The organism is Pseudoalteromonas piscicida (assembly GCF_000238315.3).
In the GTDB taxonomy this organism is placed as follows: Bacteria; Pseudomonadota; Gammaproteobacteria; order Enterobacterales; family Alteromonadaceae; genus Pseudoalteromonas; species Pseudoalteromonas piscicida.
This window is the reverse complement of sequence record NZ_CP011924.1, coordinates 3,223,358-3,281,028: the sequence shown is the minus strand read 5'-3', so window position 1 is coordinate 3,281,028 and position 57,671 is coordinate 3,223,358. Positions and strand designations below refer to the sequence as shown.

Genomic DNA, 57,671 nt, shown 5'->3' with positions numbered 1-57,671 from the left:
CTACCAACGCCACTAGCACCAAGGAAATTGCTACAGCCCGATATTAATATTGATGAGGCAAGCTTAGCGCAATTTAAAAAGGCCTATCCAAGCTATGCTGAGTTAGCCATTGATAAGCAAAACCAGTTGCTGCAACGCTTTGCAATAAGGCAAACGCCTGTTCGTGTTATCGTTAAAGACGACAAAGTTATCAAACAAGAGTTGTTGACGACTAACAATGCACCAAGCACAGAGAAAGAAACACGGATCCCATTGCAAACACTCACAGGTACGCCATTTTCGATAGCGACTATAAACAGCCAATACAGAGTGTTATTTTTCAGCGATAGTTTGTGTCCGTTTCAACATATTCCTGCCTGTGAAATGAGAATAAAACAAAACAATCAACTCGCTGACTCGAGTGCGTATCCGGTCGTTACTGTGATTAAGCCCTTTTATGTGGAAGAACAAAGTGCTCTAGACTACCAACAACGCTTTGAGATCAAACACGATATTGTGTTCGATCACCACAACGAAGTATTTAGCCAGTTTGAGATTAGAGAGCTACCTTACTGGGTGGTACAAGATAAACACGGTGAAGTCGTTTATCGCGGTAATCAACCACCCAACGTAGACTAGAGCCTAATTTATCGTCCATTTACTCTGACAATAGACGCTGTAAGGGGCATCGATAAGCTCAGCAATAAAGCGCTTATCGATGTTGCTTTGCTGGCGTATTTGCAGCAACTGTTGCTGTAATAATTGGCTATTTTCAAGCCCGGCCAATTTATCTGAAAAGCGTTTTTGCAACGCTTCTTCTTTTAACATATCAGCCGCAACAACACCGTAAAGCAACAAAAGATATGAATTGGTATGTTGATGTGCAGTAATGATCTCAAGCGCTTGTTGAGGCTCGTTTCTCAAAAGGTGGATATACATTTGCGTATAGAGCGCATAGGTCTCAACTTCTTGTAGCTGTAACATTTGATAATCGTGCATTGCATCAATCGTCAACTGCTCTGCAAATTCGAGCTTGCCCGCTTTGATCCAGGTCCAACCCAGTAACAATTTAACGTTGGCACGCGTCACCGAAGAAATATAATCGCTTTCTAACAGCATTCGATATTGCGTAATTGCACTTTGCATTGCATCCGCATCACCCGTTTGCAATGCGATATCCATATGCGCCATGCCAATCAGTAATTGCTGTTGCTCATAACTTGGAATAAAACGCGGCTCGCCGTTAATCTCATTTAAATACCGTAGCGCCTTTTCTCCCTGATGTAGCTGAATATAGTAGAATCCTAGGTAAGTGAGTATTTGCTTTTCTAAATAGTGATAACCATTTTTCTGAGCTAAAGCGAGGGCTTTTAATAAACTAGGCTCACTTTCAACCACTGGCACTAAGTAATTTTGACCATAAGCAAACAAAGCTTTTATTAGATTCATGGTCTGCTCTGTTTGCTCATAATAGGCAATGGCTTGCGCGAGCACAGGTTTACTCTTCTCTAAGTTTAGTAACGTTTTCTCAGCGGGACCAGCCGCTGGTGGATTGGCAAGATAGAAACTCCGCTGTGCTTCGCTATAGGCAAACGAGCGACTGCCTATCAAAACATGCGCTGAGCTCATCGCTTGCTGGTATTCATCCCAACGTTGTAACACCCAAAAAGCATCCGCTTTGAGTTGATATGCCATCGCAATCAATTCAACTTGCTGGCTTTGCTCAGCAGCATCGAGGGCAAGCTGAGCTTGCTGCAACGCTTGCTGATGTAAGCCTTGTGCCTTGAAAAACTCTCCGTAATAGAGGTGGTAGCGAGCACGAGTTGCGGTTGAAGCTGAACTTAGTGAAATCTGTTCGAATCGACGTGTGGCAGAATCAATATCACCGAGCTGCCAACAAATTTGCGCAAGCTCCAACTGACTTTCTAGATGTTCTGGCATTTGTGCCACAGCCGCCTCAAAATATGCCTTTGCCAGTTGAGGTCCCTGTTCATTTAATGCTTGTACACCGCGGTAATAGTCATTCATTGCTAGATTTAAGGATGATTTTTTGGCGGTTTTAGTGTCAACACCTAGCGCTAACTGCGCAATAACCTCTGTTGCAATCGCTTCAAAGCTCTCATCTAACTGTTCAACAATTATCTCGCTTTGCGTATCTCCATAAGTAACACTGAGTAAAAAACGCTGTTGTATCGGCTTTAGTGAAAGCGTGAGCTGTTTAATCGCACTATTCTCTGCAAGCTCAGGATATTGGCTTCGCGGTACTAATTGATAATGAGACTGTAAATGTTGTCTCAATGCCGCTTCAAGCGCATAACCCCACCACGCATTGGCTTGCACACCCGTCTCATTCACCATAGGCACAATGATTAACGAGTCTTGTTCAGCTTTAACACGAGTGACAACGGGTGCTGAGCTAGAAACGAGGTAAACACTCGCGGCTACTCCACTTAACGCGACAGCGCCAACGACAAACATCGCTTTCATTGTTGTAGTGAGTTTGAATGTGCTAAATGTGCGGCTCTCAACAGGACAAATCCACTGATAACCTTGCTGCGGTATGGTTTTAATAAATGTGGGTTGCTGGGCGTTATCTTTGAGGGCTTGTCTTAGCTCAGTGATACTTTGTGTTAGTGCAGCTTCTCTAAACTCACCGTGTTGCCACAATGTGCTGAGCAATGTTTCACGTGTAACAATTTGATTTGGATGGGCTAAAAAATAAGCCAACAGCTGCGCGACTCTCGGCCTAAGTGGCACTTGCTCAGCATCACGATATAAACACGAGACATTTGGATCGAAGCGGTATTGAAGAAAGTGCAGCACAGCGTTAGTTTCCCTTATACAACCTTTGCTAGTAAGAACAGTAAAAACTGTGACCATAATTATACCTGACAAAAGCGCATAACCGTATCATTAAGGTCATCAACCACCCAAAACGCAATGAGCAGACTTAGATATTACCCACCAGCTATACCTGAGATATATCAATTGCTGTACAATTATGGCTATTAACCAGACAGTCTAAAGAGTCATCATGATCGCACAAGACACCATAGCAGCACAGGCTACCGCACCGGGTCGCGGTGGCGTTGGTATCATTCGAGTTTCAGGCAGTAAAGCCCGAGAGGTCGCAGAGCTAATCTTAGGTAAATGCCCAAAAACTCGCTATGCCGAATACCTGCCATTTAATACCCTAGCAGGTGAACAGCTAGATCAAGGTATCGCATTGTTCTTCCAAGGGCCAAACTCATTCACTGGTGAAGATGTCCTTGAGTTACAAGGCCACGGTGGCCCCGTGGTACTTGATATGCTGTTAAAGGAAATCAGCCAAATTGAACAAGTGCGCTTGGCAAAGCCTGGGGAGTTCTCAGAACGTGCTTTTATGAACGACAAGCTAGACTTAACGCAAGCAGAAGCTATCGCAGACTTGATCAACGCCACCAGCGAGCAAGCTGCAAAAAGTGCGCTACATTCACTACAAGGTGACTTTTCTAAACATATCAATACTTTGGTTGAGAAAGTAATTCATCTGCGCATGTACGTAGAAGCCGCAATAGATTTCCCCGATGAAGAAATCGACTTTCTTTCCGATGGTAAAGTCTCGGGTGACCTAGAAGCCATTATTCAGCAACTCGCAGAAGTGCGTAAACAAGCCAAACAAGGCAGCATCATGCGTGAAGGCATGCGCGTGGTGATTGCTGGCCGCCCTAACGCAGGTAAATCGTCGCTACTTAACGCCTTAGCGGGCCGTGAAGCCGCGATTGTTACAGACATCGCAGGTACCACACGAGACGTACTACGTGAGCATATTCATATTGATGGCATGCCGCTTCATATTATCGACACGGCAGGACTTCGTGATAGTCCAGACAAAGTAGAACAAATAGGTATTGAGCGTGCTTGGGAAGAGATCCTCGGTGCCGATCACGTACTATTTATGGTGGATGGCACCGAAACCCAAGAAACCGATCCTGCGAAGATCTGGCCTGATTTTATCGAGCAGTTACCACAAGGCATGGAAATTACCGTGATCCGCAATAAAGTCGATTTAAGCGGTGAAGCCGTTGGCGCAACAACGAGTGATGGCCATACCCTTATCCGTCTAAGTGCTAAAGACATTCAAGGCATTGATTTATTGAGGGAACACCTAAAAGCCTGTATTGGATTTACTGGTGCAACTGAAGGTGGCTTTATGGCTCGCCGTCGTCACTTAGACGCCCTAGAGCACGCTGCTGAGCACCTAGAAATAGGTCAAACTCAGCTAGAAATGCATATTGCCGGTGAAATTTTGGCAGAAGAGCTACGCCTTACCCAGCAATACCTCAATGAGATCACCGGTGAATTCACCTCCGACGACTTGCTTGGCAAAATCTTTAGCTCATTTTGTATCGGTAAATAACCCAAATATCTGAGTAGTCATACGCCCTTTTTTGGGCGTATGACTACACACTAACCAGCGTATTGGTTTACCGCTTCTTTTACCTTGCGAGATTTGTCTTTTCTTAATGGGGCTAGCAATGCTTCAGCGTCTGCTGCTTGGCTGAATATTTCGGGAAGTTCAGCGCGGCGATCAGCATATAAATAGCTCAAACTCTGTTTAAAACAGCCATATTGGCCACGGGCATGTGCCACGATAAATTCACGACATACGTCAAAGTGACTGCGCTTAATACAAAACAGCACCAAATGTTCGGGTTTAACGCCGATATCAAATAACCAGGTGAGCAAAAATGCCATCCCGGTTTCGGACGCTTCGCCTTCATATTCCCCACTTTTTGATAGGTAAGTTTCAAAATCTATCTCATTGTGTGCCAGTTGATGTAACAGCCAAGGTTGTTCCATTTGCGCTTCAATTAATTTAAAGCCCCGATAGTCATGATTAAGAAGCAGACGTACCAATTTGTTGCGACGCTTAGCATCTAACATCCACACAAACTGACGGAGACTATACATTTGATATTCATCGGTATCGATACGCATAAACTCGGTGGAGATTTGCCCTTTAAACAGCGCAGCCATGACATCAAACTCGACTTCGTTATGTAGATAAGCCATCGTTTGCTCAACAATCGCTTTAATGCGATTGGATTGCACTTGCAGTTCAGCCACGCGTTTTATAATAGCCGCACGCTCAAGCTGTTCTGAAAATATCAGTAATGGCCCCGATGGCAGCCTTTCTTCATACCAAGCAAACGACACCTCATGATCGGCCATCACAATAACGTAATTGTCTCCTTGCTGTTGTAATACAGTGCACGCTTCCCAACTTCGACCATCAACATGGCAAGGCTTATCGTGTATTGAGAGGCTATCCGCTACAATGGCTTTATGCAGCTTCTTTGGTAACTTTTCACCTTCACCGAAATATAGACAATCCCTACCTAATTCCTGTGCTAACGCATGCTCCCAAGAGTGCAGGTTTAATTGCACAAAAATATCAATCGCGCGCTGCAAATCATGGCTGAAATCAAGCTCAACTTCCGGGTGTTTAAGCGATACATGATGTAAAAAGTCAACTTTCGTGCGCTCATTGATATACGCGAGTCCCTGCTCCATGGCCTTGGCTTTGTTACGTCCCGTGCTGCCAAACATGCTGTTATCATCACTGGCTATTTCGCTGTAAATCTCTATCCAATTCAAGTAGCGTTCGGAGTTATAACGTTGGTTGCTCATTTCATAGGCATTCAGTATACCGCCATCTATTCCAGCTTTACTTAACTGTTCGTAGACCTCAATTTCATCGAGTATAGTGTCAAACTCTATGCTCCAATGATCATCAGAATAAGCACGAAGCACGTTGCGTGCAGCCCTAACTGGCGCAAGTGCAATAATAAATTGCCACAAACGATCTGCTTTATTTTGCTGGGGGAAAGGTAGCTGTCGCAACCAAAATGCCGTTAGGGTAAAGCGTTGGAAATCATCATCATGATCTTTAAAAAGCTGATAGCTCGGTTGCTTTTCACTAAACTTGTTTAGGTAAAGATCGCCGCGACAACATTCATCTCGATATAACTGCGGCTGCACTAATGCCAATAAACTGCTTAAATCTTCTTGCGGCGTGTCTGCAGTAAAGTAATCACAGATCCGAGTTATTTGTGCCTCGGACAATCCTAAATTATCAGGGTTATAATGGTCGGACTTTTTATGACATTTCTGAATTATGTGTTGGGCAGCGAGTTGCCAAATATGATTGTCGTTAAGATAATTTGCTAGTGCCTCAGTAATATCGTCGCCAATATGCTGATTATAATCACTGTGCAGGTGATAGCTGGCCAGTGTAATTAATCCCATATCCAATTGCGGCCATTGCTCTGGGTGGCATAGCGCACGCGATGAGCGAAAGTGCTCATCTACCAACTTAAGATGCTTGCGACAAAGTAATTCATCTGGGTTAGTAAAGTGACGAAATATCGACTGGATATTTTTGGCGTTGGCACTTTCAGCCGCGCTCTTGATATCAGACACGGAGAGTTGAGTGTAGCGCTGATAGTAGGCTTCTCTGGAGAGTAGTGCTTCATCCCCTTCGGTAAGTGATGCCATCATATATTTGCTAAACTCACGCTTGCCTAGGGCATGGTAAAATACATCAATCACGCGAAGGTACTGCTCAGCACGAGCTTGTAGTAAGTTGTTTTCTGCATCTTTGCGTACCGCAAGCGTCAACACCATGCCATTGGGTTGTGTATATTCAGCTTCTTCACTGAAATGATCAGTAAGTAGGTCGCCTCGCACAAGGCTGAGCACCGACTCCAGCTCCCCAGATATGCCTTGATTATTACGCTCAAAACTATTCAATTGATCAATAAGGTGCTCTGCCATGTCACTGGCATGCAGTTTCGCTAATTCAAGCACATCTACTTCACAGACTGTTTCTAATACGGTTTGTGGTTCCCCAGTTTCAATATAGCGCCATAATAATTGGCCCTGGGGCATAGCCAGCACTAAAGGTTTCAACAAATTAGTACCATAGTTAAGCTCATATTTACGCTCATCTCTAGCAAGATAAGCGCGATAGCTTGCACGAGCAGCAGTGGCACTCTGTGCAATTTTAACTAATGGGCCTGCAACCTCTGATTGGACTTTTTGCTGTAAATCATATGCTTCATTTTCGAGAGTACTGCCAAAAAATGACATTGCCATAAAGCTGTCTTTGGCCTCTTCATCGTCATAAAAACAGCTATGGGGGAATAGCGATTGATACAAAGAGATCACAGGCTGATGACCACTAAGGTCTTCTTCTTCATCCTCATCACACATGGTATCGACATGGGCAAGTAATACCGGTTCAGCTTGAAAACGTGCAATGACTAATGCTTTAAACTGCTCATAACTCTCAGGATTTTCGCGTAAATATTCCCCAAGCGGCTGGTAGTCACATTCTTCACTGTATTGATCATTTTTGAACATGCCAGATCTAAAGTTATCGTTGTCACACCAGATAAACGCTTTGATCATTTCACGATGCCAACCATGCTCGTGTAGCAACGAACTTAAATAGCTTTCATAGCCGCAGGCATGTTCATCATCCCAATAAGGCACAAAGTATTGTGCTAGCAAATAGGCGCACTGTATATCCGTCTTTGCAAGCATATACAAAGCTTCAACGCCAAATACCCGTATATCATCAAGCCACATTTCATCGGTGTCATTTTGGCGTCGACTATAGGCCACTATTGCCTTGGCTGTTTCTACAACGGCTTGTTTGATCTCAGGGTATTGCAGCGCTGCTGCAAATAAAATGACCTCAGAAATATAGCTTTCGGTGTCATCAAGTATGATGTGGTCATAGTGGTGAGCACCGCCTTCTTGGCCTAAATCTAATGCAGATTGAAGCAACTTTAGGTTGTTGCCACTATCTTGCGGTTGCAAACGGCGTATCCCCTCTTCGTCAAGTTGCTTAAACTCAACATCAAACTGGCTATTAAAACAGGCCTTATCGCTGTCCAACAAAGCCTTATACTGAGCTAATGCTAATTCTATTTGTTGCGGGTTTTGGATATCCAGCGTGATTATCTGGTTTTTATCGAATTGGTTCATGTCGTTATTTCTAATTGAATTTGACGTATAGCCGCACCAATCGGGCTATAGAGTAGAAAAAGATAATGAAGCGCAGCTTTGAGAACTGCGGCAATTTCAAGTAAATGCTAAACACAGCGAGTGGCAGCTACGCGTTAGCATCCTCAGCTTGCAGCTCCTTTAACCTGTCGATATCTATTTGAGAGTCCTGCTTTGCTTTTTTCTGTTGATCGGGTGTCATATCATCCCAATGAATATAACCACCGTGTGCGTATGGCGCATTGTATAAATAGTTGGCGAATTTTTTGTTGGCAGTACCAGAGACTAGCCCTCTTACTGAACCCTGTTTATCAGCAGCCCACAGTGCAACGCGTTTAAATTCCAACTCTCCAGATGCATTAATACGAAATGAGTACCAATTTTCAGCAGCACTAATGTGCAGATCCTTATCCATGTTTTACCTTTTGTAGTTCCTTAATATCGACACTATTATTTCGAATCCATGTAACTAGGTCAATATCAAACTCATCGTTAAGCTTTTGATAAATATTAATAAAAAGTAAATATTAGCAAGCCTACAAGCAGGATCTGAGCGATAACCACAAATCTACCCATTCACGTTAAGTGCTAAATCTGGCCAGTCCAACATCCCTACACTGCGTATCCTAAGCACTTCAACTTAGGAGAAATAAAATGGCTCTATCTACAACTTTCAATGCACTACACCAACAATCAGCCCCGCTTTTTCTAGCTAACTGCTGGGATCCATCATCAGCGCTTATCATCGAACAGGCTGGTGGTCAGGCCGTTGCGACAACAAGCTGGGGTATGTCTAATCATCAGGGCTACAAAGATGGAGAACAACTCACATTTGACCGTGTACTACAAACAGTAAGTGCCATCCTTAAGGTGATCACTATTCCATTAAGTGTTGATATTGAGGCAGGCTACAGCGCGGATCAAAATCAGATCATCAAACATATTATCCAATTGGCCGACCTTGGCGTTGCAGGTATCAATATTGAAGACAAACCCAGTCACCAGAGCAGCTTACGCGATATAAAGGCACACCAAGCATTATTGCAGGCAATCAAACAAGCTTTACGTCATAATGGTTTCGATCATTTCTTTATTAATGCCCGTTGTGATCTTTGCTTACAACCACAATGGACGGAAGCGGCGCTGCATGAGCGTGCACTCGCCTATCAAGCAGCTGGTTGCGATGGCTTTTTTATTCCTGCTTTAACCGACACCACCATGATAAAACGCCTAACAGCCCTGCTTTCAATTCCAGTCAATATAATGCTGTTGCCCGGATTTAGTGATAAACAGGCGTTAGCAGAGTTAGGAGTCAAACGTATCTCATCGGGTAACGCTCTCAGCGATCATGTGATAGCACTACAAGAATCAGCCACCAGAAGGCTGCTCGAAGAACATACTGTAGACTTCTTATTTGAGCAATCAGTCCGCGCAACTTGGCTGTCAAACTAAATAATTCACAAGATCTGACCGTTTTTTTAGATTCTTTTATTATATGGAACTAACTATATAGATCTAAAAGTCTGGATCGACTTCCAGCTTTTAGATCGTTATCCACAACATCTCATCCACAACCTCAAAATTTGTTCAAAAACAGCGGAGTTCTTACCGTTTCAAGCATGAGCGTTGGCTTATAAAAGTATTTTTAGGCTCAGCTATCCCATAGATTATCCACAAATAAATCACCGAGTTAAGCTTAGGAATATTTTATTTTTCCTTTTTATTTCATGTGGATAAATAAAAAAATTAAAAATCACACACTATTTGTGCAAATATTTTTATCCAATTACTTCAAAGCCCTCTTTACATATTCACGTTAAACGCTAAGATGGCGCGCAATACGACTTAGGTAAGGGTAACAATGCAAACTTTAGATCTTATTGTAGGCAGCCAAATGGGATCAGCAGAATACGTTGCTGAACAGCTAATGGAATCGCTTGAATCTCAAGGTTATACCGTGAATTTGCATGAAAAACCCGAGCTTGAAGCTTGTCAGCAAGCACTTTGGCTGGTGGTGACATCAACCTATGGGGCCGGTGACTATCCAGAAAACTTATTACCTTTTATATCAGCACTAAAAGCGAGCTCGGATCTAAGCCAGTTACGCTTTGCGGTAGTGGGAATTGGTGATTCAAGTTACGACACCTTTAATCATGCAGCTATTAATCTTGCTGATCTACTTAAAGAAAAAGGTGCAATACAGCTGTTAGACATAGAAAAGATCGATGTTTTACACCCAGATCTACCAGAAGATACCGCTATTGCTTGGTTACCTAAGTTTGTTGAATGTGTCGCTTAACAGCGCGATATTGAAATACACAGAAGTTATTCACAAATTCAGACTATTTTAGATCGTATTGTGGATAACCTATGATCTAACTGCTGATCTACGCTTACTTATCCATTGGATAAAATAATTCAGATCTAGCCCTGTGAATAAAGTGGCTAGTTGATCAAAGGTTTTAAGCCCATTGATCCGATCTAATTCACACCAATTGATCTTAGTTAAGTAGTTGGATCTAAACAGGAATACAAAACTATTCACAGATCAAAGGATCAGTAGTAGTAAGATCAATAAAGATCTTTAAAAAGATCCTTATATATTTTAAGTGATCTCTTTTTTGCGTTGTGCAAAGTTTAACCATTTCACTTCTGGTTAATTCTAGGTAGAATACGCATCCTTTCTAAATTTGCTCGGTTGTTTTAAGTAGGATCCCGTAAATGATTTATCATGAACATTTTGATGTCATCGTTGTTGGTGGTGGACACGCAGGCACTGAAGCTGCACTTGCAGCTGCACGTATGGGTATGAATACCTTATTGTTAACACACAATATGGATACCTTAGGCCAAATGTCGTGTAACCCAGCTATTGGTGGGATTGGTAAAGGTCATTTGGTTAAAGAGATCGATGCGCTTGGTGGTGCAATAGCCAAAGCAATCGACAAAGGTGGGATCCAATTTAGAACGCTTAATTCATCGAAAGGCCCTGCGGTACGAGCGACTCGTGCCCAAGCAGATCGCGCATTGTATAAAGCTGCGATCCAAGACATTTTGCAACATCAAGAAAACTTAAAGATCTTCCAACAATCTTGTGATGATCTGATTGTTGAAGGCGATCAGGTCAAAGGTGTCGTAACTCAAATGGGTTTACGCTTTAGTGCTTCTTCAGTAGTGCTAACGGTTGGTACTTTCTTGGGTGGCCAGATCCATATTGGTTTAGAAAACTTTAAAGGCGGCCGTGCTGGCGATCCTCCTTCTATTGCCTTGGCTGAGCGTTTACGTGAAATGCCTTTTCGAGTTGATCGTCTAAAAACGGGTACGCCACCACGTATCGATGCAAGAACGGTTGATTTTTCAGTGATGCAAGAGCAACCAGGTGATACCCCTACTCCGGTTTTCTCGTTTATGGGCAAAGTGTCTGATCATCCAAAGCAGATCCCTTGTTATATCACCTATACCAATGAAAAAACCCATGATGTGATCCGCAATAACTTACATCGTTCGCCGATGTATGCTGGCGTGATTGAGGGAATTGGTCCACGTTACTGCCCTTCTATCGAAGATAAAATTGTGCGTTTTGCTGATAAAGAAAAGCATCAGATCTTCGTAGAACCTGAAGGCTTAACGTCATACGAGCTGTATCCAAATGGTATCTCCACCAGCTTACCATTTGATATCCAACTGGAGATCGTGCGTTCTATTAAAGGCTTTGAGAATGCGCATATTTGTCGTCCAGGTTATGCAATTGAGTACGACTTCTTCGATCCTCGTGACCTTAAACAATCATTAGAGACTAAGTTTATCAATGGCTTATTCTTTGCAGGTCAAATAAACGGTACAACCGGTTATGAAGAAGCTGGTGCCCAAGGGTTGATTGCGGGTATGAACGCAGCCCTTCAAGTTCAAGGCCGTGAAGCATGGACACCGCGCCGTGATGAAGCTTATGCCGGTGTGTTGATTGACGACTTAGCAACGCTTGGTACAAAAGAACCTTATCGTATGTTTACCTCGCGTGCTGAATACCGTTTGTTACTGCGTGAGGACAATGCGGATTTACGTCTAACGGAAAAAGGTCGCGAATTAGGTTTAGTTGACGATGAACGCTGGGCTGCATACAACGACAAGCTTGAAGTTATGGAACAAGAAGCACAGCGTCTACGTAATACTTGGATCCATAAAGATCACCCTGCACTTGAAGCGGTAAATGGATTATTGAAAAAACCACTGGTACGTGAAGCCAGTCTTGAAGATCTGATCCGCCGTCCAGAGGTTAATTATCACGACCTGATGGCAATTGAAGGATTAGGATCTGAGTTTGATAATATTCCAGCCCTTGAACAAGTTGAGATCCAAACTAAGTATGCCGGTTACATTGCCCGTCAACAAGATGAGATTAATAAGCAACTTCGTCATGAAGAGACATTACTGCCTGCTGAGTTTAATTATAGCCAGGTAAGCGGCTTGTCAAATGAGGTTGTTGCAAAGCTAAGTGATGCTCGTCCACAAACGATTGGCCAAGCTTCACGTATTTCTGGTATCACCCCTGCTGCTATTTCGCTATTATTAGTGTATCTGAAAAAGCAAGGGCTATTACGTAAGTCGGCGTAATAGCAGTGGAACACTGTGTTATTAGAACAATTGAATGAATTACTCGCTGATACCTCAATCGAGCTCAGCGAACAACAAAAGCAGCAGTTGGTCGAATATGTCCAGCTGCTGGATAAATGGAACAAAGCCTACAACCTCACTTCCGTTCGTGACCCAAAAGAAATGATGGTTAAACACATCATGGATTCTTTGGTTGTTGCGCCACACCTAACGGGCAGTAACTATATTGATGTTGGTACTGGACCGGGTTTACCGGGTATGGTTTTAGCGATAGCTAGACCGGACATCAATTTTGTTCTTCTTGATAGCCTTGGTAAAAGAGTTCGATTTTTAATGCAGGTAAAACATGGGCTTGGCATTGAGAATGTTACCCCAGTGCAGTCTCGAGTTGAAGAATATCAGCCAAGTGTTAAATTAGACGGTGTACTCAGCCGTGCTTTTGCATCACTACAAGATATGATCCAGTGGTGTTCACATTTAATCGATAACCAAGGTGTATTCTTAGCACTAAAGGGCCAATACCCTGCGGATGAGCTAGAACAACTACCAAACGGCGTGAGTTTATCGCAAGATATTAGTTTAGTGGTGCCCAAGCTTGAAGGTGAGCGCCATTTAATCATTCTTTCTAAAGATTAATTGTCGAGGACAATGTGGCAAGAGTCATTGCAATAGCAAACCAAAAAGGTGGTGTTGGTAAAACAACCACTGCGGTGAATTTAGCCGCGTCCATGGCGGCGACTAAACGTAAAGTTCTGTTGATCGATCTCGATCCCCAAGGCAATGCAACCATGGGCAGTGGCGTTGATAAATACGCCGATGTCGCTACGGTTTATGATCTGTTGATCGAAGAAGCGCCAATGGATCAAGTGATCACCACGGAAACCAGTGGTGAGTATCATTTGATCGCAGCCAATGGAGATGTAACCGCGGCAGAAGTCAAACTGATGGAGTTGTTTGCGCGCGAAGTGAGACTACGCAACGCCCTTGAGACAATAAAAGATAAATATGAGTATATATTCATCGACTGTCCACCTTCATTAAATATGCTAACGGTAAATGCCATGGCTGCCGCCGATGCGGTTTTAGTTCCGATGCAGTGTGAATATTATGCACTGGAGGGATTAACAGCTTTAATGGACACCATTACCCAACTCGGCAAGTTGGTGAATCCAGGATTGCAAATTGAAGGCATTTTGCGCACTATGTACGACCCGCGTAATCGTCTAGCTAACGACGTATCTGAGCAGTTAAAACAACACTTTGGCGATAAAGTGTACCGGACTGTGATCCCTCGTAATGTGCGATTAGCGGAGGCGCCAAGTTTTGGAGCGCCTGCGATGTATTATGATAGAGCATCAAGCGGTGCGAAAGCTTATCTAGCGCTAGCGGGTGAAATGCTAAGACGCAAAGAAAAGCAAGCGGCTGCGGTTGCCTAAGAGGATAAAAAGAACATGTCGGTTAAAAAACGTGGTTTAGGCCGAGGGTTGGATGCCCTACTCAGCTCAGCTAAACCTAATCCAAGTGCTGCGGCACCAGTGCCTAATCAACAAGAAGCGGTTGTGACAGTCAGTGAAGCACCTGCCGAATCGGCGGTTGAACAAGAGTTACAACGATTACCTATTGAGTGGCTAAAGCCGGGTAAATACCAACCGCGTAAAGATATGTCTGAACAGGCACTTGAGGAACTGGCGAGTTCGATCCGTTCACAGGGGATTTTACAGCCTATTGTGGTGCGTAAAGTTACCACGCAAAGCTTTGAAATTATTGCCGGTGAGAGACGTTGGCGTGCGGCACAACTGGCAAAGCAAGATACCGTTCCTTGTTTAATCAAAGATGTGCCGGATGAAGCGGCTGTTGCGATTGCGCTTATTGAAAACATTCAGCGTGAAGACCTCAATGCGATGGAAGAAGCAATTGCTCTAGATCGATTGCTAAATGAATTTGAACTCACGCATCAGCAAGTTGCCGATGCGGTTGGTAAATCGCGTACGACGGTTACCAATTTACTTCGTCTCAACAATCTCAATGATGATGTAAAAATCTTGTTGGAACATGGCGACATAGAAATGGGCCATGCTCGTTGTTTACTTGCCCTAACTGGTGAAGCGCAATCTGAAGCAGCAAGAACTGCTGTGGCCAAAGGATTAACCGTAAGAGAAACCGAAAAACTGGTTCGCACCATTTTAGAGCCTGTTGAGAAAAAAGAAGCGAAGCAAAAAGATCCTGATGTCAAGCTGCTTGAACAGCAATTACAGGAAAACTTAGGCGCAAAAGTTGAGATCAACTACAACCAAAAAGGCAAAGGTAAACTGGTTATTTCCTATGCTAGTTTGGATGAGCTTGATGGTATTTTGGGGCGGATTAACCCTGAAATGAATGAAGCTGACTAACGGTAGACTTAACTAATTGCCTAATACGTGAATGCGGTGCTTTATTTTGCGCCGCTATTTCCTCTCCGATATGCTGCGAAATAGCGAGAACACGAAGAACTTTGATGGAAAAATAGCCACTCTTGTACAGGCTTTAATTTAAGCCTTCCTCCCTAACAAATTTTGACCTATTTGGCGTCCAAAAAGCGTCACATTTCGTCTCGTCAAGTTGCAAATTAAGCAGAAACAAGTATAATTTCGCCAGTTTTCATACCCTGATAAAATTTAACGTCATTAAGGTTAATATAAAGTGACTCATTCGTTAGCCCGCCCATATCGGCGAGCCGCATTAAAAGGTGTTTTGATTCAGGGTATCGTAGCATTAGTCGCTGCAGTAATCGTTTTTATAGGTTGGGGAGTACAAGCCGGAGTTTCAGCATTAGCTGGCGGCGCTGTGTTGGTACTCCCTAATTTTGTATTTGCTGTTTACGCCTTTCGATTTATGGGTGCAAGCAAAGCAAATCAAGTATATTCCTCGATAAAACGAGGAAATGGATTAAAATTTTTGCTAACTGTTGTGCTCTTTGCACTGATTTTTAAGCATTTTTCAGTAATGATGCTGCCTTTCTTTGGCGCGTATATGCTCGTGATGCTGACACAATGGTTGGTCCTGATTTTTTTTAATCATTAACTTTTGGGATAAAACATGGCTGCAGAAGAAGTTACTCTATCAAGCCATATTCAGCACCACTTGACCAATGCCAAGATGTGCTCGACCGATGCCGGTCTTGCCTTCAACAAAGCATGTGCGGATAGTGGTTTCTGGACATGGCATGTAGATACCCTCGCATGGTCAATCGGTTTAGGTCTGATATTTTTATGGATCTTCCGAAGTGCCGCTAAAAAATCCACTATAGGTGTTCCTGGTAAATTCCAGTGCTTTATCGAGATGGTTGTTGAGTTCGTTGGTGCCAACGTACGTGACACTTATCATGGTAACAGCAAGTTAGTTGCACCTTTAGCCCTAACGATCTTCGTTTGGGTATTCCTAATGAACTTGATGGACTTAGTTCCAGTTGACTTCCTACCTGCATTTGCTGGCTTTGTTGGTGAACAAGCATTTGGTATGGATTCACACGATGTGTACATGAAGATTGTACCTACAACAGACTTAAACATGACAGCTGCACTGGCGCTAGGCGTGTTTATTCTGATGATCGGTTATTCAATTAAAATCAAAGGCATCGGTGGCTTTATTGCAGAATTAACATTGCACCCATTTAGCTCTAAAAACAAACTAATGATGGCAGTGTTGATCCCGTTTAACTTACTACTTGAAACAATCGCATTGGTTGCTAAGCCGTTCTCGCTAGCACTACGTTTGTTCGGTAACTTATACGCAGGTGAGATGATCTTCATCCTTATCGGTGCAATTGGTTTGATGCAGTTACCACTGCACTTCGTGTGGGCAGTATTCCACATTATGGTAATCGTACTTCAAGCATTCGTATTTATGATGCTGACTATCGTTTACCTCAGCATGGCTAGTACAGAAAGTCACTAATCAGCTGAATAATAAAGATTTTTACAACTTAAATTTAAACTTAAACTTTAATTTACTATTAAAACTTTGGAGATAAAAATGGAAATCGCAGTTGCTATTAAACTTATCGCTGTTGCACTACTAATCGGTTTTGGTGCTATCGGTACTGCACTAGGCTTCGGTAACATGGGTGGTAAGTTCCTAGAAGCATGTGCTCGTCAACCTGAGCTTGCGCCTTCACTACAAGTTAAAATGTTCATCCTAGCTGGTCTTATCGATGCCGTTGCAATGATCGGTGTAGGTATCGCTATGTACATGTTGTTCGCTCTTTAATATTGCAAAATACCTGAAACGAACAACTGTCAAGTAAGGAGGAGCGGTCGTGAACTTAAACGCCACTCTAATAGGTGAATTAATCGCATTTGTGGTCTTCGTATGGTTCTGTATGAAGTTCGTATGGCCACCACTAAATGGTGCGATTGAAGCTCGCCAGAAGAAAATCGAAGATGGTTTAGCGGCATCTGATGAAGCTGAGAAAGAACTTGAGCGCGTACGTGCACAAGGTGCTGAACAGCTGAAAGAAGCGAAAGCACAAGCGGCTGAAATCATCGAACAAGCTAAGAAGCGTGCTGCGCTGATTGTTGACGAAGAGACTACTCGTGGTCAGCAAGAGCGTGAAAAAATCATTGCTCAGGGACACTCTGAAATTGAGTCTGAGCGCAACCGTGTGAAAGAAGAGCTGCGTTCGCAAGTCGCTGCACTTTCTATCGCAGGCGCTGAGAAGATTTTAGAGCGTGAAATCAATCAAGCCACACACAGTGACATCGTTGAAAAACTTGTCGCTGAGCTTTAAGTAGGAGGGTATGAGCATGTCTGAATTGACTACTATCGCTCGCCCATATGCTAAAGCGGCTTTTGAACTTGCCGTTGAAAAAGGCACTGTTGAAGCTTGGAATGAAATGCTGTTCTTCGCTGGTCAAGTTACCAGCGACGAACAGGTTCAGACGCTACTTGGTAGCATCGCTACTGAATCACAGCAGTCTGAAATCATTATCAAGTTATGTGCTGAGCAACTCAACGAACAAGGTCAAAATCTTATCAAGCTGATGGCCGAAAATGAGCGTTTAGCCGCCATTCCAGCTGTTGCAGAATTGTTTGCTGAATTTAAAGCAGACTATGACAAAGAAATCGAAGTAGATGTGGTTTCAGCAACAGTGCTTGCAGATGATACGCAAGCAAAATTGGTCGCGGCACTTGAGAAACGTTTCGCACGCAAAGTTAAGCTGAATTGTAGCATCGACGAAGCCATTGTAAGTGGCCTAGTGATTAAAGCCGGTGACACCGTAATCGACGGTTCTGTTCGCGGCAAGTTAGATCGTCTTGCGACGTCGCTACAATCGTAATTGGGAAAAAGAGCATGCAACTTAATTCCACAGAAATTTCTGCACTGATCAAGCAACGCATTGAGCAGTTTGAAGTTGTAAGTGAAGCGCGTAACGAAGGTACTATCGTATCTGTTACCGACGGTATCATCCGCATCCACGGTCTTGCTGACTGTATGCAGGGTGAGATGATCGAGCTTCCTGGCAACCGTTATGCTATCGCACTAAACCTTGAGCGTGACTCAGTAGGTGCTGTAGTAATGGGTCCATACGCTGACCTTAAAGAAGGCGTAAAAGTTAAATCAACGGGTCGTATCCTTGAAGTACCAGTAGGCCGTGGTCTACTAGGTCGTGTTGTTAACACGCTAGGTGAGCCAATCGACGGTAAAGGCGCTGTTGATAACGATGGTTTTGAACCAGTTGAAAAAATCGCACCTGGCGTAATCGAGCGTCAATCAGTAGATGAGCCAGTACAAACTGGTTATAAGTCTATCGATGCGATGATCCCAGTTGGTCGTGGTCAGCGTGAGCTTGTGATCGGTGACCGTCAGACTGGTAAAACAGCATTAGCAATCGATGCTATCATCAACCAAAAAGACACAGGCGTTAAGTGTGTGTACGTAGCGGTTGGTCAAAAAGCGTCAACAATTGCTAACGTAGTACGTAAACTAGAAGAGCACGGTGCACTTGCAAACACTATCGTAGTAGTTGCTTCTGCATCAGAATCTGCAGCGCTACAATTCCTAGCGCCGTTCTCTGGTTGTACTATGGGTGAATACTTCCGTGACCGCGGTGAAGATGCACTAATCGTATATGATGATTTGTCTAAGCAAGCTGTTGCTTACCGTCAAATCTCACTACTACTTAAGCGTCCACCAGGCCGTGAAGCATACCCAGGTGACGTATTCTATCTTCACTCACGTCTTCTAGAACGTGCGTCACGTGTAAACGCTGACTACGTTGAGAAGTTCACAAATGGTGAAGTAAAAGGTAAAACAGGTTCATTGACGGCATTGCCAATCATTGAAACTCAAGGTGGTGACGTTTCTGCATTCGTACCTACCAACGTTATCTCAATCACTGACGGTCAGATCTTCTTAGAAACTGACTTGTTCAACGCAGGTATCCGTCCAGCGGTTAACGCTGGTATCTCGGTATCTCGTGTAGGTGGTGCAGCTCAAACTAAGATTGTTAAGAAACTAGGTGGTGGTATCCGTCTAGCGCTAGCTCAGTACCGTGAACTAGCGGCGTTCTCTCAGTTCGCTTCTGACCTTGATGATGCAACACGTGCACAGCTTGAACACGGTGAGCGTGTAACAGAGCTAATGAAGCAGAAACAGTACGCACCGATGTCTGTTGCTGATATGTCATTATCGCTATTTGCAGTAGAGAAAGGCTTCCTAAAAGATATCGAAATCAACAAGATCCTTGATTTCGAAGCAAGCCTAATCGCATTTGCTAAGAGCGAGTACGCAGAGCTAATGGCTCAAATCAATGAAACTGGTAACTACAACGCCGAGATCGAAGCGCAGCTTAAAGAGCTTCTTGAGAAGTTCAAGTCTACGCAAACTTGGTAATGTGTTATTAAGGTGAGTAGGTAACTACTCACCGAGATTCGGAGAGAGAGTCATGGCCAGCGGAAAAGAGATAAAAAGCAAGATCGGGAGTATCAAGAATACTCAAAAGATCACCAGCGCAATGGAGATGGTTGCCGCTTCTAAAATGAAGAAGGCACAAGAACGCGTAGCGTCTAGTCGTCCATACGCTGAAAACTTACGCAAAGTGATCGGTCGTGTTGCTCAGGCTAATCTTGATTTCCATCACCCGTTCCTAGAAGAACGTGATGTGAAACGAGTTGGTTATATCGTTATCTCTACAGACCGTGGTCTTTGTGGTGGCTTAAACTCAAACGAGTTTAAGCGTGTAGCGAAAGACGTGAAAGCGTGGAAAGAAAAAGGTGTTGAGGCGTCGTTCGCAACACTAGGTAGCAAAGCTGCTGGTTTCTTTAGACGTTTTGGTGGTTCGCTTGAAGCCAAAAAGGCAGGGCTGGGAGATGCACCTTCAATTCAGGACGTAATTGGTCCTGTAAAAGTAATGCTAGATGCATACGAAGAAGGAAAAATTGACCGCTTATTCGTTGTGTACAACAAGTTTGTCAACACAATGAAACAAGAGCCTGTTATCGATCAGTTATTACCTTTGCCAAAAGCTGAAGAAGAAGTATCAGCTCACGCTTGGGATTACTTATATGAGCCAAGCCCAGAGGCGATTTTAGAGACACTAATTGTGCGCTTTATTGAGTCTCAGGTTTACCAAGGCGTAGTTGAGAATGCTGCCTCTGATCAAGCTGCCCGTATGGTTGCGATGAAAGCCGCAACAGATAACGCAGGTGGCCTGATTGATGAGCTACAGCTGGTATACAACAAGGCACGTCAAGCCGCAATCACACAAGAAATCAGTGAGATTGTGAGCGGTTCGGCTGCCGTGTAACGCTTCGGCAAAGTTTAATAAGAGGAATAGACATGAGTTTAGGTAAGGTCGTCCAAATTATCGGCGCCGTTGTGGACATCGAGTTTCCACAAGACAACGTGCCAGCCGTATATGACGCACTAAAAGTTACAGAAGGCGACTTAGCTGGTTTGACACTAGAAGTGCAACAGCAGCTAGGTGGCGGTGTGGTACGTGGTATCGCACTAGGTAGTACTGACGGTCTACGTCGTGGTACTCCAGTACAAGGTACAGCTGAGCCAATCAAGGTTCCAGTTGGTACAGCAACACTAGGTCGTATCATGAACGTACTTGGTGACGCGATTGACGAAGCGGGTCCTATCGGTGAAGAAGAGCGTTGGTCTATTCACCGTGCAGCACCATCATACGAAGATCAGAGCAACTCTGTTGAACTTCTAGAGACTGGTATCAAGGTTATCGACCTTGTATGTCCATTCGCTAAAGGTGGTAAAGTTGGTCTATTCGGTGGTGCGGGTGTAGGTAAAACCGTAAACATGATGGAACTTATCCGTAACATCGCAATCGAGCACAGTGGTTACTCAGTATTCGCAGGTGTTGGTGAGCGTACTCGTGAGGGTAATGACTTCTACCATGAGATGAACGACTCAAACGTACTAGACAAAGTATCTCTAGTATATGGTCAGATGAACGAGCCACCGGGTAACCGTCTACGTGTTGCACTAACTGGTCTAACAATGGCTGAGAAGTTCCGTGACGAAGGTCGTGACGTACTATTCTTCGTAGATAACATCTACCGTTATACACTAGCAGGTACTGAAGTATCAGCACTTCTAGGTCGTATGCCTTCAGCAGTAGGTTACCAGCCTACACTAGCTGAAGAAATGGGTGTTCTACAGGAGCGTATCGCATCAACTAAGACAGGTTCAATCACTTCAATCCAAGCGGTATACGTACCTGCGGATGACTTGACTGACCCATCTCCAGCAACAACGTTTGCTCACTTAGATGCGACAGTAGTACTTTCTCGTGATATCGCGTCTCTAGGTATCTACCCTGCGGTAGACCCTCTAGATTCAACTTCACGTCAGCTTGACCCACAAGTTATCGGTCAAGAGCACTACGACACAGCACGTGGCGTTCAGACAATTCTTCAGCGTTATAAAGAGCTGAAAGACATCATCGCAATTCTAGGTATGGACGAGCTATCTGACGAAGATAAGCAAGTTGTATCTCGTGCACGTAAGATCCAGCGTTTCCTATCTCAGCCATTCTTCGTTGCTGAGGTATTTACAGGTGCACCTGGTAAATACGTATCTCTTAAAGACACAATCTCTGGCTTTAAGGGCATCCTAAACGGTGATTACGATGATATGCCTGAGCAGGCATTCTACATGGTTGGCTCAATCGACGAAGCGATCGATAAAGCTAAAAACATGTAATTAGGAGGTTGTTATGGCAATGACAGTACACCTTGATGTAGTAAGTGCAGAGCAGAGCTTGTTCTCTGGCGCTGTGACTACTATCCAAGTGACAGGTAGTGAAGGTGAGCTTGGTATTCATCCAGGTCACGCGCCACTACTGACTGGCCTAAAACCTGGTATGGTACGTTTGGTTAAAGCAGATAGCTCAGAAGAAGTTATCTACGTTGCAGGCGGTACGCTTGAAGTTCAACCACAAACAGTAACTGTTCTAGCGGACGTTGCTATTCGTGCGGAAGAGCTTGATGAGCAAGCTGCTGAAGAAGCTAAACGTGAAGCGCAAGCGCAAATGGCTTCTGGTACTACTGGTGAGTTGGATTACCAACAAGCTGCAGTACAACTAGAAGAAGCCCTTGCTCAACTACGCGTTATTCGCCAGCTGCGCAAATAAGCAACCACCTATCTGGTTATCAAAAACCCACGCATCGCGTGGGTTTTTTTATACTTCACTGTAAACATATGAAATTAACTTAAATTTAAATTATCGTTTGTTTTGTTTACTAACGGTTCTATTTCTAGTTCTTTTTTATTGGTTTTATTTTGTATTTTGGTATTAAAGTACTTGGTTGTTATTTGTCCAATTTGTAAAGTTGATGTTTTTTTTGTTCTTTTTTTATCTGTTTGTAATAAGTAGTTGTTTTCAATGTGTCATTATATAAAATTAAGGAATTAATAATAATTACATTGCGCTCATCATGAATGAAGTAAATTTTCCCAGAAAGGTAAAAGAAGTGAAGTTTGGCGAGTGGACACTAGATCCGCGACGTCAATGCATATCCGATGGGGAAGTCGAGCGTGAATTAGAACCTCTTTTATTCAATATCCTTTGTTACTTGGCAATTAACTGCGATCAGATCATCACTCGGCAGGATTTAATTGATGATGTTTGGAGACAGAATTACGTTGACGATAATGCTATTAACAGAGCAATGTCTGAGCTTCGTAAAGTACTCAAGTCAGATAGGCAAAAAGGAACTATAGTTAAAACTCACTATCGTAAGGGTTACAGCTTCTTTGTTGAGCCCATTGTTATTTATCATGAAGAAAGTGATGTTTATGAGGCATCAGCTACTAAGACCGAAGTTCCATTAGTTATAGAAACTGATCCGCTTAAGCCTAAAAACTCAAAGTTTGCTTTCGCATCGATTTTTAGTTTTGTCTTGATCTGCCTTGTGGGGTTCGGATATTTTTATTCAGCATCAGAAGAGAATAAGCAACAGGCCATACCTGAGTTTAACAATAAGCACTATGAAGAACAGGCTTTATCCTGGATGGATGGTCAGTACAATATTTTACTTTTATCTCCAGATAAAAATTATGCAGCGTTTTCTTTTATTCCTGAAGGACAAGATAAAAGTTACTTGGTTGTTAAAGATTTAAGAGATGGTAAAGAGCAGCGCGTTGGAGAAGCGAAGTTTCATTACTTTCCAATGGGATGGGCATCAGATAGCTCTTCCTTGTTTTATCGAGTAATCGATGTTGCCAATAAAAGTTGTAAAGTATGGAGAATAAGTCGAGATTTTAGTTCAAGTAATAGTCCGTTATTTGATTGCGAATTGCGTATTACATTCGGTACAGGTGTTGGAGAAAACTCATTTATTTACACAAAAAGCAACTATCGAAATAGGGACGAGCTATCGGCATTGGTAAACCGAAATTTACTCACCGGCGAAGAATTTCAAATAACTTCTCCAAATATCAATTCACATGGTGACCATTTTTTACATTACTCTGAGGCACTCGATAGCGTATTTTTTGAACGTCGTCAATTAGGGTACTCTGAATTGTATATGACAGGCGCCGAAGGTGGAAACCTTGTAAAGCTGTATGAATCAAAGAGCCGAATTTGGTCTGCAAATTATGATAGTTCCAGAAATACATTAATTTGGATGCAGCCTTTTGAAAAGAAGATTTATGAATACTCTTTGACCTCGAAACAGCTGGTTAATACGATCCAAGTTTTAGGGGAAAGTCGCTACTCCAGCTATCAATCTATTGACTGGAAAAATATGCTTGTGGTGGGTTATCCATATTTACACCAATTAAACGAACTTGATATTGAAAGCTTAACTTTTACGGAGCTGAAAAAAGAAATAGCCTACCACAGATCTTCTTCACCGAAAGAAAATGGATATTTCGCTGTTGCTGTGGAGAATGGTAAGTCAACATTGTTTGAGTTGGATCTTGAAGGCGCAGTTGTTGCGAGCCGCCTTTCTGTCGAAGAGCCATTTGATGTGGAAACTCGAAAAGGCTTTGATGAAATATTGTTGAAGTTTCAAGATCGCCTAGAAGTCTATAATACTCAAAGTTGGAAGTTAGAAGAAAGTATTCAAACTTCAGGGAGAGTTATATCGGCGGAATTTTTACATAATGGTGATATTGCGTATGTAACGGAGAATAAGTCAAAAAATAAAGCGTTTATTTACTCAAAGGCAAGCGACCTCGTTTCGACATTGCCCGTTCAAGATGCTTTATGGTTATCATCTATTAGCAAAGATCTATATGTTTCTTTATCAACTAAAGACAAAGTGGAAGTTTTTGATCGTAATATTGGTGAGTCAATTGCTAAAATCCCGCTATCAAAGGCATTTAGTAAACACAAATTAACCGTTGCGGGGAATATGATATATCACACAGATGGATACAATATTTACCAAATCGATTACCAGTCCAAACAAAGTACCAAATTGATATTTACCTTGCCAAGCCAAGGCACGATTAAAGGAATAGAGTTTCATGAAGGGAAGCTGCTCGTTGACGTAATTAAACCGATCAATAACCACTTATTTCAACTTAAATATGAAGAGCCTGCAGAGCACTAGTGGCAATAATCTTGATTAATTAAGCGGGTATTGGCAATTCAGTAAAATACCTTTATGTGCATAGTATGCGGGATGTTGCCATTAATAAAATTTAGCCCTCTAGAACTTTTATCGGTTGTAGCCTAATAAAGCTGAAGTTTGGATAAGGGGTTAACTAACCCATTGTTTTAAAAACTTCTTTGGATAGCCAGAGAGTGTTGGGGATATATCCACGCTCGAGCTCTGTCACCATTCTACTACCTACTCCCTCATAGATAAGGCGAATCTACGCACCAATCTCTGGCTATTATTGGGAGTGAATTCAACGCAATTAGCACTGAAACTGGTCGCTTGAAAGGTATTAATATCTGAAGCTCAGGTTACCTAATACCATAAGCATAATATATATAGCTTCAGTTAAACCTATACTTTTCTCCGTTAAGCCCATCAGTTGTAAATAACTTCACGCTCTCTTCTACTTTCTCTGAAAGGAAGTATTTACTTCTTGTCGGAATGGCGAATTTTTGTACTTAATGACGAGCGATTAGAAACGGCTTTAACATCGTTAGCATGTGAGGAATCCGTCACCAAAGCTCAGTCTACTTCCACATTTACAATGAGCGGAGCTAACTAATCTGCTGGACTTCAGATCAAATAGCTAAATAGGCAGCAATTTTTATAGGTTTTGGCTCCACTTTTAGGTCATTTTATCAATTAACCGCGGTTTTAAACATTACCAGTATGATATCTGTTCCGAATGTTTTTTAAAACCTTTAAATTCAAAGTATTACAGAGGAATCTTATGTCAAAAATAAGCTTTGATAATTACTAATTTTCATGCCTCTTAGCTATTGTAATTAGGCACCCAGATGATTCAGTCATTACAGGTGTAAACATAAAAACTAAAAAATAAATACAACAAGAAGCTAAGGAAAATGACGATGCTGTTAACACTAAAAAAGAAACAACTTAAAAAGCTTTCAAATACCAAAGGTATTGAACTTCTTCACACTCGTAAGATTGCAGGCGGGGCTGAACTTTATCCACCCCAGGAAAATAACGGTGCTGAAGAAGGCACGAATGAAGCTATTACCCATGATTATACAAGCTACACAACAGGCTGATAATCGAGCAACAGAATAAAAAGTATAAAAACATAATAACAAAATAAAACGCAGGAATAACATCATGTTGCTAACACTAAAAAAGAAACAACTAAAAAAGCTTTCAAATACCAAAGGTATTGAACTTCTTCACACTCGTAAGATTGCAGGCGGGGCTGAACTTTATCCACCCCAGGAAAATAACGGTGCTGAAGAAGGCACGAATGAAGCAATTACCCATGATTATACAAGCTACACAACAGGCTGATAATCGAGCAACAGAATAAAAAGTATAAAAACATAATAACGAAATAAAACGCAGGAATAACATCATGTTGCTAACACTAAAAAAGAAACAACTAAAAAAGCTTTCAAATGCCAAAGGTATTGAACTTCTTCACACCCGTAAGATTGCAGGTGGGGCTGAACTTTATCCACCTCAGGAAAATAACGGTGCTGAAGAAGGCACGAATGAAGCAATTACACATGATTTTACAAGCTACACAACAGGTTAACCATCAGTTATTCAGCAACACAAAGGAACTGGAACCTGAACAGGTAGGAAAAGTAAGTCACTATTTTATCTTAACATCAAGGAGAACGTATTGAGTTCCATTAGTTTGGCACCGCTATTGATGCTTACAGCATCACATTTGATAGGGAATATTCAAGTCACAAAACCAGCGGAGGTATTTTATTACTTTCAAGAAGACGCTTTAGTTGTTGAGTTTCCTGTGAAGCCAGGAGAGCGTGTGGAAGAGGGGCAAACATTATTAAAATATCAATCAGGTCATGGAGCGCAAACTAAGGATGTGAGAGCGCAAGAAGATGGGTTTGTAAAATTTATCATGGGGAATGATGAATTGAATAAAGAGGTAAAAGTAGGATCTTTGGTTTCAATTATCTCTAGTTCTAAAGTATTGGCAGTCGTCGATCTTCATATGGCACAGTATAATCAAACACAGATTGATGGATCATTTTGGCTTTGCTTGAATAATGAAGAAGTTGAACTCACTGTGACTAAGTTTACAGGAGAGCATTTGCTCACGACATTTGAACTGCCCTCTTATAATAGCCAGTTGCTTGGGCTCGATCCTCAGCAAGAAGTTAATTTTTATTTTGATAAAGCGGATTGCATAAAATCTCGTGGAATCAATATTGCGGAACGTAAGTGAATTTACAGTAATCTATAAAGTTACTTGTTAGGTGCAGTAGGTGTCAACCATGTTTTTACATTGTTATGAGCACATCGCTTACAATTTGAAACGACAAAATGGAGGCAAAAAAGTGACGATTGAACTTGAGAATTTAGGTCGGAAGTTTCAATCTGGATTGCTTGAAACAACGGCGCTACACGAGGTGAGCTTACACATCAATCAAGGAGAGTTTCTAGCCATAATGGGGCCATCTGGATGCGGCAAATCAACCCTATTGTCTATTTTGGGGATGCTTGATAAACCAACTTCTGGGAAGATACGCTTCTTTGGCCATAATATCATTGAATACAATGAAAGGCAGTTAGCTGAATTAAGAAGAGGTTCAGTTGGTTTTATTTTCCAGAGTTTCAATTTGATTGACGAGTTAAGCGTATATGAAAATGTAGAACTGCCGCTACTTTATCAAAACACTCCTGTTGCACTAAGAAAAGAAAAAGTTGAAGCAGTACTAAAGCGTGTTGGTATGAACCATCGAGCTGGGCATTTACCTACCCAGTTATCCGGTGGACAACAACAAAGGGTTGCGATTGCAAGGGCACTAGTTACTGAACCTAAAGTGATCTTAGCCGATGAGCCCACAGGGAATTTAGATTCTAACAATAGCACAGAAATTTTGCAGATGTTGCAAGCATGCAATCGTGCAGGTGCAACTATTATCATGGTCACTCATTCTGAAAGTGAAAGTGATTTTGCTAGTCGGAAAATACGATTGCTCGATGGCCAAGTTATGTTAGATATCAATAATGTAAATACATTACCAGGAGTCGCATAACACGTAGTTTGTGTTTCGTTCTTCGATAAACACATTTTTCATGGCACAAGGAACCGTTGTCAATGCTCAGGAAAGCAAAGAATTATGCCTTAACTTAAGCATGGCAATAGGAAGCAGTAAGTTGGAAAGTGCATCGATCACCTCACGTATCTTCAAGCCGTTTACGATTGGCTATTTTATATTTAACTTCGTATGTCTCGTTATGGGCTTTACAGTAATTACACTTTCAATTTTGATTACTCAGTCTACAGAAGTTTTTATATTTCAACTATTAGGCGTAGGCTTCAGTGGTGTAGTATTGATAGTTATATTGTTAAACTCTCTCTGTACAAATTTGGTGTACGTTAAGTCAAGAGCTAGAGAAATGACCATCCGAAAAATCTTGGGAGCGAGTCAAGTAGATTTCATTAGCTTGCTTTTACTTGAGAGCGTGCCTTTCACATTTCTTGCTGGTTTAGTTTCTTTGGTGTTCATTGAATGCTTTGCTTTGTACTTTAGCGTCTTTACATTAGGTCTGACCATTCAAACTTACTCCGTTTCAACGATATGTTGTTTACTATTTATCATGTTTTCAGTTGTTTTTATATCTAACACTTATCCAGCTATCCTTGCTGCGTCTGTTGATTACTCTCGTGTACTTGCTACCAAGTATTCATATCCCGTGCTGCAAAACCGCATAGCTAACATTGTATTTCTAATACAAAGTGTGACCGTGAGTTGCATAGCGGTAATAATGGTCTACGGTTGGGAATATATAGCTAAAAATGTCCAACTAAAGACTTTTGAGCACTTAATAAAGCCGAGTATATTATTGTTAATGGTGATAGCTTATGCTTCTATTTTGAATATGTTACTAAGCTTAATCGCTCATAAAAAGGTTGAGGTAGCTGCACATAAGTTGGCTGGGGCTTCGTGCCAAAAAATTGTAAACTTGACAGTAAGAAACTTTTTTAAAACTTGCCATCCCCGTTGGGGAATATACTTCCTAATTATATGCTGGTTACTGATAACATTACTATTCGGGCTGGATCTACATTATGGTCGCTGGTTACTCTTTAGTATTTTTGCAATACTAAGCTTCATTGCATTAGCTTGGCTCTGTATTGTTGCCTTTTGTTGCTATGGTTACTACCAAAAGCGAGAGTTTTGAAGGCTCGTACAATCCTTATCAAGCCTTACTTCACTGGGCGTATTACTTACTCTTTTATCTCTCGTGAATTTATACACTTAATTAATTGCGTGATGGCATCATTGACACTTTGGCTGTCTTGCCAGTTCAATTGTTCCCAATCTATCTGGGTATCTAGTGTCGAAACATCAGTGAACAATAGGGCTTTAAGCACATCTGGAGAAGAAATTCCTTTAATGTTGAACGCTTTTGGTTTGGTTGAACTCGGTTTCTGCCCCGTGAGCTTTTGTTTTATTACTTCACCGATACTCTTTCTATCTGTGAGATTTAATTGGGTTTTTTGGTGTTTTTCTTTGTAATCATTTTCGATGCTTAGTACGGTTTTCTTTGTACTGACGAAAGAGTGAGATAAGCCTTTTTCGTAAGCATTGATAACTTCAGGGTATCTTGTAAGAACATTGTAATTATCAAAAGCACCCATCGAGATACCCAAGTTTTTAGCTTTGTCTCTTACAGTTAGCTTCTTTTCACCTACTTTCAGCCGTGCTTGATCAAGTGTATCTATTTCCATCATCGCAGATAGAAATGCCTGAAGCTTTCCATATTGAGGCAGATCTTCTCGGCTGGCATTTTCTTGAAACTGTTTTACCTTGGCTAGTAGGGGTTTCCTCTCGTAGACTTTAAATTGTGCAACATGGCCAAAACCATATGCGAAAACAAGAGCAAAGAATCGCCGGTGGCCTGTTAGAATTTGGTATCTGCCGTCTGCTACTGGATATACAGTGGGCGCCTGGATCATTTCTGATACTGCGATGTTTTCACCTAACTCTACAATTGATTCTATAGTTGAGTTCGCTTTCTTCCATTCTGGACTACCATATTTTAGGCAGTTAATGATGCAGGATTTTCCTATCAAGACATGATCTTCAGCTTGATATATCTTACTTAGTTGATTTTTAGATATATTACGTGTCACAAACTGTTTGGCGTGTTCATCCTCCAAAAAAATACATGGCAGAAATCTAGCATTTGACGCATCAGGGGTGATTGAACTGAGAAATAACGATTGATATTCGTATGTCTCTGAGTGAAACAGCTCTTTATTGTTCACGTTGGATAAAATAAGTTGTTCTAGTTTTTCAGACATTGAAATTATGCTCAATTAAGTAATTAAAAGTGGAATACAACAGGTCTGGTAGCGATAGACTGAGCGCATAAAAGACAACTGCAAGACCAAGCTTGGTATGCATTGCGTATTACGTATCTGCTTTGGACCTAAGAATGAGGACTCCAATATTTTGATTCATTGTAGCAGAGCCGATTTAGTTAGGCTACTACCTAAATTTATTCACTGGTGTAAAGCATCTTTTTTTAGTTTCCATTATTATTTTTTTTTGAAAATTGAAAGCAAAAATTGGCTAGACATTTTGCTTGGGTGCTTGTGATAAGAATTGATTTCCCAATAAGTATTAAGTCTAATCGTTTGAATTTTATTGATATATTTTTATTTCTTTTGGTTTTTTGAACTATGACTACTCACTATTTTTTGGTGCTTATAAATACGCCTAATATTGAATAAATTATCATAATTCAGCGTAAAGTCGCGCTATTCGTGGCTTTGGACAGGTTTTTAGTACAAAAGCTAGCACTTTTACAGCAATTATTATTTCATTAGATTCTTAGAAAACAAAAAATATCTATAACATTCAAAATCTTATGTTTTTTCTTCTACGAGATTTAATAACATTTCATAATTACCAAAAGTGCTGAATTAGCTGTAATGTTTGTGTTGTCGAAACGGTGAGGCATTTCAATTAACAGCTTCACTATATTTGTGTAATGAAGCAGAGGTGTAGCTGAAATGTTCGATAAAGCAGAAGAAAAACAATACGTAAAACTCTACAACAAAACTAAGGGGCGCAGCATGCCAATTGCGAAATCGTTATCAAGCAAAGAATTACAACTTATTAAATGGGCATATGAGCAAGGTTATTCTCGCGGCAAAGTTGATGGTTTAGATGGCGTCTTTTTACAATCTCAAGCTGTGAGCCTTCAACTGGAGATGGATTTAGAGCAATTGAGTCAGCAACTTAATTAAATGCTTAAGGTGTTTCTAGGGAGTATATAGATGAATAAGTGGTATGTAACACCAAGTCCAAGACCCAAGGCTACTGTTAAACTAATATGTTTTCCTTACGCAGGAGGAAGCGCTGGTTCGTTTAGTTCCTGGCCCAAATTATTGCCGGATCATGTTGAAGTGCATATTATTCAACTACCAGGAAGAGGAGCGCACTTTGATAAGGCTCCAATAGACAATATGGATGAGTTGATTGATGGGCTTGTTCCAAACATTAGCCATCTGTTATCTAATGATTATGTGATTTTTGGTCATAGTTTGGGGAGTCGTATCGGTTTCGAAGTTGCACGAAGAGCATTAGCGCTTGGGTTGAGAGCGCCACAACATTTTTTTGCATCAGGTAGTGCAGGTCCTCAGCGACAGTGTTTCAAAGATAGAGTTTATGAATATGCAGATCCAGAGTTTATGTTGGAGCTAGAGAAAATGAATGGTACACCCAAGGAAATATTGGAGCATCGTGAACTTATGGAACTATATTTACCCATGCTTCGTGCCGATTTTAAAGTAGCTGGGCAGTACTCATATCAAGGCAAAACCACGGTTCCCTCTGCGGTTACAGTGTTTTATGGGAAAAAGGATGCGGTATCAACGAAAGAAATTGAAATGTGGGCCGATTTATTCCTTGAGTTTGATTGTCATGCTTTTGAAGGGGGGCACTTTTTTATCGATACTCACTCAACGCAAGTTATCGATAAGCTAAATACATTTTTCGAGGAAACCTTTATCTCTCGAAAAGTTGAGGCTGTGTGTTAATTCCAATGTAGCCAATCAGGCTATTACTGAGTAGTTAACCATCATTTTGAATTCAAAATAATGTCTCACTCGTGAGATGTAAGGTGTTTTTGGAGGTTTCGTTGAAACTTAAAATAATATGTCTATGTACTGCTTTTTCTTTGTGTAGTGAGGCACATGCAGATTTGTTGCTCGATCTCTATCAAAAAGGAGCTGAAAAAAATTTAGCTGTGAATGCTGAACAATCAGCTTACCTTGCGGGGATCGAGGGGGAAAAGCAATCTTTTGCGCAGTTTCTACCTAATTTAAAACTAACAGCTAATGTAAGATATACAGATCAAGAGAGTTGGTCTTCAAGTGATAATTTGCTACGTTATCAAGCAGAGCAAAAATCGACAACGGATAGTCGACAAGTAGAGCTAAGTGTCGACCAGTTATTATTCGATCTATCTACGTATCATAACTTCGAAGCAAGTAAGCTCAATACGATACAAGCAAAAGTTCGGTTCCAAAAAGCCGTATCTAACTACACAAATGATTATTTGGTTGCTTATTTTGAAGTTGTAAAAGCACGAGAAAAGCTATTGTTTATTCAGGAAACGTTAGGTGCTTACGCGGATCAGAATAACATTATAAACAGTCGATATGCTTTTGGACTGGTTAAGATCAGCGAAGTGAAAGAGTCTGAATCTCAACAGTTAAAAGTTAAAGCGCAGGAAGCACTGGCACAGAATGACTTAAGTATTGCCTTTGAGAAATTGTCACTATTAACCCAAACTGAAGTAAGTGCCATACAAGTACTAACAGCTGAAGTGCCCGTTTTACATCAGCCTCAACAAAAATTAGCTTCTTTACAAAATAAGTACGAGAAAAACCTTGATTATAAGTTAGCTGTGTTGGATCAAAGTGTCGCAGCTCGAAAGTTGAAAGCGCAACAGTCAAAGCATTTACCGACGGTAACGGGGCGTTTGAGCTACACAGACAATGATGATGACAATACGTATAACTATAAAGCTACAGATTCACTTGAGAGACGTGGCTGGAACGCAGGTGTTTATCTAGAAATGCCACTTTATAGTGGAGGTGCAACAAGTTCTGCGAGTGAGGCTGCGAAATTGTCAGTTGAGCAAAGACGTTACTTAAAGCAGCTTAAGGGTCATGAAGTGAAGCAGCAAATAATTGCAAGCTTTAGTACGTTAAATGCTATGCATAGTTCAATTATGGCAAATGGTGAAGCTGTTAAAGCTGCTGAACTTGCTTTGAAAAGTGCTGAAGATGAGTACTTTACTGGAGTTGGGCCGTTCTCGCGAGTGTTAGATAACCGAGCAAAGCTGTTATCAGAAAACTTAAGTTTAATTCAAGATAAATATGACTATATGGCACGATTTGTCGCTTTGAAGGAGCTTGTTGGTGAATTAACTATTGAGGAAGTTAGTTACTTTAGCAATTTATTCGGCGGTGAGATCGCACATAAAAGCAATATCAAGTAATCACGGAATAAATAAGCTGCAACTTTGCAGTAAATAACTAGGAGAATCGCTACAATGAAATACATCTGGCTAACGTGTGCGCTGGCAACATTATTAGGTTGCTCAGATGAGCACTATGATGAGCAGCAAGTCGCGCAACAGAAAAAAGAAATCAGCTTGCAAAATGAACTAGATCTTGTTGGGGCATGGGAGAGTGAGAATCTCAAAATAGAGTTTCATGGGAGTCACTATAACCGTGTATTTCCAAATCAACTGGTTCAACAATCACAGCTAAAAACTGGTATGTATGTGTCTGAAGGCTATAGTCAAAAGTTTCATTGGAGCTTAGACGACAGTGGTATCATTACTATTAACATTATAGATGGTAGTTGTACCATTGTACCTTTGGAGTACTGTACTACAACGGCGCGCAAATCAATTGCGCTAACGGGAGAGCTGCTTGGCGCTGCGCAATGGGAAATAAAGTCAGATAATGATTTGGATGGTGTTGTTGATGAAGTGGTTAAAACTTCCCTGATTAGAACAGTCTTCGGTGATTTGGCTGCATTAGGGAACAAACTCTTTTTTAAACAATCAGGAAATTTTGATAACCCTTTAATTACAACATTGAGTGAAAATCAAATTATCGTGACCTTACCAATTAGTGCGCAATCGAGCCATCGCTACGGTAAGTTTATTGGCGACCTCTCAACCGAAGGGCACGTACTTTCTTTACAAGTAATGGATCAAGATACTATCACTCAAGCTCAGTGGTTCAAAATTCCCGGAGAGTCGGACAGATTGTTAGATGTGAAAACCACCATTAGTGATGTGAAATTGAGAAAAGGGGTTAACGCTGGTTATATTATTGATTACCTTGTGCAGCGCGAGTTGAACCTACCTACTGATTTAACAGAAGCTCAGGTCGATTTATCCGAATTTATTACAGGGCAACGCCACACTATGTTGTTTACAGAAGCGGTTTCACTTCGAGATGATATTGACATTAACTTTGGTCAAACTTATTACTCGAAGCTACCTGCTGGTTTTGCGCACTCAGCGGATGGTGCGGGAAGTGAGGTGATCTTTAATAGCGATAACACAGGAGTAATTGCTTTTACGGATCCAAGTGGTATGACGCTGAATAATGAGCAACCTTTTACTTGGAATCATAAGAATGATGAAGAAATGGAGGTTAAGTTAGACTCTGGAGCAGTGTGGAGTATGGGCTTTACTGGTTCTGTACTCGGTGGGTCGAGTGTAATTTTTTACAATGAGAAAAATGAAGCATATGGTCATGATTTTTTGACAAGCAGCTATGTCGAGCCGAGTTCATTGGTGCCGGGACGCTTTAAGCTAGAAAATACAGACGGCTTGTCACTCGTTGATGTTGATTTTAAAGATAACGGTGAAATTGATATTAAAGCCGGACCAATTAGCTTTAGTGGATTCTGGGTTATTACCAATGAAGGTGATGTGGTTAGCTTTGAATGTGATAAGAAAGATGGCGCTGTAGTGACTGAGCTAGATAGCTGTTTGGATCATATGTCACGAATTGGCACGAGCGAGAACGAACTAAAATTTGGCCATATCCGAAAGTTTACCTTCTTACACAGCGACAACAGTGAGCTTGTTTCAACCTATAACGCAACTGCTTGGGGAGAACCTTTCACAACGGGTGAGGAACCAGTGCATTTTAACTGGGTATACCGCTGGAAGCGCTTAGGGGATAACCACCACTAGGCAACAAATAACATTAACCCTTGTTAAAGTGATCTACCACTTCAGCAAGATACTCAACAAAGAAAATCAAAACTCACGTTAGTTTAACTGGCAGCTAGTTATACGCCGGTATGTGTGAAAAAGGAAAATAACAATGAAATACATATTAGACCATACGACTCGTATTGATCATCTTGCTATCGCAGTCCGAGACCTAGATCAAGCCGTTGACTTCTATTGTGGGATACTCGGTTTCGAATTGCTAAAACGTCGCGAAGTAGAAGGTAAGTTTTCTGGCATGTTAGCTGCTGAGCTGTGTGGCAACGGTTTCAATATAGTCTTAGTGCAAGGAACTAGTGAGGCCTCACAGGTATCACGCTTTGTGAATGAATACGGCCCAGGTGTGCAACATGTTGCTATCGAAGTGGAAAATCTGGAAGAAACTCGATATCGCCTGCTTGATGCCGGGCTGGCATTTTCTACCGATGTTATCTTTGGCGACCAACTAAAACAGATCTTTACACTAAGAGATAAGAACTCTGGAACTATGTTTGAATTTATCGAGAAGAAACAGCAAACGTCACAATTTGAAAAAACCAGTATTCAGAACTTATTTGAACAGTTAGAGCGCGCCGGGGCGTATTAAGAGGTTGTCATGAAGTATACGATTATTGATTTTTTAGAAAAAAATAGCCAAACCAAACCAAACGAAGTTGCATTTCGTTTTTTGAATGATAAAGATCTATCTCCGGTTAGTTTGACACACTCTCAGCTTTGGCATGCTGTGCAGGTGAGAGCGGAACAAGTGCGTCAACAGGCAACACCTGGTGAGTGTGTACTGCTACTTTTCCCATCAGGTTTAGACTATGTTGTGACATTTTACGCTTGTTTGGCAGCTGGGGTGATTGCGGTACCGCTATACCAGCCAAGCAAAAGCAGCAAAGTAGATCGAATTACAAAAGTTGCTCAGAGTTGCAACGCAAAAGTTGCGCTTACTATTGCCTCTGAAATTGATAAGATCAATGAATGCTTTGCTCATGATGTCACATTGCAAGCGCAGGTTAAGGCTGTCGCTGTGGATGCTCTGCCTGAGACTGGGTTATACGTAAATCGTGAACTAGAGTTTGAACAGGTTGCTTTTTTGCAATACACATCCGGTTCAACGGGTGCACCAAAAGGTGTGATGATTTCACATAAAAATATTATCGGTAATGTGACTCACTTAACGGAGACATCCGTTGCAACGGATAACGATGTATTTGTAAATTGGTTACCTCTGTTTCATGACTTAGGGCTTATTACAGCCATCTTATGGCCTGTTTATCTTGGCACGAGCTCGACTTTGATGTCGCCTGCAACATTCGTTAGGGAGCCTATTAATTGGCTGCAAGCGATACATGATTATAAAGGTACGATGTGTGGTGCTCCTAACTTCGCTTATAACCTTTGCACGAAAAAAGTGTCTGATGAGGCAATTAGTAAGTTAGATCTGTCTTCATGGAAGGTTGCATATAATGCTGCTGAGCCAGTAAATGCTGATACGCTTTATGCTTTCTCTAAGAGGTTTGCAGCGTGTGGCTTTGAGCATAATAGCTTTTATCCCGGCTATGGTATGGCGGAAGCAACCGTATTTATTACTGGCGTTACCCGGGATGAAGCGCCGAATATTATTATCTGTGACAAAGTTGCACTAGGGGAGTTTAAATTACAGCAAACTGATGCTGAAAAAGACGGCTTAACCAGCAAATTAGTCAGTTGTGGTTTTGCTGAACGAGATCACCATGTATGTATTGTTGATCCAAATACAAAGCGAGAACTTGAAGATGGCTTTGTCGGGGAAGTTTGGTTTGCAGGACCTAGTGTTGCCAGTGGCTACTGGGGATTAGATGAGATTTCTTCAGAGGTTTTTGCACAAAGTTATCAAAAATTAAATGGAGAGCAAAGTGAGCCTCTCTATCTAAGGACGGGCGATTTAGGCTTACTAAAAGACAACCAAATTTACATTACTGGCCGTCATAAAGATTTAGTGATCTTCCAAGGGAAAAATCATTATCCACAAGATATTGAGCTAGCAGCAAGTCAAGCACATCCTGCCGTTCGTAGCGGGTACAATGCAGCCTTTTCTGTGGAAGAGAATGGTGAAGAGGCGCTGGTATTAGTAACAGAGCTCACTCGAGAGGCTTTTCGCAAAGCGGATTATCAAGAAGTGAGTGATAGTATTCGTGCGCATGTTTATCGTGAATGCGAAGCGAAGGTCACAGAGGTTGTATTGCTAAAACCATATTCTATCCCAATGACCTCTAGCGGTAAGATCCAAAGAAAGCAAGCAAAGGCAAATTGGCAACAGGGTGTATTGTCACCGCTTTTCAGTGCTCAGCTAAATGCTTTCGAAGATCTCCACATCGCGCCTGAAAATGAAATCGAAGAACAAATCCACGCAATTTGGTGCAATCACCTAGAAGCTGAACAGGTTTCAGTTGAAGCCAAGTTTTATCAAGTAGGTGGTGATTCTATCTCTGCAATTGAAATTGCCGCAGAGGTGAAAAAAGCATTTGTTGAACTAGAGCTAGAAGAACGGGATTTACTTGAAAAAGATAGCGTGAGAGCGATGGCTGATTACGTAACATTAATGCGTAACTTTGTTGCGCCAACAGCTAAAACTACGGATGAAGGAGTGCTTGTGCTATGAGGTTAGCTGAGCTATTTGATTTACTTGCAAGTAAAGGTGTCGTACTGAGCTGTCAAAATGGTCAGCTGTTATTAGAAGGTAACGTAAGCGCGTTATCAGAATCTGAAATCGCATTGTTGAGAGCGCGAAAACAAGAAATCATTGCCTTAAGTGGTGCGAAAAATAGTGTTTTTGATATTAACACCATTGCGCGAGGAGAGACTTATACGGCTTCGATGTCGAGTCACCAAAAAAACATGTACTTGTTGGAGTCATTAGCTCAGCAGTCTTATTACAACTTGCCTGTGGCATACAAAATTGTGGGCAAGTTGAATATTCATCAATTACAGCATGCATTTTCGACACTAGTTGAACAGCATCATGTATTGAGAACCGTATACGTTGAAGCGAATAACACACAGCAAGTTCAGCATATGAGTGATTTTGTATTATCACATACTAAATTAGACTGTGAATCTGAGCTGCAGCATGCTCTGCAGGTTGAAGCGAATTATCGTTTCGATTTAACGGCCGAGTGGCCTATTAGAGCGCATGTTTTTGAGTTGTCGGACTACAGTGTGCTGAGTATCAATGTCCACCATATTGCTGCGGATGGTTTTTCGGCCAAAATAATACTTCAAACACTTTCCGATGCTTATGCAAAAGGAGATGTGCAGCATTACCCTGTCCAAGCCCAATATGCTGATTTTAGTGAGTGGCAGCAGCAATATCTGAACTCAGAAGCCGGTAAGGAAGGTGTTGCGTATTGGCGGACACTATTACAAGGAGCGCCAAGTTGCCATAATTTCCCACTGCAAAATCAAAGACCAGCAGGGATGACGGTAAAAGGTAAGCGAACCGAACAACTGCTTAGTCCTGAATTATCTAGCGCTATAAAAGTGGCTGCTAAACAACATGGTGTGTCTAGATTTTCTATGTTGCAATCGTTATTTGCTTGTTTTCTATCACGAATGAGTGATAGTCAAGATGTTGTGTTTGGCTCCGTCTACGCTAATCGCGGTTGTGATAATGTAGGGCACACTGTCGGTATGTTCGCAAATACCTTGCCGTTTCGTTTTCAATTTTCAGCAGAAGACGGCCTAGCGGATGCGTTACAGCAATGTAAAGGACTAGTTCAGCAAGCAAAGCAACATCAATACATTCCGTTTGATGAAATAGTTAAGTGCGCAGAGGTTGAATATCAATCAAATCATTTGCCTCTGGTGCAAATTATGCTGGTTGCACAAGACAATGCGCTTGAACAGTTCGAGCTAGAGGATTGTCAGGTTGAGTTTATTAAGAATGAACAGGAGGTCTCAAAGTTTGACTTTTCTATCCATGTATTTACGAAAGGCAAGCAATTAGCTTTTGTTTGGGAGTATAACACCGAGCTGTTTAGTCGAAAGTGGATCGTCCAACTAGGAAAGTATTTTGAGCAGTTTATTGCGACGTTAATTTCAGCACCGGAACGGGCTTTTGCAAAAGTTGACTTTGTCGCGACTGACGATATGACACTCGCGACAGTGCAAGATTTTCCTTGTTTTAAGAGTCTTCCTGAATTGATTGCTGAACAAGCGCAAACAAGCAGAGAATGTATAGCTGTTCGTCACCATGATGACGTATTAACCTACGAGAGTCTCGAAGACTGTGTTAGCCGTTCTGCAGGCGCGTTATTGCAACGAGGCTATGCACCAGGTTGTCGTGTAGGTGTATGTATGGACAAGTCGATTGAGATGGTGATTTCTATGCTCGCAATTATGCGTGCAGGGTTGACTTATGTACCTATCGATCCGAGTTATCCGCAAGCGCGTATTGCTCAGATTTGTAGTAACGCTGAACTGAGTTGTATTGTTACTGCACATGGAGAATTTGATGTTGTATTGGAGGATTGGCAACCAGAGATCGTAGCCATTTCTCAGCTATTACAAGGGAGCAAGCCTACAAAGCTACCGGTACTAGCAGCGGATGATATTGCCTACGTGTTATATACATCTGGTTCAACTGGGGTGCCGAAAGGAGTGGCTGTTCCGCATGGAAGTATCTTTTACTCTATCGAAGCAAATCGCAATGTTTTCGGCTTTTCGGCAAGCGACAGCATGCCTACGATAGGTTCTCAGGCTTTTGGTGTATCACTGCTAGAAATCCTTGTGCCGCTGCTTAGCGGAGGAGGAGTAGAAATTGTTTCCAGAGAAGATGTGTCGCTAATACCAAATCTCGTAGATCGCACTCAAAATGTCTCTGTACTCCATGCTGTACCAAGTTTGATGTCTCCTTGGATTGATGAAGTACTGCATCGAGGTGACAGTTGTTATCCAGCACTAAGATTGCTGTTGGTTGGTGGAGAGCCGGTGCCAGAAGCATTGCTTAAGAAGCTGAGAGATTGGAGACCCGACGTCGAGATTCGAGTGCTGTATGGAATGACCGAATCGTCAGTGGTCAGCAGTAGCTATGATGCCAGAAGAGTAGAGTCATTGGGCTATTGTATCGGCCAACCACATCCAAACGTCAATTACTATGTGATGAACCCATACGGAGTTCGACAGCCTGATGGCGTCAGTGGTGAGTTATGTGTTGCCGGTCTATCGCTTGCTGCTGGCTATGTTAACAATGTAGAACAGAGCAATAAGCATTTTGTTTTTGAGCAGAAATTAGCACAACGTATCTACAAGACCGGTGATAGAGCCAAGCGAAATTCGGATGGTTATTACGAGTTTTATGGCCGCTTAGACAATCAAATCAGTTTACGAGGTGTGCGTATTGAGTTAGGGGACATTGAAAGCTGTGTTAATTTAGTCCACGCAGTAAAAAGCTGTGTGGTTCACCCGCAAACAATAAATGATACAGAAACGGTTCTTGTGCTCTATTTCTGTCTCCGAGATGAAGCGGATGAAAAGCAAGTACTAGCGCAAATTAAAGAGCTGATGGATGAGCAACTTCCAGCTTCAATGAGACCAACACTATTTAGTTGTTTGGATGCTTTACCGTTAAACGCCAACGGAAAAGTAGATCGTAAGTCACTACCCATACCACAATTACAAAGTGATTATGTGGAACCTGAAACTGCAACGGAAGTCGCGCTTCAAGGTTTATGGAGTGAACTATTTGAGATGCCAGAGATTTCTGTGGAAGGTAACTTTTTTGAGCTCGGAGGTCACTCTCTACTAGCTAGTAAGTTAGTCGCAAAGTCAAATGCTCTATTTTCTATCGACCTCTCAATAGCATCGTTTATGACGTCACCGACGATACGTTTGTGTGCGAAGCAAATCGACCTTGAGCTGGATAAGCAAAAGATGCAGCAACTCAACGCCGCTGTGGTTGATCAAACAAATAATGAAGAATTAGTATTTTAAAAGGCTTAAAACAATGAATAAAAATAGAAAGCTAACCTCACTGAGTAGGCTCCTTTTTAATTACTCGCCGAAACAACTTGTTTTTGCTGTCGTGCTTGGGATGTTGTCAGGTGCCCTATATAGCTTAATTATTCCATTTATTTTGAGTGGACTGGAGGATGATTCTCTTACTGTATCGGATTATGTATTGTTAGAAGACGGAGGTGCTGGTTTTTTCATCTTTGTTACTGCTATTTTATTGACTAAGGTTGCTTCTGTAATTTTTGTCAACAACATCGCGAAATCAGCCTCTGCTGATTTAAAGTTAAGTGTTGCAAAACGCATCCAAGCTTTAGGTGTTGATACGGTTGAACGTATAGGCTTTTCTAAGATTCTGAATATCGTCGTTGATGATGTGAATAAAATAACGAATGCTGCCGTTGCTATACCAATGATGATTGTATCTTTGGTGACCGTATTGGGCATGTTGACTTATCTGGCTTATTTAGACTTACAAGTGTTTGCCTTTATTTGTGTTGCAATTGTCATCGGAGTTTTACTTTTTCAACTTCCCGTATTGTTTGCTAAAGGGCTGTATACCCGCTCTCGAAACGATAAAGATGCATTACAAGAAGGGATCCGAGGGCTGATTTTCGGTGCTTATGAAATGAAGCTGAGTCATGAGAAAGGAAAGCAATTTTTAGCTGAAGAAATTGCCATGCCGCTAGCGAGCTCAACATCGCAAGAAAAGCGTGGTGATGCGATCATTCACTTGGCGGGTAACGCCAGTGAGATGATTTGCTTCTTCGTAATTGGCGCAGTGGTCTTTTTGTTACCAACTGGGTATTTAAGCTCAGGTACAAGTGCTTTTGGTGTGGTGATGGCATTGCTCTACATCACAGGACCAATCGCGAGTATTTTATCAATGATGCAAACTCTTAAGATTGCTCAGGTGTCATTAGAGCGAGTGCACCAACTACAATTACTAGAGCCTGAGGTTTACAGTACTAGCAAAAATACGGTTGAAAACACCGAATGGACTAAACTGTCGTTGTCAGAGGTTCAATATCAATACACATCTGATGAAGTAGATGAAGCGTTTGCGCTCAAGCCGGTGAGCCTCAATTTCGAAAAGGGAAAAATATACTTCATCGTGGGTGGTAATGGTTCTGGTAAGTCAACATTAAGTAAGCTGATTTCCTTCCACTACCGTCCAACCAAAGGCTGCGTTCAGTTTGATGATAAGGTTGTTACAGAAAACAATTTAATGCAAATGCGAGAAAAAGTAGGTGTTATTTTCTCAAACTATCATTTGTTTAAGAAGCTCTATATTCCAACGGAAAAAATCGACAGGGAAAAAGTTCAGCAATATATGGAAACGTTCAAATTGACGGGGAAGACTGAGCTTGTCGGCAATATTTTCACTACAACTAAACTTTCTGATGGTCAACGAAGACGCTTAGCATTACTAGTTGCTTTAATGGAAGATAAAGATATCTACATCTTTGATGAGTGGGCTGCAGATCAAGATCCTGAGTTTAAAGACTTCTTTTATACCCAGGTGCTGCCAGAGCTAAAAGCTCAGGGTAAGTTAGTGGTCGCGATCACACACGATGATAGATATTTCAACTGTGCAGACTCAGTTATCAAAATGGAATCTGGCGCGGTAAAAAGCATGATGAACACCGCAGCAATTAGTTTGGCAAAACCTGGGATGCCAAGTATGACTCAAGCATAAAATAAGAAGAATCGCGTTATGAATATTAGTACCTTTTTAGACTATTGTGTCACCAATCATGTTGCTTTGAGTGTGGACAATGAGCAACTGAAAGTTAATGCCCCGCAAGGCGTGCTACAACAAGCGCAGATTAGCTTTATTAAAGAGAATAAACAGCAGCTTATAGACATCATTAAGACGCTAGATCTGAAAAAAGAAAAATCAGCAATTTTTGATAAAGCGCTTGATGATACGGGTGTTATCTCGACAGGACAGCGCCAGATGTGGTTACTGGAGCAATTGACTTCCGGACAGCCTTATAATTTCTTTCGTATCCTGCGCTTACACGGAACATTAAATACCGATGTACTGGAGCAAGCGTTGCGTCTACTGGTTATGAGGCATAAACAGTTACGTATGACGTATCACGATAACAATGGTGTACCAACCACAACTTGCCAATCTCAGCCGGCATTTTCGCTGCCTGTGTATTCGGCAGGTGAAGGAGATCAAGGGCAATTGCTTGATACGATTATCAGTGAGTTCCAACAACATGAATTCGCGTTGGATAAAGATGTTTTGCTAAAAGCTTCTGTAGTGAGCCAGTCTGAAGAGGTACATTATCTTCTTATTAAATGCCATCACATAGCGACGGATGGGTGGTCTCTTGAACTTATCAACAGAGAGTTGAATTCTGTTTACACTGCACTGGTGAATGGTAAAGAATTCGAGTTACCAACACTTACCCATGAATATGGACATTTTAGCCTATGGCAGGATTTTTATCTCAGCCACGAAAATGCGGAAATTGACAGAGAGTTTTGGTCAACTTATCTCAGTGGGGAGTGTGAGTCACTAAATCTTGCGCAGTTTAGTCACACCAATAATTCACCGTTGGTAGCCGAGACTGTGACAGTACCTGTTGCTTCTCACCTGGGTAAGACACTCAAACAGCTGTGTAACAAATACAACACAACTATGTATACCCTATTCCAGTTTGCATTTACGTTGCTACTAACCAAATACAGCCAGCAAAAAGATGTAGTTATAGGTACACCTGTTGCTAATAGAGACGAAGCGGAACTGCAACCATTAGTTGGGTATTTTGTTAACACGCTTCCAATCCGCTTTGAATGTGCGCAATCAGAAACGCTAGCGCTTGCATTACCTAGATATCAGGACATGTTAAATCAGGTCATGACTCACAAAGCTTTGCCTTTGAATGAGATCCTTAAAGTATCTTCTCTGGATAATGAATTGCTAACTCAAGTGATGTTTACTTACTCAGCATTTGAGTCCAGCGTGCAGCAACTTGGCGGTATGGATATTGAAATACTAGATCCTGAGCAAAAGCTTACAGACCTTCAGCTACATTTAAATTGTGTTGAAAGCAAAGGTGAGATTTCTTGTCAGTGGCATTTTGCAACTAAGTTATTTGAACAATCGTTTATTAGCTCAATGGCAACTCATTTTATTGCCGTGTTAGAGCAACTTGTTGCAGCTGATCATGATGATTGTGCGCTTTCACAAATTGATCTGCTGAGTGACAATGAAACCCACTTTTTGGTTGAGGAGTTGAATAAAACTGCGACTGAATTTTCAAAATCTGCTTGTATTCACGAACTAATTGAGCATCAAGCTGAGTTACATCCAGAGAAGGTAGCGGTGGTATTTGGTCGTGAGCAGCTGACCTACCAAGCATTAAATGAAAAAGCGAATGAGCTGGCTCACTATTTGATTGAGGAACACGGTGTTTGTGCCGAGATGCCTGTTGGACTATGTGTTGGTCGTTCTTTAGAAATGGTTGTAGGCATTTTGGCTATTCTGAAAGCTGGTGGCGCCTATGTACCATTAGATCCAAGCTATCCAAAAGAGCGTCTAACGTATATGTGCGAGGATACTGGCATTAGTCTGATTTTAAGCCAGGCGCATCTTTGCTCTGCTTTGACACACTTTAATGGAGCGATACTTGCCCTTGATGAAATTGTGGCAAATACGGAAGCTGTGCTTAGTAACAAATACAGCCGAAAGAATCCGAATGTAGATATTGCTGCAGATAGCTTAGCGTACTTGATATATACCTCTGGCTCTACAGGTCAGCCAAAAGGAGTGATGGTTGAACATCACGGGGTAGTCGCATTTGTTTCCTCACCTACGTATGCCGAAGTAGGTTTATCAACAAAAGTGGCGAGTTTATCCTCACATGCTTTTGATGCGTTTGTGTATGACTTGTTTTTTAGTCTGACTAATGGTTCTTCTTTGTATATCTATCCGCAAGATATTGCGCTTGATGCACAGCAATTTCATACTCAAATCTCGCGTGATGGGATCACCAACCTATTTACAACCACGGCATTGTTTAATGTATTAGTGGAAAATAATGCTTTTGCTAATACAAAGATAGAGCAAGTATTATTTGGCGGGGAGCGTTGTGATGTTAAAAACGTAGAGCGTTTCAAAGAAGCCTATCCAAATGTTAGCCTGATGCATGTATATGGGCCAACAGAAGCTGTTGTATACGCAACTGCTTGCGAACTATCGGCGGTTGAGCATGGTGCGCCAATAGGTCGTCCTATCAATAACAATACTGCATATATTCTTGATGAGGAGCAAAACTTAGTTCCTTTTGGTTGCATCGGGGAGTTGTATGTTGGTGGTGCTAGTTTAGCTAGAGGTTATTTCAAGCGGGAGGAACTAACGGCTGAGCGCTTCATAAAGAACCCTTTTTATGATCAATCTAGTTCAAACAGTTCAGTACACCTATATCGTACAGGAGACCTTGTTCGTTACTTGGCAGATGGCAACATCGAATTTGTTGGACGAGCTGATGATCAAGTTAAAATCCGTGGTTTTAGAATTGAATTAGGGGAAATCGAGTCTAGACTCAGTGACCTTAAAGCTGTCGATTCCGCGCTAGTAATGGCTTTAGACATAGCCGGTAGCCAACAGTTGGTGGGCTATGTTAAGTCTGTGAGATCCTTAGATAATAGAGACTTAGTGGCTACAGGCTCTGAGATAAGAAATCAGTTAGCTGCAATGCTTCCAGATTACATGGTGCCCAGTGTAATTACAGTGGTCAACGAGTGGCCACTTACCGTAAACGGTAAAATTGATAAGAAAGCATTGCCAAAACCTGACATTGCATCTAGCTATGGTAACTATGTCGCGCCATGTACTATGTATGAAAAGGCGATAGTTGATGTTTACGCTGAGGTGCTTCAACAAGAATATGACGTTATTAGTACTACGAGTAGCTTTTATGAATTAGGTGGCCATTCGCTATTGGCTCTTAATGTGCAAGCACAGCTTAAGTTACAAGGGTTGTTTGTAACTATCACGGATATTCTGCAGCCAATTTCAATCCAGCAGTTAGCGAAAAAGGTAACACAGCTTGATAGCGAGAATAGCGAGTTTGTGGCACCAAAAAACCAGATAATAGCTCCGAAAGATGTCACGGTTGAAAAACTAAACATGGTGTCTTTAAATAATGTCGAGCTGTCTAGCCTTATTGGCAAAGTCCCTGGTGGCAAGGAAAACATCGCGGATATATACCCTTTAAGCCCGTTACAAGAGGGGATGCTTTTTCACCATATAATGGACAAAACGGAAGACTTATACTTAACCTCCTTTACTTTAAAGCTTGCTAATGCAGAGTTGGTAGAGCAATTAATTACGGCGCTACAGAGTTTAGTTGCGCGTCATGACACGTTAAGAACCGTATTTTTCTGGGAGGGGTTACCTGAGCCTGTACAGGTTGTACTGAATCAGGGCGAGCTTTGTGTCGAACATGTCGTGTTAGAAAACTACGACACGACAGCGGAAGGTCGTGCGCTGTTGGAGCAGCATAAATCTACTCGAATTTCGTTACACCAAGGGCCGCTGCTACAGTTGAAAGTAGGCAAGAGCAACGGGTCAGATGAATACCTTGTGCTGGTAGAGCATCATCATCTCATCATTGATCATATTGGTTTAGATATTCTTGTTGAAGAGCTCAGCGCAGTAATGTCGGGCAATGATGAGCATTTACTGACACCGACACCATATAGAAATATGGTTGCCTATGCGAAGATGAAAAATAGTGATGATCAAGGAATCGGGTATTTCCAGGAACTACTAGGTGACTTGGAAAATAAAACTACATTATTTTCAGGCTCCACAGCGGCACCTGAGGATACCTACAGCGGCCGTATTGATATGGCACTCGGGGAGCAACTTCGTAAAACCTCAAAACATCTTGGTCATAGTATCTCTGCTATTTTCCATACGGTTTGGGCACAAGTTGCAGCACAATGTACGGGAGAGCCGGAAGTGGTATTCGGTACAGTGTTATCGGGTCGATTGAATAATTTTGCGAGTACGCAAAGAACAATGGGCATGGCAATAAACACCCTACCACTCAAAGTACAGATCGCAAAGACCAATGTACGTTCTATGATTGGAGATGTCGCCAGTGGGTTACAAGCGCTAATTGATGTTGAGCAAACACCACTCTCTTCAGTACTTAATTTAACGCCATTTGGTGGTGACCTATTTAACTCGGTTCTGAACTATCGCCATTCATTGGAAATGGAAGGCGAAGGTGAATTTATTGACGGTTGGGAGGTATTAGGCGCTCACGAAAGAAACAACTACTCAATCTTTGTAAATGTTGATGATTACGACCTTTCGGGCGCTTTTAATGTGACGGTGCAAACAGCCAATGGCGTTTGCGCAAAGAGATTGCACAGCTACTTTATCGAGGCGTTGACTAACATTCTCACCAGTATTGAAAAGAGTGTAGAGTTAAAGCAAGTATCGGTTATTCCAAAGGCTGAGCTTAACACTTTATTAGATGATTTTAATCATACGAAAGTCGAGTACGATGACACCTGCTGTATTCACGAGTTATTCGAAATACAGGCAGAGCAATATCCAGAGCGGATAGCAATTCAGTATCAACAGTCACAGTTGACATACAAGCAGCTAAATGACAAAGCCAACAAACTTGCTCGCTATTTAGTCGAAAGCTGTAAAGTGGTACCAGATACCTTGGTCGGACTCAGTGTTGAAAGATCGCCAGAGATGATAATTGCTATCTTAGCGATTTTGAAAGCGGGTGGCGCTTATGTACCACTTGATCCAAGTTACCCTAGGGATCGCTTAGAGTTTATGGTTAATGACGCGGAGTTAACTTTGATCTTGACGCAAAGTCGATTCCAATCTGTATTCGAAAATGACGCATGTACGCTACTTACGCTTGATACATTATTAGATGAAAAGCATGAGAGCTATAGTCTGATTAGACACCTATCGGATCATAATCTAGATAAGAAAATGATTGAGCTAACTCCTCAGCATCTGGCCTACGTCATCTATACATCAGGCTCTACAGGCAAGCCTAAAGGCGTATTAGTAGAACACCATGGAGTAGTGAATTATCTCACATATGGACTGCATTACTTACAGCCTCGTCATAAAGGTGCTGTAATGAGTACGCCGCTGAACTTTGATGCAACAGTCACCAGCTTATTTGTTCCGCTTATATCAGGTAAACAATTAGTCGTACTCGCTGAAGATTTGCTTAGCATGTTCGAGCAATTAGCGTGGTATTTGTTTGAACAAGGAGATAGCTGGTTATTTAAGCTAACACCGACTCATCTAGATGGTTTATTCCCTTTATTTGAAGATAGCTCACCTTGTCAGCAAGCTCATAGCCTAGTGATTGGTGGTGAACAATTAACGACAAATGTTGTGGCAAAGTGGCAGCGGCATTGCCTGCCCAACGCGTCATATATTAATGAGTATGGACCAACAGAAACGGTGGTGGGATGTACGACCTTCACTATTAGTAATGAGGCTTCGCTACAGACTTGTGGTAGCAGTGTGCTTATTGGACGACCAATTAGTAATACTAAACACTTTGTGCTGAACGGCGATATGCCTGCGCCGATGGGGGCTGTTGGGGAGCTATGTATTGCTGGGGTTGGTGTCACCCGAGGTTATCCGAACAGACCGGAACTTAATGAGCAAAAATTCACTACATTTACCTCGCCGTTCGGCAAAGTTGAACGTATTTATCGCAGCGGTGACTTAGTGCGCTATTTAAACGATGGCAACTTAGAGTATATCGGTCGCGTTGATGACCAAGTGAAAATCCGCGGATTTAGGATTGAAACAGGTGAAGTTGAAGCGCATTTGACGAAACAGAACGGTGTCGACTCGGCTGCAGTGCTGGTGAGAGAAGTTGATTCTCAACAAGTGCTTATTGGATATGTGAAGCCAAGTGAGGCTATTGATTCCGATAACCACAGCGACTTTATTACTCAGCTTAGATCTCTGTTGGGAGCATATTTACCTGACTACATGGTACCAAGTGCTTTGGTTGTGGTACCTAGTTGGCCACTGACACCTAATGGAAAAATAGATAAGCGCGCATTACCAGAACCAGAAAATAATGCTGTCATTGGCGAGTACACCGCGCCTGAGTCTGAAACTGAGCATGCCCTTGTTGCTATTTGGGCTGAACTATTGAATCAGGAAGTGGGCTCGATCAGTACGACTGCCAACTTCTTTGAAATTGGTGGCCATTCATTGCTGATGGTGCGTTTATTTAGCCATATCCAAAGGGAGTTTGATATTACTTTGGAGCTGCAAGCACTATATGAGAGCCCTTATATCCGTGAACTGGCGCAACTTTGCGACGTAATTATAACGAAAAAAGAATTACAACAACGATTAACTCAACGTGTTGACTGTGAAATTGAAGAGGTCGAGTTTTAATATGAATGCGAAAACAATACTAAATACATTAGCTAAATCAGATATCGATCTTTATCTAGACGAAAGCAATCAGCTTAAAGCAAAAGCGCCAAAAGGTGCGATCACAGAAGAATTTCGAACGCTAATCAAAGAGCACAAAGCGAGTTTGGTTGCTTATCTTGAGCAATTAGATGCGATTTATACTAAGCGTGATAATAATAGGAAAATTGAGGCTGCAAAGCGGGTAGATGGGAAAGCTGATATTTCTTTTGCCCAGCAACGCTTGTGGTTTATTGATAATCTCCAGAGTGGTTCGCCAGAATACAATATGCCCATGGCATTTGATACTAAAGGTGAGCTGAATCTACAAGTGCTTCATCAAGTATTTGCTACAATCATAGAGCGCCATGAAGTACTCCGCTCAGTATATGTTGAACATGAAGGTCGTATCGTTCAGCAGATCCACACTATGGACGAAGTTAACTTTACAATTCAAGTCGAAGATTTGAGTCATTTGAGTGGTAATGCGTTAACTGATGCTGTGACACAAAGAATGGATGCGGATATAACCACGTCTTTCAATCTTGAGTCTGACTTAATGTTGCGAGTTAGTTTCTTGAAGAAAACGGTGGATACCGGTGTGCTGCTATTTAACATGCATCATATTGCATCTGATGGCTGGTCCGTGGAAGTGCTGACTAAAGAGTTTGTTACGCTCTACCATGCATACCACGCGCAGCTACCTAATCCGTTGCCGCCACTTGATGTGCAGTATGCAGACTATGCTCAGTGGCAAAAAGACTATCTGGAAGGTGACGTACTTGAAAAGCAGCTGAGTTATTGGCAAACCCAGTTAGATGAAGCGCCTGCGGTACACTCGTTACCGCTAGACAAAACACGGCCAGTTACTAAGCAGCAACAGGCGGATGTTGTGCGGGGCTCGCTACCTGAGGATATCGCACAGAAATTGTTAGCGGTTGCCAAGGCTTATGAATTGACTCCATTTATGCTTCTTCACGGTGCCTTAGCACTGTTGCTATCTCGCCATAGTAATAGTAATGACATCGTTATTGGTACACCTGTTGCGAACCGTAAGCAAAGTGAGCTTGAATCACTTATAGGCTTTTTCGTCAATACATTGGTATTGCGTACAAATACAGCACATAAAACATTGGCAGACTATCTTAGCCATATTAAAACAGTGCATCTAGGTGCACAAACTAATCAAGATGTTCCGTTCGAACAACTCATTGATCATCTGAAGGTGCCGCGTAGCAAAGCCTACAACCCTTTATTTCAAATTATGATGACGACGAGTACGAGTTATGGCATTGATGATGGTGGAATGGATGCTTTTTCTCTACCAAGTGTTGAGTTACAGGCGAATGCCTCTGATTTAATCCAAGTGAAATTTGATTTGGATATTGACCTAAATATAAGTGAGCAAGGTGTTGGACTTCGCTGGACTTACGATCTGAACCTGTTCTCAGCGCATCATATTGAGCAACTAAATGCACATTTATGCCGCTTGTTAACCGAGATCTCTACATTGCAAAGTGACCGTGGCGTTGCTCTGTCGGAAATTGCGATGTTAAGTGACTCAGAGACACACCAATTGGTACATAGTATCAATGACTCTGAACTTACTCGCTCAACAGATCATTGTATTCATGAGCTATTTGAACAACAGGCGGAGTTGCACCCAAATAATATTGCTGTGGTCATTGATGAGCAAGCTCTGACATATCAGCAGCTTAATGAAAAAGCGAATCAGGTGGCGCGTTACCTGCGTGCAAACCATGATATTCGCCCTGATACTTTTGTCGGTTTGTGTGTAGAGCGTTCACTAGAAATGGTGATTGGTATTGTGGGAATCCTAAAGGCGGGAGCTGCGTATGTCCCTCTAGATCCTGATTACCCTCAATCACGTTTGAGCTACATGTTTGATGATGCTTCATTAGAGGTAGTACTTAGCCAATCGCATCTTGATTCGGTATTAAGTGATTTTAAAGGTACTATAGTGTCCCTTGATCACGTGGCGGAAACCAACCAGGGTACTACACATTTATTCTCACAGTATGACAGCCACAACCTTTCCTCCGCGGAAACTGGCTTAACCTCAAATAATCTTGCTTATGTAATTTATACGTCAGGATCCACTGGGCAACCGAAAGGTGTGATGATTGAGCATCAATCATTGGTGTATTCAACGGTATGTCGATTTGATATTTATGAAGAGTTCTCTAGCTTTTTACTGATTTCTTCAATGTCGTTTGATAGTTCCATTGCGGGAATATTCTCTTCTCTAACTAGTGGCGCAAAACTATGTTTGCTTAGTGCTCATAAGAAAGCTGACACTAATTATATTGTGAGTCAGCTTAAACGCCATGAAATTAGTCACTTGCTTATGGTCCCAAGTTTTTATGACTTGATCCTAAATGAGGTCGACAGTACCGCACTGCCAGCCTTGCGCGGTGCGATTGTCGCAGGAGAAAGTTGTTCGAAAAATGTCGTTGAAAAGCACTATCAGAAGTTTGCACTAACCGGAGTCAAGTTATTCAACGAGTATGGACCAACGGAAGCTTCGGTATGGAGCAGTGTGGCGCTATTGAAATGCGATGAAACGGTTAGCATTGGTAAAGCGTTACCGGGAAAGTCACTGTTTATCATGCATAACGATATGCTTGTTCCTTATGGCAGTGTAGGAGAGCTTTACATTGGAGGCCAAGGGCTTGCGCGTGGGTATTTAAATCGCTCAGACTTAACAGCGCAGCGATTCGTTGCTAATCCATTCTATCAAGCTGGCAATCAGAATAGTTCTAAGCGCTTGTACAAAACAGGTGATCTCGTGCGATATTTGCCAGACGGGAATTTGGAGTTTATTGGCCGTGCGGACGATCAAGTAAAAGTTCGTGGATTTAGGATCGAACTAGGTGAAATTGAAGCGCAACTGGAGAAGTTGGACTGTGTTAACTCAGCACTGGTGACTACCTATGAGATTGGCGGTGCTAACCAGCTCGTTGGCTACGTGAAAGCGAGCGATGGTATGACAGATGAGCTGCCTGAGCACTTTACTAATAAGGTCAGAGTTCTGCTTGGGAAGCGTGTACCTGAGCATATGATCCCAAGTATGATCATCCCGATGACGGAATGGCCTTTAACTGCCAATGGTAAAATGGATCGCAAAGCACTACCAAACCCATCTGAAATGGCGTCGAAAGATAACTTTATTGCAGCTGCCAATGATACTGAACAAGCGCTAGTGAAAGTGTGGTGTGATGTATTGCAGCTCGACAAGGTATCGGTGAATAGTAACTTCTTCGAGATCGGAGGGAATTCACTGCTTAGTATTAAGCTACAGAAGGCAATTCAACAACACATGGAAGTAGACGTTGAGCTAACAGATCTATTTGAATATCCGACCATAGGGGCACTTGCCAAGTTCCTGTCTGGTGAACACGATGATGGGGTTGAGCATGGTGCAACGTTAATGACCAGAAGCCTCACACAAGAGTGTACAGATATAGCGGTTATCGGTATGGCTGGTCGGTTCCCAGATGCCACTAATGTTGACCAATTCTGGCAAAATATTAGTGCTGGGAAAGAATCTATTACCTTCTTTACCGATGAGGAGTTGGTGGCTGCTGGTGTCGCGCCTGCAATGCTGAAAGATCCTCGTTATATCAAATCAATGGATGTCCTAAGTGGCGTGGCTGACTTCGATGCAAAGCGCTTTGATTACACTCCTAGAGAAGCTGAGTTGTTAGACCCACAACACCGTCTCATGCTAGAAGTGTCCTCCGATGCATTAGAGCACTCAGGGTATGGAGATCACTCAAAACCACAAAATGTAGGTGTCTTCGTTGGTGTAACGGATAGTGCTTATTTGATTGAAAACTTGTTACGCAATCCAGATGTTGTCAGTAGTGCATCTCAGAGTTTGGTGGCAAGCACCAGTGCATCATTTTTGGCGACCAAACTGTCTTATAAATTAAATCTAACAGGGCCAAGTGTAAACGTACTGACAGCTTGTTCATCTTCATTGGTGAATGTGCACCAAGCATGTAATAGCTTATTGTTAAATGAGTGTGAGATGGCACTTGCTGGTGGTGCTCGTATCGCTTCATTGAAGGTTGATGGTTACCTTTACCAAGAAGGGGGGGTGAACTCTGCAGATGGTCATTGTCGACCTTTTGACATTGAGGCAACAGGAACACGTGGTGGCAGTGGTGGCTGTGTTCTTTTACTGAAACGCTTAGATAAAGCGCTTGCAGATAAAGATACCATCCATGCTGTAATTAAAGGCACTGCAGTGAATAATGATGCGGCAGAAAAAGTGGGTTATATGGCGCCGAGTATTTCGGGCCAAGCTGCAGTAATTAAACAAGCGTTGAAAAACGCTAATGTCGAAGCGAATTCTATTCAGTACCTCGAGGCACATGGCACAGGTACTAAAATTGGTGATCCAATAGAAGTTAAAGCACTCAAAAATGCCTTTGCGACCGAACAAAAGGGTTATTGTGCATTGGGTTCCGTCAAAGCGAATATCGGCCATTTAGATGTTGCGGCTGGTGCTGCTGGTATGATCAAAGTCATTGAGGCGATGAAGCATCGACAGCTACCACCGACAATTAATTACACACAGAGTAATACCCAGATTAACTTCGAACAATCTCCATTCTATATAAATACCGAAAGTAAATATTGGGATTGTGACACTGATCAAAGCAGGCGTGCCGGTGTGAGCTCATTTGGGATCGGAGGAACTAATGCTCATGTGATATTAGAGCAAGCTCCTGAGGTCGAACCCAGTTCATCACCACGTAAGACTTGGCTGTTGCCGATTTCAGCAAAATCCAGTAGCGCGGTCAAAGCGGCATGTGAGAACTTACGTTCCTACTTGGCGACGAAAGCAGACGACCAGGTGAACTTGCATGATATTGCTTATACTCTGCAAGTGGGTCGTGCACAGTACGAATACAGTACTCATATTTCTTGTTCATCGCTGGAAGATGCAATTACGCAGCTGGACAGCCATCCAAAAGTGGTTCGTAATGAAGCAGATGATCGCTCGGTGGTATTTATGTTCCCGGGCCAAGGTGCGCAATATATTGAAATGGCGCAGCAGCTCTATCTTAATGAGCCGCAGTTTAAATCGGTATTTGATCAATGTGCCGATACGATAAGTGAGCAGATCAATGTAGATTTAAGAGCGGTTCTTTATCCTCAACTTACCGGGCAGTTAACGCCTGAAGCCGCACAGTCTTTATTGGCGCAAACTCGTGTAACACAGCCTGCATTATTTGCCATTGAATATAGCTTAGCAACATTGATGCAGTCTTGGGGTATCAAGCCTGACGTCATGATTGGACACAGTATCGGTGAGTATGTTGCTGCCTGTTTGGCTGAGGTATTCACGGTAGAAGATGCTTTAAAGCTGGTATGTGCTAGAGGTTCCTTAATGCAGCAGGCTCAACCCGGCGGTATGTTATCTATTGCGATGCCAGTTGAGCATCTTCGCCCGTTGTTGCAGCTAAGTGATACTTGCCTAGCAGCGGTGAACTCTGCTAACAACTGTGTTGCAGCTGGCTCTGAACAAGCGCTTATGCAGTTACAAGCGCTATTAATAGAACGTGGCATCGATTATCGTCCGCTGCATACATCCCATGCTTTCCATTCAAAAATGATGGATGGGATTTTAGATGAATTCTCGAAGGTATTTGAACGAGTGGAGTTGAATGCGCCGAAAATTCGCTATGTATCGAATGTTTCAGGGAAGTTCATTACTAATGAGCAAGCACAAAACCCAGAGTATTGGCTCGCACACCTAAGAGGCACAGTGTTATTTGCTGATGGTATTGAGACAGTCCTATCTGATACAAATTCTCTTGCTGATCAAAAGATATTTGTAGAAGTGGGGCCTGGTAGAAGTTTAACAACACTCGTGAAGAAAAACCGTGATGCGCAGCAACAAGTGGTGCTATCGGTTACGCGCCATGCGAACGAAGCTATCTGTGATCAACAAAAATTGTTAAGTGCGGTAGGTTCTCTTTGGAGTCATGGTGTGGATATAGATTGGCTCGCGCTCAACTTAGCGCAGGTTGGTCGTCGTGTGCCATTGCCGACCTATCCATTTGAACGAGTTCGTTACTGGGTGGATGCCAAAACAGACTCGTTGACGAGCGTATCCTCTCATGGTGCTAAGTTAGCTGCTGATAAATGGTGGTCGGTGCCTATATGGAAGCAAAGTACCGCAATGAAAAAAGCCAAGGCGCAACTTAACACAGATAAGCAACATTGGTTGTTAATTATGGACGGTCATGGTGTCGCGGAAGAGTTAGCCTCTCAGCTTATGTTGAACGGTCACACTGTATATCGAGCATATTCAGGAGAGGGCTTCAACCGTCTAGATGATCAGAGTTTCAATATTGATATTGGCAATAGTCAAGATTATGAAACGCTTCTAGAAGTCATCAATAAAGAGGTACAGTTGGATCGCGTTGTACACCTGTTAGGTGTTGCGCTTACACCAACTGAGAATATGCTAAGTATGACACAATTTAATCAAGCACAACGGTATGGCGCGTATAGTGCTCTATATACTGTTCAAGCAATTGTTAAAGCGGGTCTAGATGATAAATTGAGTATTGATTTCATAACCAATGATGTTGAGCGAGTCACTGGTGATGAAACTCTTAACATAGGTAAGTCAACGATTAAAGGGATATGTAAGGTCGCACCACAGGAATATCCTGAGCTGAGTTGCCATCATATTGACGTACATTTGAATCAAGCTACGTGTGATCATGCAATTGCTAAATTGTGCCAGCGTTTATCATTGGAGTTACATTCACAACAGCGAGCACCACTTGTTGCACTGCGTGGTAATCAACGTTGGGAACCTGATTATGAAACTGAGCTAATCGATACAGAGACGCCAGCTGCCCATCGTTTAGTAGATGGAGGTGTTTACTTTATTACTGGTGGCTTGGGTAACATTGGTCTTTTGCTTGCTAAATATATTAGTCAAGCCGTGGCAGCTCCTAAGCTGGTACTTGTGGGACGCTCTGAATTTCCCGAGCGCGCGATATGGCCAAGCTTACTGGAAGGTAAAGTTGACCCAGACCTTTGTAAGCAAATTGAGCAAATTACTCAAGTGGAAAAAAGTGGTGCAGAAGTAATAATTCTAAGTGCCGACTCAGCAAATTTACAACAAATGCAAGATGCTATGAATTTCGTAGAAAGTCAGTTTGGCGCGATTTCTGGGGTGATCCACGCAGCGGGCCAGCTACACGGTTCAATGACAGCACTCATTGAGACCACTGAAGATGACTTCGAAAAACAATATCGTGCCAAAGCGAATGGCGTCATAGTGTTAGAAACCTTGCTACAAAAGCGACAAGTTGATTTTTGTATATTGATGTCTTCATTATCTTCAGTACTTGGCGGCCTTGGATTCTCGGCTTATGCCGCAGGTAACCAATTTATGGACGCATTTGTGCAAAGTAAGCATGAGCAAGGTGACGAGCGCTGGGTAAGTGTTAACTGGGATGGGTGGAGTTTTACAGAGGCCACCCAAGATGATTTCTCGATGACACCTGAAGAGGGAATAGAAGCGTTTTCAGCCATGATGTCAATCGCTTATTACCCACAATTAGTGAATTCAACTGGTGCATTGGAGAAGCGACTAAGCCAGTGGATAGACAAAAAGGTTGCTGAGTCGCAGCAAGCTTTATATGAGCGCCCTGACTTGGAGAGTGACTATATCGCACCTCGTAATGAGGTTGAAGAGAAGCTCGTTGCTATTTGGCAGCAGGTGCTAGGTATTGAGCAAATCGGGATTGAGGATAATTTCTTTGATTTAGGCGGGGATTCTTTAGTAGTAACCCGTGTCATTAGTGAAATAAGAAAAATATTCTCAGTAAATGAATCTGCATTATCTATTAAAGAGTTCTTTGAGAAGCCAATTATTAGCCAGTTATCAGAAAAAATAGCGGCTGAACTAGAAAATGCTGAAGTCGAAAGTAAGAAAGCGCAAATATTAGAAGCAGGTAAAGCTGTAGAAGAAGGAGTATTTTAATGAATTCACCACAACAAATTATCGCCCACGCAGAAGCTTGTAATATTGTGCTTTATTTAAAAGGCGAGCAGCTAGCCTATATCAGCGAGGAAGGCGGCTTTCCTGATGAACTGAAAACATTGATCCGTGAGAACAAAGATCAAATAAGTGCCTATCTACGAGAACAGGAAC

At 42.1% G+C, this 57,671-nt stretch carries 39 protein-coding genes (2 of these 39 running past the window's edge); 35 read left to right on the top strand and 4 right to left on the bottom strand.

All coding sequences use genetic code 11. From position 1 onward, the window contains the following. A protein-coding gene (locus PPIS_RS15010; RefSeq protein WP_010376858.1) for a TlpA family protein disulfide reductase crosses the window boundary here: on the top strand, positions 1–618 show its 3' portion. The gene continues 120 nt to the left of window position 1, outside the view; the window shows 618 of its 738 coding nt (coding positions 121–738); its start codon lies beyond the left edge, outside the window; the stop codon is at positions 616–618. A 3-nt stretch (positions 619–621) separates the two neighbouring features. Here PPIS_RS15010 and PPIS_RS15005 read toward each other — a convergent pair whose 3' ends face one another. Further along, positions 622–2,802, bottom strand: coding sequence for a winged helix-turn-helix domain-containing protein (locus PPIS_RS15005; RefSeq protein ID WP_010376860.1), 2,181 nt, complete (start codon positions 2,800–2,802; stop codon positions 622–624). Between the two features lie 211 nt (positions 2,803–3,013). Here PPIS_RS15005 and mnmE point away from each other — a divergent pair, with 211 nt between their 5' ends. Next, a complete protein-coding gene (gene mnmE / locus PPIS_RS15000) occupies positions 3,014–4,378 on the top strand; it encodes a tRNA uridine-5-carboxymethylaminomethyl(34) synthesis GTPase MnmE (RefSeq protein ID WP_010376862.1) in 1,365 nt (454 codons plus the stop codon). 50 nt (positions 4,379–4,428) lie between these two features. Here the strand turns inward: mnmE and PPIS_RS14995 are convergent, their stop codons facing one another. Together PPIS_RS14995 and PPIS_RS14990 are read right to left on the bottom strand one after the other, a co-directional pair. Further along, positions 4,429–8,016 carry a hypothetical protein gene (locus tag PPIS_RS14995; RefSeq protein ID WP_010376863.1) on the bottom strand — a complete coding sequence of 1,196 codons (3,588 nt, stop codon included), beginning with the start codon at positions 8,014–8,016 and terminating at the stop codon, positions 4,429–4,431. A gap of 127 nt (positions 8,017–8,143) precedes the next feature. Beyond that, the gene (locus PPIS_RS14990; RefSeq protein ID WP_010376865.1) at positions 8,144–8,449 is read right to left on the bottom strand and encodes a hypothetical protein; all 306 of its coding nucleotides are present in this window, start codon (positions 8,447–8,449) and stop codon (positions 8,144–8,146) included. A 239-nt stretch (positions 8,450–8,688) separates the two neighbouring features. Between PPIS_RS14990 and PPIS_RS14985 the strand changes: the two genes are divergently transcribed. The 22 genes from PPIS_RS14985 to PPIS_RS14880 all read left to right on the top strand — a co-directional run bounded on the left by PPIS_RS14985 (position 8,689) and on the right by PPIS_RS14880 (position 28,929). Then, entirely contained in the window at positions 8,689–9,486 is a 798-nt protein-coding gene (locus PPIS_RS14985) for an isocitrate lyase/PEP mutase family protein (protein WP_010376867.1), read from the top strand. Positions 9,487–9,895: 409 nt separating this feature from the next. Then, on the top strand, positions 9,896–10,333 hold the full coding sequence (gene mioC, locus PPIS_RS14980; protein WP_010376870.1) for an FMN-binding protein MioC: 438 nt from the start codon (positions 9,896–9,898) through the stop codon (positions 10,331–10,333). A 422-nt stretch (positions 10,334–10,755) separates the two neighbouring features. Beyond that, positions 10,756–12,645 carry a tRNA uridine-5-carboxymethylaminomethyl(34) synthesis enzyme MnmG gene (mnmG, locus tag PPIS_RS14975; protein ID WP_010376872.1) on the top strand — a complete coding sequence of 630 codons (1,890 nt, stop codon included), beginning with the start codon at positions 10,756–10,758 and terminating at the stop codon, positions 12,643–12,645. 15 nt (positions 12,646–12,660) lie between these two features. After that, positions 12,661–13,281, top strand: coding sequence for a 16S rRNA (guanine(527)-N(7))-methyltransferase RsmG (gene rsmG / locus PPIS_RS14970; RefSeq protein WP_010376874.1), 621 nt, complete (start codon positions 12,661–12,663; stop codon positions 13,279–13,281). Between the two features lie 14 nt (positions 13,282–13,295). Then, positions 13,296–14,081 (top strand): ParA family protein, encoded by a 786-nt coding sequence (locus PPIS_RS14965; protein WP_010376876.1) that lies wholly within the window; start codon positions 13,296–13,298, stop codon positions 14,079–14,081. 15 nt (positions 14,082–14,096) lie between these two features. Beyond that, positions 14,097–15,035, top strand: a complete 939-nt coding sequence (locus tag PPIS_RS14960) for a ParB/RepB/Spo0J family partition protein (RefSeq protein ID WP_010376878.1) — start codon at positions 14,097–14,099, stop codon at positions 15,033–15,035. 289 nt (positions 15,036–15,324) lie between these two features. Further along, positions 15,325–15,705, top strand: coding sequence for an ATP synthase subunit I (locus PPIS_RS14955; protein WP_010376879.1), 381 nt, complete (start codon positions 15,325–15,327; stop codon positions 15,703–15,705). A 15-nt stretch (positions 15,706–15,720) separates the two neighbouring features. Next, positions 15,721–16,578: a F0F1 ATP synthase subunit A gene (gene atpB, locus PPIS_RS14950; RefSeq protein ID WP_010376880.1), complete on the top strand. Its 858-nt coding sequence runs from the start codon at positions 15,721–15,723 to the stop codon at positions 16,576–16,578. 78 nt (positions 16,579–16,656) lie between these two features. Further along, positions 16,657–16,890 (top strand): F0F1 ATP synthase subunit C, encoded by a 234-nt coding sequence (gene atpE / locus PPIS_RS14945; RefSeq protein WP_010376881.1) that lies wholly within the window; start codon positions 16,657–16,659, stop codon positions 16,888–16,890. Positions 16,891–16,939: 49 nt separating this feature from the next. Further along, positions 16,940–17,410 (top strand): F0F1 ATP synthase subunit B, encoded by a 471-nt coding sequence (atpF, locus tag PPIS_RS14940; RefSeq protein WP_010376882.1) that lies wholly within the window; start codon positions 16,940–16,942, stop codon positions 17,408–17,410. 16 nt (positions 17,411–17,426) lie between these two features. Continuing rightward, the gene (gene atpH / locus PPIS_RS14935; RefSeq protein ID WP_010376883.1) at positions 17,427–17,960 is read left to right on the top strand and encodes a F0F1 ATP synthase subunit delta; all 534 of its coding nucleotides are present in this window, start codon (positions 17,427–17,429) and stop codon (positions 17,958–17,960) included. A gap of 14 nt (positions 17,961–17,974) precedes the next feature. After that, complete coding sequence (atpA, locus tag PPIS_RS14930; RefSeq protein WP_010376884.1) at positions 17,975–19,516, top strand: F0F1 ATP synthase subunit alpha; 1,542 nt, start codon at positions 17,975–17,977, stop codon at positions 19,514–19,516. 52 nt (positions 19,517–19,568) lie between these two features. Continuing rightward, on the top strand, positions 19,569–20,429 hold the full coding sequence (gene atpG / locus PPIS_RS14925) for a F0F1 ATP synthase subunit gamma (protein ID WP_010376885.1): 861 nt from the start codon (positions 19,569–19,571) through the stop codon (positions 20,427–20,429). 32 nt (positions 20,430–20,461) lie between these two features. Then, the gene (gene atpD, locus PPIS_RS14920) at positions 20,462–21,847 is read left to right on the top strand and encodes a F0F1 ATP synthase subunit beta (protein WP_010376886.1); all 1,386 of its coding nucleotides are present in this window, start codon (positions 20,462–20,464) and stop codon (positions 21,845–21,847) included. A 13-nt stretch (positions 21,848–21,860) separates the two neighbouring features. Next, the gene (locus PPIS_RS14915) at positions 21,861–22,277 is read left to right on the top strand and encodes a F0F1 ATP synthase subunit epsilon (protein WP_010376888.1); all 417 of its coding nucleotides are present in this window, start codon (positions 21,861–21,863) and stop codon (positions 22,275–22,277) included. A 304-nt stretch (positions 22,278–22,581) separates the two neighbouring features. Then, entirely contained in the window at positions 22,582–24,708 is a 2,127-nt protein-coding gene (locus PPIS_RS14910; RefSeq protein WP_010376890.1) for a winged helix-turn-helix domain-containing protein, read from the top strand. A gap of 920 nt (positions 24,709–25,628) precedes the next feature. Continuing rightward, positions 25,629–25,811, top strand: coding sequence for a hypothetical protein (locus PPIS_RS14905; protein ID WP_010376892.1), 183 nt, complete (start codon positions 25,629–25,631; stop codon positions 25,809–25,811). 64 nt (positions 25,812–25,875) lie between these two features. Continuing rightward, entirely contained in the window at positions 25,876–26,058 is a 183-nt protein-coding gene (locus tag PPIS_RS14900) for a hypothetical protein (protein ID WP_010376892.1), read from the top strand. A 64-nt stretch (positions 26,059–26,122) separates the two neighbouring features. After that, positions 26,123–26,305: a hypothetical protein gene (locus tag PPIS_RS14895; RefSeq protein ID WP_010376894.1), complete on the top strand. Its 183-nt coding sequence runs from the start codon at positions 26,123–26,125 to the stop codon at positions 26,303–26,305. A gap of 90 nt (positions 26,306–26,395) precedes the next feature. After that, positions 26,396–26,965 (top strand): biotin/lipoyl attachment domain-containing protein, encoded by a 570-nt coding sequence (locus tag PPIS_RS14890; RefSeq protein ID WP_010376896.1) that lies wholly within the window; start codon positions 26,396–26,398, stop codon positions 26,963–26,965. A 49-nt stretch (positions 26,966–27,014) separates the two neighbouring features. After that, a complete protein-coding gene (locus PPIS_RS14885) occupies positions 27,015–27,779 on the top strand; it encodes an ABC transporter ATP-binding protein (RefSeq protein WP_010376898.1) in 765 nt (254 codons plus the stop codon). A gap of 40 nt (positions 27,780–27,819) precedes the next feature. Then, positions 27,820–28,929 carry an ABC transporter permease gene (locus PPIS_RS14880; RefSeq protein ID WP_010376900.1) on the top strand — a complete coding sequence of 370 codons (1,110 nt, stop codon included), beginning with the start codon at positions 27,820–27,822 and terminating at the stop codon, positions 28,927–28,929. A 46-nt stretch (positions 28,930–28,975) separates the two neighbouring features. Here the strand turns inward: PPIS_RS14880 and PPIS_RS14875 are convergent, their stop codons facing one another. Beyond that, on the bottom strand, positions 28,976–30,055 hold the full coding sequence (locus PPIS_RS14875; protein ID WP_010376901.1) for a ParB N-terminal domain-containing protein: 1,080 nt from the start codon (positions 30,053–30,055) through the stop codon (positions 28,976–28,978). Between the two features lie 714 nt (positions 30,056–30,769). Between PPIS_RS14875 and PPIS_RS14870 the strand changes: the two genes are divergently transcribed. From PPIS_RS14870 to PPIS_RS14820, 11 genes are all read left to right on the top strand, one after another. Continuing rightward, a complete protein-coding gene (locus PPIS_RS14870) occupies positions 30,770–31,006 on the top strand; it encodes a hypothetical protein (RefSeq protein ID WP_010376902.1) in 237 nt (78 codons plus the stop codon). Between the two features lie 30 nt (positions 31,007–31,036). Continuing rightward, positions 31,037–31,798 carry a thioesterase II family protein gene (locus PPIS_RS14865; protein ID WP_010376904.1) on the top strand — a complete coding sequence of 254 codons (762 nt, stop codon included), beginning with the start codon at positions 31,037–31,039 and terminating at the stop codon, positions 31,796–31,798. Positions 31,799–31,899: 101 nt separating this feature from the next. Beyond that, on the top strand, positions 31,900–33,267 hold the full coding sequence (locus tag PPIS_RS14860) for a TolC family protein (protein WP_248694205.1): 1,368 nt from the start codon (positions 31,900–31,902) through the stop codon (positions 33,265–33,267). Positions 33,268–33,321: 54 nt separating this feature from the next. Beyond that, entirely contained in the window at positions 33,322–34,989 is a 1,668-nt protein-coding gene (locus PPIS_RS14855) for a hypothetical protein (RefSeq protein ID WP_010376908.1), read from the top strand. Positions 34,990–35,122: 133 nt separating this feature from the next. Beyond that, a complete protein-coding gene (locus PPIS_RS14850; RefSeq protein ID WP_010376909.1) occupies positions 35,123–35,614 on the top strand; it encodes a VOC family protein in 492 nt (163 codons plus the stop codon). A gap of 9 nt (positions 35,615–35,623) precedes the next feature. Next, positions 35,624–37,657 carry an AMP-binding protein gene (locus PPIS_RS14845; protein ID WP_010376911.1) on the top strand — a complete coding sequence of 678 codons (2,034 nt, stop codon included), beginning with the start codon at positions 35,624–35,626 and terminating at the stop codon, positions 37,655–37,657. After that, complete coding sequence (locus tag PPIS_RS14840; protein ID WP_010376913.1) at positions 37,654–40,986, top strand: non-ribosomal peptide synthetase; 3,333 nt, start codon at positions 37,654–37,656, stop codon at positions 40,984–40,986. Before PPIS_RS14845 ends, PPIS_RS14840 begins: the two co-directional genes overlap by 4 nt. A 13-nt stretch (positions 40,987–40,999) precedes the next feature. Then, on the top strand, positions 41,000–42,703 hold the full coding sequence (locus tag PPIS_RS14835; protein WP_010376915.1) for a cyclic peptide export ABC transporter: 1,704 nt from the start codon (positions 41,000–41,002) through the stop codon (positions 42,701–42,703). A gap of 18 nt (positions 42,704–42,721) precedes the next feature. Further along, positions 42,722–49,441: a non-ribosomal peptide synthetase gene (locus tag PPIS_RS14830; protein ID WP_010376917.1), complete on the top strand. Its 6,720-nt coding sequence runs from the start codon at positions 42,722–42,724 to the stop codon at positions 49,439–49,441. Between the two features lies 1 nt (position 49,442). Then, on the top strand, positions 49,443–57,500 hold the full coding sequence (locus tag PPIS_RS14825) for a hybrid non-ribosomal peptide synthetase/type I polyketide synthase (protein WP_010376919.1): 8,058 nt from the start codon (positions 49,443–49,445) through the stop codon (positions 57,498–57,500). Beyond that, positions 57,500–57,671: the 5' portion of a condensation domain-containing protein gene (locus PPIS_RS14820; protein ID WP_010376921.1), read on the top strand. Its footprint extends 3,482 nt past the window's final position; 172 of the gene's 3,654 nt are visible here — the first part of the coding sequence; its start codon is at positions 57,500–57,502; its stop codon lies off the right edge, out of view. The genes PPIS_RS14825 and PPIS_RS14820 overlap by 1 nt, the downstream gene beginning before the upstream one ends.

Coding starts and splice junctions, on each gene's coding strand:
- atpA (WP_010376884.1), top strand. CDS start 17,975: ATGCAACTTAATTCCACAGAAATTTCTGCACTGATCAAGCAACGCATT.
- PPIS_RS14885 (WP_010376898.1), top strand. CDS start 27,015: ATGTTTTTACATTGTTATGAGCACATCGCTTACAATTTGAAACGACAA.
- PPIS_RS14985 (WP_010376867.1), top strand. CDS start 8,689: ATGGCTCTATCTACAACTTTCAATGCACTACACCAACAATCAGCCCCG.
- PPIS_RS14880 (WP_010376900.1), top strand. CDS start 27,820: ATGGCACAAGGAACCGTTGTCAATGCTCAGGAAAGCAAAGAATTATGC.
- PPIS_RS14905 (WP_010376892.1), top strand. CDS start 25,629: ATGCTGTTAACACTAAAAAAGAAACAACTTAAAAAGCTTTCAAATACC.
- atpE (WP_010376881.1), top strand. CDS start 16,657: ATGGAAATCGCAGTTGCTATTAAACTTATCGCTGTTGCACTACTAATC.
- mnmG (WP_010376872.1), top strand. CDS start 10,756: ATGATTTATCATGAACATTTTGATGTCATCGTTGTTGGTGGTGGACAC.
- PPIS_RS14895 (WP_010376894.1), top strand. CDS start 26,123: ATGTTGCTAACACTAAAAAAGAAACAACTAAAAAAGCTTTCAAATGCC.
- PPIS_RS14900 (WP_010376892.1), top strand. CDS start 25,876: ATGTTGCTAACACTAAAAAAGAAACAACTAAAAAAGCTTTCAAATACC.
- PPIS_RS14915 (WP_010376888.1), top strand. CDS start 21,861: ATGGCAATGACAGTACACCTTGATGTAGTAAGTGCAGAGCAGAGCTTG.
- atpH (WP_010376883.1), top strand. CDS start 17,427: ATGTCTGAATTGACTACTATCGCTCGCCCATATGCTAAAGCGGCTTTT.
- PPIS_RS14875 (WP_010376901.1), bottom strand. CDS start 30,055: ATGTCTGAAAAACTAGAACAACTTATTTTATCCAACGTGAACAATAAA.
- mioC (WP_010376870.1), top strand. CDS start 9,896: ATGCAAACTTTAGATCTTATTGTAGGCAGCCAAATGGGATCAGCAGAA.
- PPIS_RS14865 (WP_010376904.1), top strand. CDS start 31,037: ATGAATAAGTGGTATGTAACACCAAGTCCAAGACCCAAGGCTACTGTT.
- PPIS_RS14825 (WP_010376919.1), top strand. CDS start 49,443: ATGAATGCGAAAACAATACTAAATACATTAGCTAAATCAGATATCGAT.
- atpD (WP_010376886.1), top strand. CDS start 20,462: ATGAGTTTAGGTAAGGTCGTCCAAATTATCGGCGCCGTTGTGGACATC.
- PPIS_RS14850 (WP_010376909.1), top strand. CDS start 35,123: ATGAAATACATATTAGACCATACGACTCGTATTGATCATCTTGCTATC.
- PPIS_RS14995 (WP_010376863.1), bottom strand. CDS start 8,016: ATGAACCAATTCGATAAAAACCAGATAATCACGCTGGATATCCAAAAC.
- PPIS_RS14835 (WP_010376915.1), top strand. CDS start 41,000: ATGAATAAAAATAGAAAGCTAACCTCACTGAGTAGGCTCCTTTTTAAT.
- mnmE (WP_010376862.1), top strand. CDS start 3,014: ATGATCGCACAAGACACCATAGCAGCACAGGCTACCGCACCGGGTCGC.
- PPIS_RS14830 (WP_010376917.1), top strand. CDS start 42,722: ATGAATATTAGTACCTTTTTAGACTATTGTGTCACCAATCATGTTGCT.
- PPIS_RS14990 (WP_010376865.1), bottom strand. CDS start 8,449: ATGGATAAGGATCTGCACATTAGTGCTGCTGAAAATTGGTACTCATTT.
- PPIS_RS14855 (WP_010376908.1), top strand. CDS start 33,322: ATGAAATACATCTGGCTAACGTGTGCGCTGGCAACATTATTAGGTTGC.
- PPIS_RS14845 (WP_010376911.1), top strand. CDS start 35,624: ATGAAGTATACGATTATTGATTTTTTAGAAAAAAATAGCCAAACCAAA.
- PPIS_RS14870 (WP_010376902.1), top strand. CDS start 30,770: ATGTTCGATAAAGCAGAAGAAAAACAATACGTAAAACTCTACAACAAA.
- PPIS_RS14960 (WP_010376878.1), top strand. CDS start 14,097: ATGTCGGTTAAAAAACGTGGTTTAGGCCGAGGGTTGGATGCCCTACTC.
- atpB (WP_010376880.1), top strand. CDS start 15,721: ATGGCTGCAGAAGAAGTTACTCTATCAAGCCATATTCAGCACCACTTG.
- PPIS_RS14840 (WP_010376913.1), top strand. CDS start 37,654: ATGAGGTTAGCTGAGCTATTTGATTTACTTGCAAGTAAAGGTGTCGTA.
- atpG (WP_010376885.1), top strand. CDS start 19,569: ATGGCCAGCGGAAAAGAGATAAAAAGCAAGATCGGGAGTATCAAGAAT.
- PPIS_RS14910 (WP_010376890.1), top strand. CDS start 22,582: ATGAATGAAGTAAATTTTCCCAGAAAGGTAAAAGAAGTGAAGTTTGGC.